This is a genomic window from Hymenobacter radiodurans, assembly GCF_004355185.1.
Lineage (GTDB): Bacteria > Bacteroidota > Bacteroidia > Cytophagales > Hymenobacteraceae > Hymenobacter > Hymenobacter radiodurans.
Map to the genome: position 1 here is coordinate 1783192 of NZ_CP037922.1, position 57671 is coordinate 1840862.

Annotated in this window: 40 protein-coding genes and 3 pseudogenes (1 of these 43 running past the window's edge); 35 read left to right on the forward strand and 8 right to left on the reverse strand. The window is 54.1% G+C overall.

Features of this window, described 5'->3' with window-relative positions:
* From EPD59_RS23190 to EPD59_RS08690, 16 genes and pseudogenes are all read left to right on the forward strand, one after another.
* Positions 1-528, forward strand: partial view of a SusC/RagA family TonB-linked outer membrane protein gene (locus EPD59_RS23190; protein WP_262712937.1) — the final stretch only. It extends 1251 nt beyond the left edge of the window; 528 of the gene's 1779 nt are visible here — the last part of the coding sequence; its start codon lies beyond the left edge, outside the window; its stop codon occupies positions 526-528.
* 20 nt (positions 529-548) lie between these two features.
* Complete coding sequence (locus EPD59_RS08625; RefSeq protein ID WP_133272430.1) at positions 549-2414, forward strand: RagB/SusD family nutrient uptake outer membrane protein; 1866 nt, start codon at positions 549-551, stop codon at positions 2412-2414.
* Positions 2415-2424: 10 nt separating this feature from the next.
* Positions 2425-2769, forward strand: coding sequence for a cupin domain-containing protein (locus EPD59_RS08630; protein WP_133272431.1), 345 nt, complete (start codon positions 2425-2427; stop codon positions 2767-2769).
* A gap of 77 nt (positions 2770-2846) precedes the next feature.
* Entirely contained in the window at positions 2847-4850 is a 2004-nt protein-coding gene (gene pelA, locus EPD59_RS22385) for a pectate lyase (protein ID WP_240731679.1), read from the forward strand.
* A gap of 10 nt (positions 4851-4860) precedes the next feature.
* Positions 4861-5856, forward strand: coding sequence for a tagaturonate reductase (locus EPD59_RS08645; RefSeq protein ID WP_317128494.1), 996 nt, complete (start codon positions 4861-4863; stop codon positions 5854-5856).
* On the forward strand, positions 5844-6389 hold the full coding sequence (locus EPD59_RS23635) for a mannitol dehydrogenase family protein (protein WP_317128495.1): 546 nt from the start codon (positions 5844-5846) through the stop codon (positions 6387-6389). The genes EPD59_RS08645 and EPD59_RS23635 overlap by 13 nt, the downstream gene beginning before the upstream one ends.
* A complete protein-coding gene (locus tag EPD59_RS08650; protein ID WP_133272432.1) occupies positions 6386-8041 on the forward strand; it encodes a UxaA family hydrolase in 1656 nt (551 codons plus the stop codon). Before EPD59_RS23635 ends, EPD59_RS08650 begins: the two co-directional genes overlap by 4 nt.
* Positions 8042-8298: 257 nt before the next feature.
* Complete coding sequence (gene uxaC, locus EPD59_RS08655; protein WP_133272433.1) at positions 8299-9756, forward strand: glucuronate isomerase; 1458 nt, start codon at positions 8299-8301, stop codon at positions 9754-9756.
* A 108-nt stretch (positions 9757-9864) separates the two neighbouring features.
* Positions 9865-10725, forward strand: a complete 861-nt coding sequence (locus tag EPD59_RS08660; protein WP_240731680.1) for a sugar kinase — start codon at positions 9865-9867, stop codon at positions 10723-10725.
* A gap of 285 nt (positions 10726-11010) precedes the next feature.
* Positions 11011-11196 carry a beta/alpha barrel domain-containing protein gene (locus tag EPD59_RS23640; protein WP_317128496.1) on the forward strand — a complete coding sequence of 62 codons (186 nt, stop codon included), beginning with the start codon at positions 11011-11013 and terminating at the stop codon, positions 11194-11196.
* A gap of 26 nt (positions 11197-11222) precedes the next feature.
* Positions 11223-11666, forward strand: coding sequence for a beta/alpha barrel domain-containing protein (locus EPD59_RS08665; RefSeq protein WP_317128497.1), 444 nt, complete (start codon positions 11223-11225; stop codon positions 11664-11666).
* Between the two features lie 75 nt (positions 11667-11741).
* On the forward strand, positions 11742-13091 hold the full coding sequence (locus EPD59_RS08670; RefSeq protein ID WP_133272434.1) for an MFS transporter: 1350 nt from the start codon (positions 11742-11744) through the stop codon (positions 13089-13091).
* Between the two features lie 55 nt (positions 13092-13146).
* A complete protein-coding gene (locus EPD59_RS08675) occupies positions 13147-13620 on the forward strand; it encodes a nuclear transport factor 2 family protein (RefSeq protein WP_240731681.1) in 474 nt (157 codons plus the stop codon).
* A 194-nt stretch (positions 13621-13814) separates the two neighbouring features.
* Complete coding sequence (fbp, locus tag EPD59_RS08680; protein WP_133272435.1) at positions 13815-14867, forward strand: class 1 fructose-bisphosphatase; 1053 nt, start codon at positions 13815-13817, stop codon at positions 14865-14867.
* Between the two features lie 41 nt (positions 14868-14908).
* Positions 14909-16261: a Gfo/Idh/MocA family oxidoreductase gene (locus tag EPD59_RS08685; protein ID WP_133272436.1), complete on the forward strand. Its 1353-nt coding sequence runs from the start codon at positions 14909-14911 to the stop codon at positions 16259-16261.
* Between the two features lie 271 nt (positions 16262-16532).
* Positions 16533-17890 (forward strand): annotated as a pseudogene (locus EPD59_RS08690) (aldehyde dehydrogenase family protein).
* 85 nt (positions 17891-17975) lie between these two features.
* Here the strand turns inward: EPD59_RS08690 and EPD59_RS08695 are convergent.
* Together EPD59_RS08695 and EPD59_RS08700 are read right to left on the reverse strand one after the other, a co-directional pair.
* Positions 17976-18851 carry an AraC family transcriptional regulator gene (locus EPD59_RS08695; RefSeq protein ID WP_133272437.1) on the reverse strand — a complete coding sequence of 292 codons (876 nt, stop codon included), beginning with the start codon at positions 18849-18851 and terminating at the stop codon, positions 17976-17978.
* A gap of 152 nt (positions 18852-19003) precedes the next feature.
* A complete protein-coding gene (locus EPD59_RS08700) occupies positions 19004-19453 on the reverse strand; it encodes a DUF983 domain-containing protein (RefSeq protein ID WP_240731682.1) in 450 nt (149 codons plus the stop codon).
* Between the two features lie 735 nt (positions 19454-20188).
* On the opposite strand from EPD59_RS08700, the gene EPD59_RS08705 reads away from it, so the two are divergent.
* The 4 genes from EPD59_RS08705 (at position 20189) to EPD59_RS08720 (ending at position 25957) form a co-directional block, all read left to right on the forward strand.
* Positions 20189-22027, forward strand: a complete 1839-nt coding sequence (locus tag EPD59_RS08705) for a DNA/RNA non-specific endonuclease (RefSeq protein ID WP_133272438.1) — start codon at positions 20189-20191, stop codon at positions 22025-22027.
* Between the two features lie 386 nt (positions 22028-22413).
* On the forward strand, positions 22414-23784 hold the full coding sequence (locus tag EPD59_RS08710; protein ID WP_133272439.1) for a S8 family serine peptidase: 1371 nt from the start codon (positions 22414-22416) through the stop codon (positions 23782-23784).
* A 90-nt stretch (positions 23785-23874) separates the two neighbouring features.
* Complete coding sequence (locus EPD59_RS08715; RefSeq protein WP_165963524.1) at positions 23875-24114, forward strand: hypothetical protein; 240 nt, start codon at positions 23875-23877, stop codon at positions 24112-24114.
* A 259-nt stretch (positions 24115-24373) separates the two neighbouring features.
* Positions 24374-25957, forward strand: coding sequence for an N-acyl-D-amino-acid deacylase family protein (locus EPD59_RS08720; RefSeq protein WP_133272441.1), 1584 nt, complete (start codon positions 24374-24376; stop codon positions 25955-25957).
* 17 nt (positions 25958-25974) lie between these two features.
* On the opposite strand, the gene EPD59_RS08725 is transcribed toward EPD59_RS08720, so the two are convergent.
* From EPD59_RS08725 to EPD59_RS08745, 5 genes and pseudogenes are all read right to left on the reverse strand, one after another.
* Positions 25975-27321 (reverse strand): alpha-amylase family glycosyl hydrolase, encoded by a 1347-nt coding sequence (locus tag EPD59_RS08725; RefSeq protein ID WP_205703505.1) that lies wholly within the window; start codon positions 27319-27321, stop codon positions 25975-25977.
* Between the two features lie 162 nt (positions 27322-27483).
* Positions 27484-29916: an ABC transporter permease gene (locus EPD59_RS08730; RefSeq protein WP_133272442.1), complete on the reverse strand. Its 2433-nt coding sequence runs from the start codon at positions 29914-29916 to the stop codon at positions 27484-27486.
* Positions 29917-30060: 144 nt separating this feature from the next.
* Complete coding sequence (locus tag EPD59_RS08735; RefSeq protein WP_133272443.1) at positions 30061-32427, reverse strand: ABC transporter permease; 2367 nt, start codon at positions 32425-32427, stop codon at positions 30061-30063.
* A 56-nt stretch (positions 32428-32483) separates the two neighbouring features.
* Positions 32484-33172 (reverse strand): annotated as a pseudogene (locus EPD59_RS08740) (ABC transporter ATP-binding protein).
* Between the two features lie 75 nt (positions 33173-33247).
* Complete coding sequence (locus tag EPD59_RS08745; protein WP_133272444.1) at positions 33248-34507, reverse strand: efflux RND transporter periplasmic adaptor subunit; 1260 nt, start codon at positions 34505-34507, stop codon at positions 33248-33250.
* A gap of 316 nt (positions 34508-34823) precedes the next feature.
* On the opposite strand from EPD59_RS08745, the pseudogene EPD59_RS08750 reads away from it, so the two are divergent.
* From EPD59_RS08750 to EPD59_RS08770, 5 genes and pseudogenes are all read left to right on the forward strand, one after another.
* Positions 34824-36205 (forward strand): annotated as a pseudogene (locus EPD59_RS08750) (sigma-54-dependent transcriptional regulator).
* Positions 36195-37547, forward strand: coding sequence for a sensor histidine kinase (locus tag EPD59_RS08755; protein WP_165963525.1), 1353 nt, complete (start codon positions 36195-36197; stop codon positions 37545-37547). The pseudogene EPD59_RS08750 and the gene EPD59_RS08755 overlap by 11 nt, the downstream one beginning before the upstream one ends.
* A 130-nt stretch (positions 37548-37677) precedes the next feature.
* Entirely contained in the window at positions 37678-39663 is a 1986-nt protein-coding gene (locus EPD59_RS08760) for an alpha/beta hydrolase family protein (protein ID WP_133272446.1), read from the forward strand.
* A 178-nt stretch (positions 39664-39841) separates the two neighbouring features.
* Positions 39842-40975: a metallophosphoesterase gene (locus EPD59_RS08765; protein WP_133272447.1), complete on the forward strand. Its 1134-nt coding sequence runs from the start codon at positions 39842-39844 to the stop codon at positions 40973-40975.
* A gap of 378 nt (positions 40976-41353) precedes the next feature.
* Positions 41354-43081, forward strand: coding sequence for a CotH kinase family protein (locus tag EPD59_RS08770; RefSeq protein ID WP_133272448.1), 1728 nt, complete (start codon positions 41354-41356; stop codon positions 43079-43081).
* Positions 43082-43203: 122 nt separating this feature from the next.
* Here the strand turns inward: EPD59_RS08770 and EPD59_RS08775 are convergent, their stop codons facing one another.
* Positions 43204-44748: a hypothetical protein gene (locus EPD59_RS08775; protein ID WP_133272449.1), complete on the reverse strand. Its 1545-nt coding sequence runs from the start codon at positions 44746-44748 to the stop codon at positions 43204-43206.
* A 677-nt stretch (positions 44749-45425) separates the two neighbouring features.
* Between EPD59_RS08775 and EPD59_RS08780 the strand changes: the two genes are divergently transcribed.
* From EPD59_RS08780 to leuB, 10 genes are all read left to right on the forward strand, one after another.
* Positions 45426-46118, forward strand: a complete 693-nt coding sequence (locus EPD59_RS08780) for an aminotransferase class IV (RefSeq protein WP_394347218.1) — start codon at positions 45426-45428, stop codon at positions 46116-46118.
* 21 nt (positions 46119-46139) lie between these two features.
* A complete protein-coding gene (gene ilvD, locus EPD59_RS08785) occupies positions 46140-47981 on the forward strand; it encodes a dihydroxy-acid dehydratase (RefSeq protein WP_317128498.1) in 1842 nt (613 codons plus the stop codon).
* On the forward strand, positions 47875-49557 hold the full coding sequence (gene ilvB / locus EPD59_RS08790) for a biosynthetic-type acetolactate synthase large subunit (protein ID WP_240731728.1): 1683 nt from the start codon (positions 47875-47877) through the stop codon (positions 49555-49557). The genes ilvD and ilvB overlap by 107 nt, the downstream gene beginning before the upstream one ends.
* Before the next feature lie 155 nt (positions 49558-49712).
* Positions 49713-50318, forward strand: coding sequence for an acetolactate synthase small subunit (gene ilvN, locus EPD59_RS08795; RefSeq protein ID WP_133272450.1), 606 nt, complete (start codon positions 49713-49715; stop codon positions 50316-50318).
* Positions 50319-50597: 279 nt separating this feature from the next.
* Complete coding sequence (gene ilvC / locus EPD59_RS08800; protein ID WP_133272451.1) at positions 50598-51662, forward strand: ketol-acid reductoisomerase; 1065 nt, start codon at positions 50598-50600, stop codon at positions 51660-51662.
* The gene (gene ilvA / locus EPD59_RS08805) at positions 51655-52929 is read left to right on the forward strand and encodes a threonine ammonia-lyase IlvA (protein ID WP_133272452.1); all 1275 of its coding nucleotides are present in this window, start codon (positions 51655-51657) and stop codon (positions 52927-52929) included. The genes ilvC and ilvA overlap by 8 nt, the downstream gene beginning before the upstream one ends.
* 433 nt (positions 52930-53362) lie before the next feature.
* A complete protein-coding gene (locus tag EPD59_RS08810; protein WP_133272453.1) occupies positions 53363-54529 on the forward strand; it encodes a 2-isopropylmalate synthase in 1167 nt (388 codons plus the stop codon).
* A 1-nt stretch (position 54530) separates the two neighbouring features.
* Positions 54531-55922: a 3-isopropylmalate dehydratase large subunit gene (leuC, locus tag EPD59_RS08815; RefSeq protein WP_133272454.1), complete on the forward strand. Its 1392-nt coding sequence runs from the start codon at positions 54531-54533 to the stop codon at positions 55920-55922.
* 9 nt (positions 55923-55931) lie between these two features.
* Complete coding sequence (gene leuD, locus EPD59_RS08820; protein ID WP_133272455.1) at positions 55932-56528, forward strand: 3-isopropylmalate dehydratase small subunit; 597 nt, start codon at positions 55932-55934, stop codon at positions 56526-56528.
* Entirely contained in the window at positions 56516-57637 is a 1122-nt protein-coding gene (leuB, locus tag EPD59_RS08825; RefSeq protein WP_133272456.1) for a 3-isopropylmalate dehydrogenase, read from the forward strand. The genes leuD and leuB overlap by 13 nt, the downstream gene beginning before the upstream one ends.
* Positions 57638-57671: the final 34 nt, after the last annotated feature.

The window sequence follows — 57671 nt, forward strand, 5'->3', positions numbered from 1 at the left end:
GGTCTGAACCAGCAGTTTACCTACAAGAATTTCGATGCTAGCATCTTCCTGAACTTCGTGCTTGGCAATGATGTCTACAACGCGAACAAAATCGAGTTCACGACCAATACGGCTAACACCACGTTCAGCAACGTGCTCGACATCATGGGTAATCGCTACCGCACCATTGAGGAAGATGGCAGCCCCATTACGACCATCGAGCGCCTGCGCGAAGTAAATCAGAATGCCGACATCTGGACGCCTACACAGGCCCTTTTCCTGCACTCATGGGCAGTAGAAGATGGCTCTTTCCTGCGGGTGAACAACCTAACCCTTGGTTATTCATTGCCCAAGGCTCTGATCAGCCGCGCCAAGCTCTCGACGCTGCGCTTCTACGTGACGGCCAACAACATCTACACGTTCACCAAGTACTCGGGCTACGACCCTGAGGTGAGCACCCGCCGTGCTACGCCCCTCACGCCGGGCGTTGATTACGCTGCTTATCCCCGCAGCCGTGCTTTCCTGTTTGGTGTGAACGTTTCCCTCTAATCTAGCAATCTCTTCAACTCATGAAATCCTTTATTTCTTTTCGAGCTGCGCTAGCTGCTGTCGCCTTAGCCGGCACCGCTGGAACGATATCTTCCTGTAAAGACTACCTGGAGGTTGATCCGGTAGGTTTGAATACCACTAGCTACACATTTAGCACCGTGGCCGGCGCTACTGCCGCCGTTATTGGGGCCTACGATCCATTGTCCGGCGACAATGGCTATGGTACTCGTATTAGCATGTATTACCCCTTTGATTCCGATGAGATGATCGGGTCTATAGGGCCCGTCGATGGTGGTCGGCGCAGTATTGCCCGCTACGCTGCGCTGCCTGCTAACACCGAAATCACGAACCCCTGGAACCAGTTATACCAAGGCGTAGAGCGCACGAACATTTGCATCGAGCAGATTCCGCTAATGGCGCTGTATACAACCGGCACACCCGCCGATACGGCCGAGCTGCACCGCTTGCATGGTGAAGCGTTAACCCTGCGGGCCCAATATTTCTTTGAGCTAATTCGCAACTGGGGCGATGTACCGGCTCAGCTTACGCCAGCCAAATCAGGCCAGGATTTCAACCTGCCCAACGCTGACCGCAATGTGACGCTCACCAAGATGATCGAGGACTTGGGGGTTGCCGCCAAGCTGGTGCCGTGGCGCTCGAAGGCGGGCGCTGCCAATGAGCGTATCACCAAAGGTGCCGTGAAAGCGTTGCGGGCGCGCCTGGCCTTGTATCGGGGCGGCTATTCGCTGAAAGGCAGTGCAATGGTGCGCCCCACCGACTACCTGGAGTACTACGCTATTGCCCGCCAGGAATGTGCTGAGCTGATGGCAAACCGTGGGGAGCATAACCTCTCGCCTGACTTCCTGCAGCTATTCAAAAGCATCAATGAGAAGAAGCCTTCGCCCAACAACGAAATCATATTTGAGGTAGGCATGGCCACGGCCACGGCAGGTTCAGGCAGTAAAGTGGGCTACTATAACGGCCCCCGCATGAATGCCTCACCCATTTATGGCTCTTCACAGGCCGGCGTAAACATCGCGCCCACTTACTATTACGCCTTCGATTCCACTGACACGCGCCTAAACGTTACCATCGCGCCTTATACCATTCCCTCGAACAACTTCCAGACGGGCGTGGCCTTAAACACGGTTTACGACGGTAAGTTCCGCCGGGACTGGCACATTCCACCCGTGCCTGGCACCGGTAACTACTTGGATTACAATTGGCCATTGATCCGCTTTGCCGACGTGCTGTTGATGTTTGCAGAAGCCGAAAATGAATTGAACGGCCCAACCGCCGCCGCTCAGAACGCACTGCTGGAAGTGCGCACTCGTGCTTTCGGAGGCAATCGGACGCGGGCTACTACTACGCTTACCCAGGGCGGCTTTAGCTTAACCAGCAAGCAGAATTTCTTTAATGCACTGGTGAATGAGCGTTATCTGGAGTTTGGGGGCGAAGGCATCCGCAAGTTTGACCTGCTGCGCTGGAATCTATTTGAACAGAAAATAGCTGAGGTAAAAGCCAACATTGAGAAGCTGTCGAAAGGCGAGGCGCCTTACCAAAACGTGCCGCAGTACATGTACTTCCGTACACCATCGGCCAGCGCCTTGCAGTGGACCCGCTCTTTCTATCGGCCTTCGCCAGCTAATAACGCCCCCCCCACGGGCACCGTGCGTATAAACTGGCGCCTGAGTGTAGATGCCCAATATGTAGCCAATACCAAACCAGTAGGTACGGTTTACATTCAGAATGCTACTACTCGCGCTACTAGCACAGGTGCTGGCTTAGCTGCTGAGTACGTACCCGGCAAAGGCAAGGAGCTACTTCCGATTCCGCAAAGCACTATCGCCTCCGATCCGGCGCTCGTGCAGAACTTCGGCTACTAGCATTCTGCTGATGGCAACTACACCCACGTCAGATACCTTCTTTGAATCCAATCGTCTTCCCTGGGAGACGGTCGGAGAGGGGGTGAGTCGGCAGATTCTTGCTCACGAGCCTAGCTTGATGTTGGTACGCGTGAGCTTCGAGGCGGGCGCCGTGGGTGCTCTGCATCACCACGTGCACACGCAGATGAGCTACGTGGAAAGCGGCGTATTTCGGTGCACGGTAGGAGAGGAGGAACGCATGCTAAAAGCTGGCGACGCTTTCTATGCGCCTTCCAATGTGTGGCACGGCGTGGTGTGCGAAGAAGCGGGAAAATTGGTGGATGCCTTCAGCCCCATGCGGGAGGATTTTGTGTAATGCCCCGAAGGCACCTATACGATGCATATGAAACAACTACTCAAATCACTTGTGCTGCTACTGCTGTTGGGGGCTTTTTGCCCCCCGCTCAGGCTCAGCAGATTGTGGTAGCTCAGAATGGCTCGGGGCAGTTTCGCACTATTCAGGAAGCTATCAATAGCCTGCCGAATGAAGCGGCTAAACCACGGGTAATTCTGATCAAAAACGGCACCTACCGCGAGAAGCTTTTCATCGACGGCAAGGGCAATATCACGCTCAAAGGGCAGAGTGAAAAAGGAACTGTCATCACCATTTCACAGGCCCGCGACGCTTGGCGCTGCGACCCTGTGAAAGGCGCCGATGATTGGGGCGTGGCCACGCTGAACATGCGTAACTCCCCTGACATCACACTCGAAAATCTAACGTTCATCAACAGCTACGGCTTCGATGCCAAGGGTGAGACTACGATAGGCTGCCCCGCCGATCCAACGGGCAAAAAAGTGGTGCAAAAAGACGGTCACCAGATGGCCATGCGCACCTTCGGAGGCGCTACACGAATCACGGTGCGGCAATGTACTTTTCGCGCCCTGGGTGGCGACACGGTTAGCCCTTGGGACACGGAAGGCGGCATGTTCTATTTTCAGAACTGCACCATGGAAGGTGGCGTTGATTTCTACTGCCCGCGGGGCTGGGCGTACATCGAAAATAGCCGCTTTATCTGCCACAATATGTCGGCCGCAATCTGGCACGATGGCTCAGGTAATCGCGACTCCAAAACGGTGCTGAAGAACTGCACTTTTGAGGGCGACGACAACTTCAAATTGGGGCGCTACCACCGCGAGTCGCAGTTCTATCTGATTGACTGCAAGTTCCCCAAGAACATGGCCGATGCCGACATTTACCATTCACCCTCCGGGCCAGGTACGCCCAACTGGGGGCGGCGAGTGTACTATGCCAACTGCCACCGCGAAGGCGGCGACTACGCTTGGCACCGCGACAACCTGAATACGGCCGAAAATGCCCCCCAGGTGCGTGCAATTACGGCCAACTGGACTTTTGGTGGCCGCTGGAACCCCGACCCCAAATCGCCTATCATCAAAGCTCCTACCGCGCCGGTTAGCGTTGATACCATCGCTGAGAAAATGCTAGTGTATCAGCGGAGCGTAGGCGGTTGGCCCAAAGCCGTAGGCGACGTGAAAGTGGACTACACCAAGCCGTTGAGCGCCGCAAAAAAAGCAGCTACGCTTGACGACGCCAACCGCAACGACGCTACCATCGACAACGATGCCACTACTCGGGAGATTAAGTATCTGATGGAGGCGTTCCAAAAAACCAACAACCAGGCTTACCGAAGTGCAGCTCAGAAGGGCATTCAGTACCTGCTGAAAATGCAGTATCCCAACGGGGGATTTCCGCAGTACTACCCCGATAATAGTGGTTACCGGCACTACATTACTTACAACGACAACGCCATGATGCGCGTGCTGGTCTTGCTTCGCGATGTAGCGCAGCAGAAAGGCAACTTTGCTATCGTGAATTCGGCCTTGATACCGCAGGCCCAGGCCGCCGTAGCACGGGGCATCGATTGCATCCTCAAAACCCAGTATGTGCAGAACGGGAAGCTCACGGCTTGGTGTGCCCAGCACGATGAGAAAACCTTCCAGCCAGTGAAAGCACGAGCCTTTGAGCTGGCTTCGCTGAGCGGCATGGAAACCGTAGAAATAGTGGAGTTCCTGATGGCCGTAGATAAGCCTTCGCCCGAGATTAAAAACTCTATTGATGCGGCTGTGGCTTGGCTGGATTTGGTGAAGATTCCGGGTTACGCGGTGAAGCTTATTGATGCCCCGAAAGAGCCTACTGGCAAAGACCGCGTGATTGTGCCGGAGGCCGGTTCAGTTATATGGGCTCGCTTTTATGATTTGGAGACCAACAAGCCCATTTATGTGGGCCGCGACGGGGTGAAAAAATCCACCCTAGCCGAAATTGAGAATGAGCGGCGTGCAGGCTATGCCTATGCGGGTACGTGGCCGGCCAAGCTGCTAGCGAAAGAATACCCCAAGTGGCAACAGAAGTGGGCCAATACCACCGGTGCGAAACTATAAGTACTAGATTATGAAAAATTTATCTCGCGCTGTAGCCTTGACAGACACTGAGGCACCCGTGCTCCGACCCACTGCTGCTCTGCTGGAATTGCCCGAAAAAGTGCTGCAATTTGGCACCGGCGTCTTGCTACGGGGCCTGCCTGATTATCTTATTGACAAAGCTAACCGCCAAGGCGTTTTTAATGGCCGTATTGTGGTCGTAAAATCAACTGATGGTGGCGACCTGACCGCTTTCGAGCGTCAGGATAACCTCTACACCGTCGGTATTCGGGGCGTGGAAGATGGCCAGACCATAGAGGAAAATGTGCTGTGTGCGTCCATCAGCCGGGTGCTGTCGGCGAAAAGCCAGTGGGCGGAAGTGCTTGACTTTGCGGCTAGCCCCGACCTACAGGTTGTCATTTCCAACACGACAGAAGTAGGGATTCAGCTTACGGCGGATGATATCCAGCAGGAGCCGCCGCACTCGTTTCCGGGCAAGCTGTTAGCCGTACTGTATGCTCGTTTTCAGGCCTTTGATGGTGATGTATCCAAAGGTCTAATCATTGTACCCACGGAATTGATTCCGGACAATGGCAGTAAGCTAGAGGCGATTCTTTTGGAATTGGCTCATCGGAATGGCCTCGAACCGGAGTTTATTGAGTGGCTGGAAACGGCCAATACCTGCTGTAATTCCCTGGTCGATCGAATTGTGCCTGGAAAGCCCGACGCCGCTACCCACCAGGCGCTGACTACGCAGCTTGGCTACGAAGATGAGCTCTTGACCATGACAGAAGCATACCTGCTGTGGGCCATTGAGGGCGACGAGCGGGTGAAGGAAATTCTGTCTTTCCACCAAGCGGATAAGGGCATATTTATTCGGCCCGATATCAATCTGTTTCGGGAGTTGAAGCTGCGCTTGCTCAATGGTACGCACACGCTAAGCTGCGGCCTGGCTTATCTGAGTGGCTGCGAGACGGTGCGGGGGCTATGGAGAATGATTCTGTCGCCACTTTTGTGCACAATCTGATGTTAGGAGATTTGCTGCCGGGCATCCCGTATGCCGTGGACGAGAAAGTAGGTCAGCGCTTTGGTTTGCAAGTGCTGGACCGCTTTCGGAACCCCTATATCGAGCACCGGTGGCTGGCTATTACCATGCAGTACACCATGAAAATGCAGATGCGCAACGTGCCCACTTTGCTGCATTATTACAAGCGGTTCAACACGGCCCCGCACTATGTGGCGCTTGGGTTTGCGGCCTATCTGCTATTTATGCGCGGCACTCGTCAGGACGGGAAAACATGGTACGGCAGGGCTAACGGCACCGAGTATCCCATCAACGATGATCAGGCCGGCTACTTTGCTGAGTTGTGGAGCCGCAACTTATCTGCGTCCGATCTGACGAACATTGTTCTACAAAATCAAACGCTTTGGGGCCACGACCTCAGCCAGTTACCAGGCTTTGCCAAGCGCGTAAGCGACAATCTTCAGCAAATGCTGGAAACCGGCGTTGCGGCCACGGTAGCAAAGCATTTAAATAAAAAAGCCACCTTAGTCAAATGAAGCATCAGGTAGCCCGAATTCATCCCGATGATAACGTATTGGTAGCCCTGGTTGATTTGCCAGAAGGCACGCCCGTACCGTGGGATGGAATGACCATAACCACGACGGCTCGCATTCCGGCCAAGCACAAGCTGGCCACCCGCGACTTCGAGCCCGGCGATTTAATAACCATGTACGGAGTGCTGGTGGGCAAAGTCCGTCAGTCGATACCGGCCGGCGGCTTGCTCACGACTAGCAATATTCAGCACGCCACCGACAGCTACGACGAACACCAACACGAAAAAGCCCCCTGGACGGCCCCCGATGTAACCCGTTGGCAAGACCGCACCTTCATGGGCTACCATCGCAGCGATGGGCGCGTGGGTACGGCCAATTACTGGCTGGTTATTCCGCTGGTATTCTGCGAAAACCGCAACGTGCAGGTGCTAGAAGAAGCCTTGGTAACCGACCTGGGCTATGCCCGCCGCAAAAGCTACCAGCCCCAAACGCAGGCACTGATTTCGTTGATGCAGGCGGGGAAGTCGGTGGAGGAAATTCTGCAAACTGACCTGCACAGCGACGAAAATGCCCCCCAAGGTCCAAACCGGCTATTCCCAAACGTAGATGGCATTCGGTTTCTGAGCCACGAGGGCGGCTGCGGCGGTATTCGCCAGGATGCGCAGACACTTTGCGGACTGCTGGCCGGCTATATCACACATCCGAATGTGGCGGGTGCTACGGTGCTGAGTCTAGGTTGCCAGAACGCGCAGGTGACTATGCTGCAGGACGAAATCAACAAGCGCAGCCCCAACTTTGATAAGCCGCTGTTCATTCTGGAGCAGCAGAAAATCGGGACGGAAGAAGCAATGATTAGCATGGCTTTGCGGCAGACATTTGCGGGCTTGATGCAGGCCAATCAGATGCGGCGCCAGCCCGCGCCGCTGAGCAAGCTGAACATCGGTTTGGAATGCGGCGGCTCTGATGGATTCTCTGGTATTTCGGCTAATCCAGCCGTCGGCTACGTGTCGGATATGGTGGTGGCGCTGGGTGGCTCGGTTATCCTGGCGGAGTTTCCGGAGCTGTGCGGCGTCGAGCAAGAATTGGTGAATCGGTCAGTAGATAACGCTACGGCTGAGCGCTTTAGCCAACTGATGAAAGCGTACGGAGACAGTGCTATTGCGGTGGGCTCAGGCTTTGATATGAACCCTTCGCCCGGTAACATTCGGGATGGTTTGATTACCGATGCCATGAAGTCGGCGGGTGCAGCGCGCAAGGGTGGCAGCTCGCCGGTAGTGGCGGTGCTCGACTACCCCGAACCCGTAACAAAGCCTGGATTGAACCTGCTGTGCACACCCGGTAACGACGTGGAATCGACCACGGCTGAGGTCGGCTCGGGTGCCAATGTGGTGCTGTTCACGACTGGCTTGGGTACGCCTACTGGCAACCCGATTGCGCCCGTTGTGAAGATTGCGACCAACACGGCACTGGCCAAGCGCATGCCCGATATCATAGATGTGAACACCGGCACCGTCATCGACGGTGAGGAAACTATTGAGCAGGCTGCCGAGCGCATTCTCGATTATGTGGTTCGGGTGGCTAGCGGGGAAGAAGTTGCTGCCGTGCGCCACGGACAAACCGATTTTATTCCGTGGAAACGCGGCGTTTCGCTCTAATAAATAAGAACGACAACTCCCCTCCTCAGCTGAGGAGGGTACGCGGCGCCAACGGCGCCGCTGGGGTGGTTGACCTCGTTGCTGATGTTGTTTAGTTGTTTAAAAAGGATTTAAAAAAAGCCCCCACACGCATCCTTCAACTAAACAACGACCTCAACCACCCCAGCCGCGCCTTCGGCACGGCATCCCCTCCTCAGCTGAGGAGGGGAGCTACGTTCACTAATCAAAATTTGCACGCTACTTCACAGGTACCAACCATGAAAAAGCCCTTTCTCAACGACGATTTCCTGTTGCAAACGGAAACGGCCCAGCAACTCTACCATGAGTTTGCGAAGCAGATGCCCATCATCGATTATCATTGCCATTTGCCCCCCGACCAGATTGCGGAGGATCGGCAGTTCGAAAACATCACCCAAATCTGGCTGTACGGCGACCATTATAAGTGGCGCGCCATGCGTACTAATGGGGTAAATGAGCGCTACGTGACGGGTGATGCGTCGGATTGGGAGAAGTTTGAGAAGTGGGCCGAGACCGTACCGCAGACCGTGCGAAATCCGCTGTACCACTGGACGCACCTGGAGTTGCAGCGCTACTTCGGCATCACGGAATTGCTGAATAAGGACAGCGCCCGCCGCATCTACGACGCCTGCAACGAGAAGCTACGCACACCGGAGTATTCGGTAAAGAACTTGCTGCTCAAAATGCAGGTGAAAGTGGTGTGTACGACGGATGATCCGGCCGATTCGCTGGAGTATCATCAGGCCATTGCCGCCCAGCCATTTGGGGTGCAAATCCTGCCTACTTTCCGCCCCGATAAAGCTATGTCGCCGGAAGATGTTTCGGCATACAACAGCTACTTGGATAAGCTGGGAGCAGCGGCTGACATTACGATTGCTACCTACGACGATCTGCTGGAAGCGCTGCGCCGTCGCCACGATTTCTTCCACGCTCAGGGCTGCCGCCTTTCCGACCACGGCTTGGAGCGTCTGTACGCTTCTGACTACTCTGCGGAGCAAGTCGCAAATGCCTTCGCGCACGTGCGTGGGGGGCAAAAATTAACTCAGGAAGACACCGAAGCGCTGAAGTCGGAGCTACTGCTGGAGCTGGCCCGCATGGACCACGCCCGTGGCTGGACCCAGCAGTTTCACGTGGGCGCCCTGCGCAACAACAACGCGCGGATGCTGCGCCAGCTTGGCCCCGATACGGGCTGGGATTCTATTGGTGACTTCCCGCAGGGCCGCGCCCTATCTACCTTCCTCGACCGCCTCGATTCGTCGGATCAGCTGGCCAAAACCATCCTCTACAACCTCAACCCCGCCGATAACGAGCTGATGGCGACCATGATTGGTAACTTCCAGGATGGCACGGTGGCCGGTAAAGTGCAGTGGGGCTCTGGCTGGTGGTTCCTGGACCAGAAAGACGGCATGGAGAAGCAGATTAACGCCCTCTCGAATATGGGCCTTATCAGCAAGTTTGTGGGCATGCTCACCGACTCGCGCAGCTTCCTTTCCTACCCACGCCACGAGTATTTCCGGCGCGTGCTCTGCAACCTGCTGGGCAACGACGTGGAAAACGGCGAGCTGCCCGACGATATGGAGCTACTGGGGTGCATTGTGGAGAACATCTGCTACTACAACGCCAAGCAATATTTCGGCTTTGACGCAGTAGCTCAGGCGGCACCAACTGCTGCCTCAGGTGAGTACATGAAGGTGTAGCCGCAGTCATTGCCCATCTTGCTTGTACCCCGAAAGGAGGAGAAGCGGAGTGGGCTTTAAATTACCAGCAAATCAGCTTCGCTTTTCTTCAGCATTCTTACCTTCCCGATGAAACAGGTTGTCACCTTTGGCGAGATTATGTTGCGGCTTTCGCCGCCTCTGAACTACCGGTTTACGCAAGCGGCTAGCTTCGAGGCGACGTACGGTGGGGGCGAGGCTAACGTAGGCGCAGCCCTAGCTGGACTAGGCATACCCGCCGCGCACGTCACCTGCTTTCCGGCCAATGAGCTTGGCCAGGCCGCCACGCAAAGCTTCCAGCGCCTGGGCATGGATATGAGCCACACGGTGTACAGCGGCAAGCGGCTGGGGCTTTACTTCCTGGAAGTAGGCGCCTCCATGCGGGCCAGCAAAGTGGTGTACGACCGCGCCGATTCATCCTTCGCTAACCTTGATCCGGCCGCTTTTGATTGGGATGAGATTCTGAAAAATGCCCAATGGCTGCACTGGACGGGTATTACGCCCGCTATTTCAGCTGCGGCGGCGCAGGCCATCGGCGAAGGTATTCAGGCAGCGCGCCGCATGGGCCTTACCGTATCGGCTGATGTGAACTACCGCCGCAACCTGTGGCAATACGGGCAGCGCGCTCAGGATGTAATGCCGGACCTCGTAGCTGGTTGCGACGTGGTGGTATGCTCCGAGAATGACGCCGACGACTTATTCGGAATTCGCCCCGTGGCGGGTGTAGAAAACAAGTTTGCTTCCATCAGCGAGCAGCTGATGACTCGGTTTCCGCAAATCAAACAAGTAATCAGCACGCGTCGCAAAACCCAGAGTGCCTCTCACGAGCGCATTAAGGGTCAGCTGTTTGACGGCGCTTATTCTGAAACGCCCTACTACGACATCACGCCCGTGGTCGACCGCATTGGTGGCGGCGACGCGTTTCTGGGGGCTTTATTTATGGCACTTTAACCTACGCGACGCCGCAGGAGGCGCTGCACTTCGCCGTGGTGGCTTCGGCCCTCAAACACACGATTCACGGCGACGTGAACTTGGTGACGGTAGCCGAAGTGGAGCACGTGCTGCAAGGAAATACGACTGGCCGCTTAGTGCGGTAGTCAGAAAAAGTACCGCGAAGCTCCCGCTTCGCGAATCGATGGGGTGTTGTAAAAAAAGCCCCCAACGCTCATCATTCCACAATTCACGAAGCTGAAGCTTGACTGCGTCATTCTTCGGTTCACGTTACAGCTTATCTCGATGCCTCGTTTTTCCGCTGACTATATTCTCGAAACCGTTCTGCGCCATCCCATTGTGCCGGTTTTTTACCACGCTGAGGCTGCCTACGCGAAGCGTATTATGCAGGCTTGCTACGACGGTGGACTGCGGGTATTCGAGTTTACCAACCGCGGCGAAAAAGCCCCCAGGTTTTTGCTGAGCTGGTGACTTTTGTGCGCGACACCTGCCCCGATATGTTGCTGGGAATCGGCACTATTTATCAAGCCGAAGAAGCGGAACGCTTCATTGCCGCCGGCGCTGATTTTGTGGTGCAGCCCGTCACGACGGAATCCGTGGCGGCGGTGTGCCAGCAGCACGATGTGCCCTGGCTGCCCGGTGCCATGACCTTGAATGAAATCTATAACGCTACCCAGCTAGGAGCTAAGCTCGTGAAAGTATTTCCGGGCAACGTGGTAGGGCCGGGCTATATCAAGAGCTTGCGCGGGCCGATGCCGACGGTGAAGATAATGGTGACTGGCGGCGTGGAGCCCACAACGGAAAGCTTGCAGGAGTGGTTTGGCGCCGGCGTAAATGTTGTTGGAATGGGTTCGCAGCTCTTTAAAAATGCCGATTATACCGAAGCGTTAAGCCGTCAAATTGCCGACTTGCTAAAGTTTGTAGATACCTTGAAAAAGTAGCGTTGCCCGGGTGGCGCGTCGTTCGCGTCGTCGTTTTGCTTACGAATACTGCTCTGACTTTTATTCCCACAATCGATGATACCTTCTCCCACTCAATCGCCGCCCGGCACTCTGCATACTGCCTCTGAGAAGATGAGCAAGTATCGGTGGACCATCTGCGCGCTGGTGTTTTTCGCCACTACGGTCAACTACCTCGACCGGGCCGTTATTTCGCTGCTGAAACCTTACCTGGAGACGGAGTTTAATTGGAATTCGGGCGACTACGCCAACATTGAAATCGCCTTCAAAGTAGCTTATTCGCTGGGTATGCTGGGGGCGGGTCGCATCATTGATGCGCTAGGCACCAAGATTGGCTACGCGTTATCTACTTTTCTGTGGAGCTTGGCCGCTATTGGCCACGCCTTTGTCAGCAGTACGATAGGCTTTAGCGTGGCGCGGGCTTTCTTGGGTGTAACCGAGGCTGGCAACTTCCCGGCCGCCATCAAGACGACGGCCGAATGGTTTCCACAAAAAGAACGGGCATTAGCAACCGGTATCTTCAACTCGGGCTCCAACGTGGGCGCTATCATTGCCCCGCTTACCGTGCCACTTATTGCTGAGACAATCGGCTGGAAATGGGCTTTCATTATCACTGGCGCTTTCGGTTTTGTGTGGCTTGCCTTATGGTTTATTTACTACGAAGTACCTGCTAAGCAAGCGCGCCTGACCAAAGCTGAATTCGACTATATCCACAGCGACGTAGACGATATGGCGGCGGCCTCGATTACGACTGAACCCAAGGTTTCTTGGTTTAAGCTGCTGACTTTTCGTCAAACCTGGGCCTTCGTGCTGGGCAAGTTTCTGACTGATCCGGTGTGGTGGTTCTACCTCTTCTGGTTGCCCGATTTCTTGAACAAGCAGTACGGTTTGAAAGGCACCGATGTGGCCTTGCCCGTGGCGGCGGTGTATGTGCTGTCGAGCATCGGGAGCGTGGGCGGCGGCTGGATTCCCCTGAACTTTATCAAGCACGGAATGCCCGCTTTCAAAGCCCGCAAAACCTCCATGCTGCTCATCGCGCTGTGCGTATTCCCGATTGTATTTGCCCAGTACCTCGGGCGAATTGATATGTGGCTGGCGGTATTGGTAATCGGTATCGCGGCGGCGGCGCATCAGGCCTGGAGCGCTAATATTTTCACTACTGTATCGGATATGTTCCCCAAGCGGGCTGTGGCTTCGGTTACGGGCATCGGCGGTATGGCGGGTGGTCTGGGTGGCATTTTGCTAACGGCGTTGGTGCAGAAGCAGATGTTTGTGTACTACGAGAGCATCAATCAGCTGGACAAGGCCTACTTCATCATGTTCCTGATTTGCGGCGGCGCGTATCTGCTGGCCTGGGTGCTTATGCACTTTCTGGCGCCTCGCATGAAGCAAATTTCCCTCGACTAAGTAGCTAAACGCACGCGGCTGCGCTGTCATTTCGCACTCTAACTCTTCCTGTGTTATGCAAAAACATTTCCTGCTCCTGGCGCTCCTGTTATTGGTGCTGCCGGTGCTCAGCTTCGCCCAAAACAAAAAAAATATGGATGCCGCGAAGGAGGTGGAAACATTAGAGCGTCAGCGCTTTGCGGCCCAGGTGAAGAAGGATTACGCCCTGCTCGATAAGTACTTTAGCGAAGATTTGGTGTACACCCACGGTAGTGGCAAACAGGATAACAAAGCCACCTACATCCAAAGTATTCGCGACGGCAAAAGTGTGTATGATAAGATAGATGTGGAAGCGCTGAACGTACGCGTCTACAACGACGGCCTGACGGCCGTGGTAAACGGTACCATCGTCATCACCTCGCCGCCCAGCCCCAGTGGACAGCCTAATCTAGCCCGCATGAAGTATGTGGTGGTGCAGGTGAAAGACCCCAAAAAAGGCTGGCAGGTGGTGCTTTGGCAGGCCCAAAAGCAGGCAGACGTTAAGAGCTAAGCCACAAGCATAACAATATATAGCTAGTCGTTGCGCCATACCCCAACGGCGCACAAGAAAGACACAAAATGATGTGTCTTTCCATAATCCCTGCATGACAAAGTAGCTTCTTCTTAATCGGAAGATGCTGTTTCCAGACATACATCTTCTGGCCTTACGTCACGAATTCTCTGCTCCTCATTTATCCTACTCCTATGAATCCCGCTCACGAAAACAACCTAGCCCAGCCCGTTGGCACCACGCTCGATCGTTATATCATGCGCAATCAGTCCGAGTTTGCTTTCGCAACCGGTGAGCTGTCGCAGCTGCTGCGTGATATTGCCTTAGCGGGCAAAATCGTGAACCGTGAGGTAAACCGCGCGGGCCTTACCAGTATTGTCGGGACGTTTGGGGGGCAAAATGTACAGGGGGAGCAGCAGCAAAAACTGGATGTAGAAGCCAATATCCGCTTTATTCGGGCCCTCACCAATGGGAAGGAGGCGTGCGCGGTACTATCAGAGGAGAACGAGGATATTATTCAAACCGGCAACCCCGAAGGCCGCTACGTGGTGGCCATCGACCCGCTGGATGGCTCGTCGAATATCGACGTGAATATTAGTATTGGCACGCTGTTCAGCATTTATCGGCGCGTGTCACCGATAGGAACCGAGGCCACGCGCGCCGATTTCTTGCAGGGCGGGCGCAAGCAGGTGGCGGCGGGCTACATTCTGTACGGCTCCAGTACCATGCTCGTATATACCACCGGGCACGGGGTGGCGGGCTTCACCTATGAGCCGTCGCTGGGTGAGTTTTTCCTCTCCCATCCCAATATCCGCATCCCCGCTAGCGGCCCCGTATTCTCTTGCAACGAAGGCTATTGGTTTGAGTACCCCGAGTACGTGCGCAAGTTCCTGCTGAGCTGCAAGCGCCGCACAATGTCGGGGCGCTACGTGGGCTCCCTGGTCGCCGACTACCACCGCAATCTGTTTACGGGGGGCATTTATTTGTACCCACCCAACAAAAAAGCACCCCAAGGCAAGCTACGCCTGCTCTATGAAGGCTATCCGCTGGCCTTCATCATTGAGCAAGCCGGCGGCTTAGCTTCTTGTGGTAAGCAAGCAATTCTCGACCTCGAGCCCACCGATTATCACCAACGCTCCCCGCTCTTTATTGGCTCGCCCGAGTTAGTGGCCGAACTAATAGCGGGCAACGTGGAGCCCGTAACGGCCCCGGCCTACGAGGCCGCCTCCGATCTGCATAGTGTTTGAGAATTGACATTCTCTCCCTTCAACTTCTAGTATTTCTTCCTATGAATGCGAATACGAGCGATGCTTCCCGCCGGGAATTTTTACAAAAGTCGATGCTAGCTACGGCGGGCCTGCTCACGCCGCTGCCGCTTACTGTATTAGGTGCGCCGAAGGCTAAGCGCCGCGTGGCCATGGTGGGTACGGGACACCGTGGTACCGACATGTACGGCAAGGATTTGCTGGCCGAGCATGGAGATGTGATTGAGTTCGTTGGCCTGTGCGACTCGAACAAAGGCCGCCTCGAAACGGCGAAGAAGATAATGGGCGTAAACTGCCCCACCTTCACCGATTTCGAACAGATGATGCGCAAAACCAAGCCCGAAATCCTGATCGTGACCACCGTGGATAATACCCACGATGAGTTCATTATCAAGGGCATGGAAATGGGCGCCAACATCGTATCGGAGAAGCCCATGACCACCGACGAAACCAAGTGCCAGGCGATTCTGGACGCGGAAAAGCGGACCGGCAAGAAGGTGACGGTTACGTTTAACTACCGCTACTCGCCCCATCGTCAGAAGATGTACGACCTGATTCGGCAGGGCGAAATAGGGGAGGTGACGTCCGTCGATTTTCACTGGTACCTCGACAACCGCCACGGCGCTGACTACTTCCGCCGCTGGCACCGTCTCACCGAAAAAAGCGGCTCGCTGTGGGTGCATAAAGCCAGTCACCACTTCGACTTGCTGAACTGGTGGCTGGAATCGGAGCCCGAGACGGTGTACGCCAAAGGTGCCTTGGAAAACTACGGTAAAAACGGCCCGTTCCGCTTTACCAACTGTCGCCCCTGCCCGCACAAAGACAAGTGCCCCTACTACTGGGATATGACCAAAGATGCTCGCTTGATGGCTTTGTATGCCGCCAACGAGCAGTACGACGGTTACCACCGCGACGGTTGTGTGTACAAGGAAGACGTAAACATCTATGATAAGATGGCTGCCACCATCGGCTACGCCAACGGGGTGCAGGTAAGCTACTCGCTTACCGCTTATTCGCCTTATGAGGGCTACCGCATTGCTTTCAACGGCACCAAAGGCCGCATCGACGCTTGGATAAAAGAGTCGGGTGCCATGAAAAAGGAGCCCTACGACGAGATTATGCTTTCTCGAAACTTCGGGAAGGTGGAGTACTTCCAAGTGCCTCAGGCCGAAGGCCACGGCGGCGGCGACAAACTGCTGCGGGCCCAGATTTTCCGCCACCCCGAAGCCCCCGACACCTACCGCCAAGCTGCCGGCAGCCGCGACGGGGCCATGGCTATTCTGGTAGGGGTGGCAGCTCGCAAAAGCATAGCCAGCGGTCAACCCATTCGTATTGCCGACCTTACCAATCTGAAGCCTGTGGCTGTCAAAGCGTAGCCGCTTTACTGTTCTAACCTAAACCTCTACTCTTTCTTTCGAGAGCCGCGTTGACTCCAACCTCACAACCGGCTCTTTTCTGCACTATGCCCAAAATAATTGCCCCCAGGTCGAGTTCAGCCACTTGCTGAGCCAGGTTAAAAGCGTCACTCCCGAAATCCTGACCCCGGATGGTCAGTTTCTGAACCTGATGGAAGGCCGCTGGCAGGAGCCCGGCAAGCCCCGCAAATTCACGTCGCCAGTGGATGGCACCGACCTTGGCTCCCTGCCCATGCTCGACCACGACACCGGGCTGCGGGCAGTCATCTTCGCCAAGCAGGAAGCCGCCGACTGGGCCGCCACCGACCTCGATGAGCGTAAAAGCCGGGTGCAGGACTGTCTCAATCAGCTCCGCGACCAGGTAGATCTGGTGGGCAAGCTGCTCATCTGGGAGATTGGGAAAACCTATAAGCTAGGTTTCACCGACATCGACCGGGCCATTGAGGGCGTGCAGTGGTACGTTGATAATATTGAGGATATGCTGGGCCAGCGCAAGCCGCTGGGGTTGGTGAGCAACATTGCCTCCTGGAACTACCCCATGTCGGTGCTGCTGCACGCGGTGCTGGTGCAGGTGCTTTGCGGCAACTCCGTGATTGCCAAGACGCCAACGGATGGTGGTTTTATCTCCCTGAGCCTCACTTTCGCTATTGCCCGCCGCTGCGGCTTACCGGTTACGCTGGTGAGTGGTCCGGGGGGCGAATTGAGCGACGTCCTCGTGAAGCACGATGCCATTGACTGCCTCAGCTTCGTGGGTGGCCGCTACAACGGGCGCAACATTGCCGACGCCCTGAGCGCCCACCACAAGCGCTACATGCTAGAAATGGAGGGCGTGAACACCTACGGCATCTGGGATTATAGCGATTGGAACAGCATGGCCGATCAGCTCAAAAAAGGCTACGACTACGGCAAGCAGCGCTGCACGGCCTACGTGCGTTTCGTGGTGGAGCGCCGCCTGTTTCCGCAGTTCCTCGAAACCTACCAGAGCGCCATCCGCAGCCTGAAAGTGGGCAACCCAACCTTGGTCGATAACGCCGACGACAAGCTGCCCGATTTAGCCTTTGGCCCCGTTATTCACGCCCAGCAGGCCCAAGATCTGGACCGGCTGTACAAAAATGCCCTTCAAACCGGTGCTACGCCCATCTACGAAGGCAGGCTCGATGACAGCCTGTTCCTGCCCGGCCAAGACCGCTCGGCCTACGTGGCGCCCCGCGCCCTCGTCAACTTGCCCCGCCAAAGCGAGCTTTACTTCAAAGAGCCGTTCGGCCCATCGACAGCATTGTGCTCGTTGATAGGGTGGAGGAGCTAGTAGGCGAAATGAATATCAGCAACGGCGCGCTGGTGGCCGCCATTGCCTCCGACGATGAGAAGCTAGCCCGCCGTACGGCCAAAGAAGTGCGGGCCTTTAAAGTGGGCCTCAACAAGCTGCGCTCCCGCGGCGACCGGGAAGAAGTATTCGGCGGATTGGGTGAAAGTTGGAAGGGCGCCTTCGTGGGGGGCAAATTGTTGGTTGAAGCCGTGACAGTAGGCAACCTCGGTCAGCCGGTATTGGGAAATTACGAAGAGGCCACCCTGCTACCGGAGAAGATTTAGAAAAATCTGTTGACTTAATAAAGGCTCGAAAAAGCCCCCGAGGAGCTTTTTCGAGCCTTTTATCTTGTGATATCAAGACGTTGCTTCAGTAAATAGAGCTCTGCTGCTGCCGAAAGGCCTCGGGCGTTTGACCTGTGTACTTTTTAAAGTAGCGAGTAAAGTAGGAGGCGTCTTCAAAACCTAGCGCGTCGGCTACCTGCGCAACAGAATATGCAGAGTGCTTTAGTTGACGCTTGGCCTCGGCCACTACTCGTTCATGAATCAGGTCACTGGCCGTTTTGTTGAGCAAGCGCCGACAGATAGCATTTAGATGGTTGCCCGTCAGGGATAGTCGCTCAGCATAGTAGCCTACCGTTTTCTCGGTGCGAAAATGCCGATTAAGCAGCCGCCCAAACTCCCGTATATGCTGCTGACCATAAGCAGGTTGAAGAGCGGGCTCGTGCGGATACCAACGGGCCGCGAGTTCCAGATACAGGAAAAGATAAGCTCCCACGACGTTGTCACGATTGGGGGCGGGATGAGTTATATTGTTCTCTTCAAAAATGCCCATCAGCAACGGCAGTAACCTGTTTTCGGAGGGCATTGCGGAAATGACCGGAGCATTGCTGAGATTAAAAAAAGGGTACTCCGCCAATCTGCCAGCCGGGTATTGCTGAAGATAAAATGCCTCGCTGAAAAACAGAATGAACCCGCGCGTATCAGCCGACAATGACCACGAGTGGACCTGCCCCGGTGTCAGGAAGAATAAGCTGCCCTGTTGCAAGTCGTAGGTAATCAGGTCGATGGTATGCGTGCCGTGGCCGTGCGTAACGTAGAGTAGCAAGTAAAAGTCGTGAGCATGCGGCTCCTGTACATGCGGAAACTGCGCTACGTGCACCTCTAGCTGCTGAATGTAATAGAGATGCTGGTGATGCGACGGAAACGCAGCAAGAGCCAAAACAGGCAGTGACGGAGCTTTCATAGGAGCGGGCCAGCGCCGCTATCCAGGCCCTGACTTGTCCGCGCAAGCTACGCAACGTTCACTTCTGCGTGCCGCCTCCGTGTTCGACTCTTTTTGCCTAGTGCCATCATAAAAAAATCTGCCAGCCTGTACGGGCCAGGAGCGCAGAAAAGTTAAGCTATGGCTTTTAGGGGGCTTTTTCGTGGGCTAGGCTGCGGGCCAGAATCTGCTGGTCGGCCGTCATTGTATTTCGGATCGTAGGGAATGAAGCCGAACAGATAGAGCATAATAGCCCGGGAATAGCGCAACGTAATCGGGGCCGTGACCAAAACGAAACCAGTGACCATCAGCACGTATACCCACACCGCCGGATCATTGAACAGGTAGTAGGTTGCTACGCCGCCTACGGCAAAACACGCTACCGAAAAAGCGTAGCTCACGAACATTGCCCCCCAGTAGAAGCCGGGCTCGGGCTCGTAGACTACCTCGCACACGGGGCATCGCTCGGGCATTACTGCATACTTCGTGAGGTTGTAAGCAGGGTAGGAGAACAACTTACCCTGGTGGCACCGGGGGCAGCGCAAATCCAAGAGGGCTAAGGTCGAAGAATCAATGGGTTTCATAATAAGTTGATTATGAATAATTTGATAGTGCAAAGATAACTATGGTACACTAGCCAGGTAAGACACAAACTCGGGCAGTTACCGCACAAATCAACGATCTGGTCTTTAATCGCCTTCTATAGAATTTACAACTGTAACTGCCGCATTTGTTCCTACAAGTCCCACGTTGCTACTATTTGCCACGGCAGGTATTAGCTACTGGTAAGGTTATAAATTCATGATATAATAATATATATTATTATATTTGTTATATATTGTAATAATGTGTATTATTGTTCACTAGATCCACCAACTAGTAGACTAGGAGATTATACCCGCTAGTCTACCACACACCTATCAACGGACACTCAGCGGCGCGCTGCAGTAGTAGGTCTTGGCAACATATTGCCAGGTGAGGATGAAGTAGGCTATCTGTTCAGTAAGTACGGACTCCACGTCTCCGTAGCGAAGCAAGAAAATCTCTGATCAGTACTGCCCAATCTTGTCAAGTGTGCCTTTGGCCTGGCGTAAGGTTAGTTGGGCAGCATTCCTACGTCAGAACTATTGTAGCCACTGAGGTTTTGGGGCTGCTTGCTGAGTCCTGTGTTTAGGCGTTTGATGCAAGCGCGAACAGCTGCTTAGTGACTAAACATTAGTGGCTGATTTAGATGCAAGTCATTGTTTACTAGTCGTTGGTATCATGGCAACTCCACATGGTAAGGCATCCAGTTCCCCCAAGCGGTGAAGGATGACTTCATGGATAAACTCAAGAAATTTGTGCGTACTCGCGGGGCAGATTTCCTTGCTGACCCAAACATTACTTCCGTGGGTATCGGGTACAAGCAACAGGATGGTAAGACCACGGATACGATTTCTATTCAGTTTACGGTGGAGCAAAAGACTGGGCCTGATGTGATTCTAGAGAGATTGAACACGAAAAAAATCCCCAAATGCTTTCTGATCGACGGCCAGGAAGTACCCACTGATGTAATTGAGCGGAGCTACCAGCCCGCTTATCGGCGCGTACCAATTGCGTTAACCAGTCCGCGCAAGCAGCGCGTCAACCCCATCGTGCCCGGCATAAGCGTAAGCCACGCCAAAGGCATGGCCGGCACCATCGGGTGCATTGTATATGACCAGCACAGCGGGGCGCCCTATATTCTCAGCAACTGGCACGTGCTACACGGCCCTGGGGGACAAATTGGTGATGAAGTAGTGCAGCCTGGGCTTTACGATGATAACCGGGTGGCGCAGAACCGGCTGGGTAAGTTGGTGCGCTCGCACCTAGGGGCCGCCGGCGATTGCGCGATAGCCTCCATCGAGGGCCGCAACTTTCAGGCTGATATTCTTGATCTGGACGTAGCCATCGACGAGATAGGCGAGCCGGAACTGGGAGATACGGTGATCAAAAGTGGTCGTACCACGGGTGTAACGCAGGGGGTGGTCACGCGCATACATACCATTGCCCGCATCAATTACGGCGGGCTTGTGGGCAATCAAGCCATAGGGTGCTTTGAAATCGGCCCCGATCCGGCCCACTTGCCCGCTGATGGAGAGATAAGTAAGGGCGGAGACTCGGGTGCGGTCTGGCTATTTAAATCGGACAGCGGACGCACTACGCGCATCATGGCGGGGCTGCATTTCGCGGGCGAAACGGCCGGCTCCCTTCATGAGCAGGCGTTGGCTTGCTACGCCAAGTCGGTGTTTGAGAAAATGGAAATCAGCCTCAGCGCGCCCACGCTACTTCAGCAAACAGTAGAGAATCAGCTAGCGCACGGCTATGACGCAAAGTTTTTGGGACCCACCGTGTCCGAACCTAAGCTTACCGTGGCGGGGCGCAACAATGCCGTGGGCGCGGCTGGCGGTACCGAAGTGATACGCCACACGCATTATTCGGTGGTCATGCATGCCGAGCGACGTTTTGCGATGTGGGTGGGGTGGAATATTAATGGGGGGCAAATGCGCCGCATCAACGGCAACGGCATTGACTTTGGGCTCGACCCGGACGTTGACCCCAAGTATCAGGTGACCGACAAACTTTATGCGGGCAATCGCCTCGACCGCGGCCACCTGGCCCGGCGCGCCGATTTATGCTGGGGCAGCGAAACAGAGGCCCAGCAGGCCAATCGGGAGTCGTTCTATTTCACCAACATCACGCCGCAGATTGAAAACTTTAATCAAAGCAGTCAGGGTGGTATTTGGGGTAAGCTGGAAAACGCCTTGTTTGCCCAAGTACATGTGCAGAACCTGCGGGTAAGCGTGTTTAGCGGTCCAATCTTCCACGATGAAGACCGCACATATCGCGGAGTGCTAATACCTCGCGAGTTCTATAAGGTGCTGGCTTACATGGTGAGCGGCAAGCTACGGGCCCAGGCATTCTTGCTCACTCAAAATATTGAAGGGCTCGAATCCATTGATCTGGAGCAGTTTCGAGTGTATCAGGTCAAGCTAGGAGAAGTAGAAGGCCGCTGCGAATTCCGGTTTCCTGAAATACTCAAACGGGCTGACGGCCTCAGCAAACATGTGGCTCGCAGTATCGGGGTAGCCACGCCGCGTCCGCACCTCAGAGCGCTGGCTGATATCAAATGGTACTAGCAAAGATGGTAACGGCCATCAATTTGCTTTCATACATAAAATATTGATAAATAGACTATTAAGATAAAAGCATGCTTCTAGATAGGTGGCAGATACCCCATCTTCAGCCGGGACTAAAAAAATGTGCGAGCGCTCACTACGAACACATCCTATTGGCAACTCTTCCTACTCACAACCCAATGCCATGGACCCCTAATATGCTTCACTCTAAAGGCTGCCTGCCGCGCTAAAGCGTAGGGCAACTCTCCCTCAGCTAGTCGGAACCGGGCTTACAGTGCGCCAACGGCGCGGAGAGCTACGGGCATGAGAAGTCGTGTCGAACGATGTAGCGGCTTCTGCATAAATACCATTAAACCAACGTAATACGAGTTACGACTTTATCAATCATGGCAAAGAATAAGAATGGTTCTGCGAATAGCGCAGGAAACACGAATGCCTCCTCATCTGTGGATGAGCTACTGCTGGCGGCCCTTGAGCGCGGCGACGATAGTTTTGAAACGGGCCGCTACCTAGTCACCTTCAAAGATGGCGCCGGCGACCAGGGCCTACAGTCCCTCGGTACCCAGGGCATGCGGGTGGCCGATGCCCGCGATTTTGATGGGCAGGCGGCTACCCTGGAAAATATTGGCGACGCCGACGCCGTTGTGTTTCCGGAAATTGGGGTGGCACTTATTGGCGGAAATGCCGCGCAGGAGCGGAGTATGGGCGCGCAGATGGAAATTGCCAGTGATAGCCCCATTGAAATCATTGAGCCTGAGCATTTCGTGTTCGCCGAACAGTTTTTCAGAGAGGCAGCGTACCTGTCTGCTACCAAAACTAATGGCAACGGCTCAAATGGCGGCGGGGTTAATGAGTATCTGCGGGGGTTTCTGGAAGCTACTGATACTATCACAAAGCACCTGCAACATGGCAAGGGCTACACGGAGGTAGATGAACTGGACGAAGAAACCATGGTGCTGGGTGCCACCTGGGGACTGAACGTATGCAAAGTGCCCCCCAGTCTGCGCAGTGGCCTTGGCATACGGGTAGCAGTGCTGGATACGGGCTTTAACATTGGGCATCCAGACTTCGTGGGACGCCCTATCATTGGCGCAACCTTCGTGGGCCAGCCAGTGCAAGACCTGCATAGCCATGGTACGCATTGTATTGGCACCGCGTGCGGACCCAAATCGCCGGCGGGTACCACTCCACGCTACGGTATTGGGTACCGGTCCTCCATCTTTGCAGGCAAAGTGCTGAGCAATACCGGGTCAAGTGTTGGTGGAAGTGTGCTGGCGGGCATGAACTGGGCCATTGCCAACCGCTGCCCCGTAATTTCGATGTCGCTAGGCGGCACGGGAGGTGTACAGGCTGCCTACACGGCCGCGGGCCAGGCTGCCCTGAATAATGGGTGTCTTATCATTGCTGCCGCAGGGAATAGCAGCGGCCCTACTGGCTACCCCGCTAACTCACCCACAATTATGTCGGTAGCCTCGCTCGATATGAGTCTGTCGCCATCTTCATTCTCCAACTTTGGTAAAGTTGATATTGCTGCTCCTGGTCGCGATGTGTTCTCGTCAGCGCCTATGCCACGCCGGTATACTACCATGAGTGGTACCAGCATGGCTACTCCACACGTAGCCGGTTGTGCGGCATTATGGGCCGAGACATCACCAAACATGCGGGGCCTTACCTTGTGGCGGCGGCTGCAGGCGTCAGCCAAACGCCTGCCATTCTCCACAGCACGGGTCGGTGCCGGCTTAGTACAGGCTCCCTGAAGCAGCGGCTGAGATTAAATACGTAACTTAACTAGCATAGCCACCGGCTGACCGTAGCTGGTGGCTATGCTACTAACAGGAAGCTTCTATATGGCTGCAAAAAAACGATGGACAGTCACCATGTCTGGTGAAAAGCCTCTGTCTGAGGTAACAAAGCATCTACGCGAAACAGGATTTGATGTCGATCAGGTGCTGGACGTAATTGGCTGCGTGACCGGAACCGCAAACGACGACGTGGCCGCCCGCCTACGGAAGCTGCCTGGCGTCGCGGCCGTTGAGGCGGAGCCGGGGATAGATATTGGGCCACCTGATGCTCCTATCACTTGGTAGCCCTAGCTATTCTAAAACCCTAACGAAGTCAGTAGCTACCTATCTGTTTGTTCCTCTCTCCTTCGTTCCGCAGAAGGTGAGAATGATAATGCCTCCTTTATAAAGCTACCGTGACTTTAGCGGTCAGGGCTTTATGAAGGAGGCATCGTGTTGATAGGGGGCTATCTGTATTGCAGGATGAAAAACTAAATACTCTTTAGGTAGTGTGCAGCCCAAAATTTTGGGGAGCAAAAGTGCCACTTCCGCTACCTTAGCCGCTATGCGCTACATCCTGCTGTTTGTCCTGCTGCTATTGGCTCAAATCACCTCGGCCCAAATCCAGAAAGCTGATATTCTTATCCGCAATGGCCGCCTCTACGACGGTACCGGCAATACCTGGACCTTGGGCGACGTAGCCATCCGGGCGGGCCGCATCGTAGCCGTAGGCCGACTTCCAGTCAACTACCCGGCCGATACCGTGCTGGATGCGAAGGGCCTGGCCGTGGCGCCGGGTTTTATTGATGTGCACACCCACATCGAAGACGACGAGGTGCGCCAGCCCACCGCCGATAACTTTATCTACGATGGCGTAACGACCGTGGTAACCGGCAACTGTGGCTCCTCGCGGTTGCCACTGGGGGGCTATTTTCAAACGCTGGACAGCCTAAGATTGTCGGTGAATGTCGCATCGTTGATTGGCCATGGCACCGTCCGCAAGGCTGTGATGGGCCGGGCGCAGCGCACGCCCACTGAAGCTGAGCTACAGCGCATGGAAAGCTTGGTAGACAGCGCCATGCTGGCCGGTGCGGTGGGATTATCGTCGGGGCTGATTTACATTCCCGGCACTTATTCACGGACGCCTGAGCTAGTTCGCTTGGCGCGGGTAGCGGGCCGTCGTCAGGGCCTCTACGCTACCCACATGCGCAACGAATCCGACAGCGTCACCTTCTCTATCCGGGAAGCGTTGCGCATCGGGCGCGAGGCTGGGCTGCCCGTCCAAATTTCTCATCTGAAGCTGGGTGGTCAACAAAACTGGGGACGTACTGCCGACCTGCTCACGCTAATTGAGGATGCCCGCCAGGCTGGCCAGCAAGTCACCATCGACCAGTACCCTTACACTGCCAGCTCCACTTCCCTAAGCACGCTGCTCCCCGACGACGTGCAGGCCGATGGCCGCGACTCTCTGCGCGTTCGGCTGGCCCGCCCCGCGGTGCGCAAGGCCGTGGAAGCTAGTATGGTAGACCGGCTGCGCCGCCGCAAGCTCAAGCACTTTAGCTACGCCGTAGTGGCTAGTTTTCCGCCCGATACTAGTTACAACGGCCGCAGCATTGAGGAAATCAACCGCATGCGCGGCGGCCGTCACAAGGCCCGCGCCGAGGCCGCTACCATCCTCGACCTAGTGCTGCAATATGATGCGGGCATGGTGTTTCATGGCATGAGCGAAACGGACGTGCAAAACATCATGCGCTACCCGCAAAATATGGTGGCGTCCGACGCCAGCATTCGGGTGTGGCAGCAGGGCGTACCGCATCCCCGCGGCTACGGCTCCAACGCCCGCGTGCTAGGTTATTACGTGCGTGAAAAGCACGTTTTGACGCTGGAAGAAGCCATCCGCCGCATGACCAGCCTGCCCGCCCAAACATTTGGCTTCACTAACAGAGGCTTACTACGGCCCGGCTTTGTGGCTGATATTGTAGTCTTCGATCCGGCTACCGTAGCTGACCGGTCTACCTTCGAAAAGCCTCACCAGTACTCCGTAGGTATGCAATACGTGCTGGTAAATGGCCGCCTCACCCTGCGCGATGGACGCCATACGGGAGCCCGTGGGGGACAAATTCTGTATGGCCCTGGCTGGCAGCAATAGACCTACGCTGAACTAGACTAGGATTTCTGTATTACGCGCCACCCGTGGCCTGGTACAAGTAAGCCTTCGCTCGCCGCCAGGGTAAGTGTAGTGTCGTTGAAAATGTCGGTCCAGGTGCCTGCTACTTCACTAGGCAGCGGCAGCATCTGAGGAGTAGCGGCACGGTTGATAACGCAGAGCACGGCTTGCCCTTCTTTGTGGCGCCAAAAGCCATAGAGGTCGTCAGAGCTGGGGAGGCGCTGGAAGTGACTGGCGGCGTCGCCGTTGCGCAGGGCTGGGTGCCGAAGTTTGAGTTGCAACAGTCGAGCGTAGAAATCCTGCAGTGGAAAGTCCTGCCAGTCAATCGTGTCTTTATCGAAGAAGGCCAGCCGCCGGTTTAGGGCCGCTTCCTGACCAGTATAAAGCAATGGCATGCCAGGTAAAAGCACCGTGAGCACGGCGAAGGGCAGCGCCATCGGCCCCAGACGCTCATACTCAGTGCCGTCCCAACTGTTCACATCGTGGTTGCTGGTAAAGTGCATCAGGTACACTGAGGGCGGATATTTGGCTCGCTCGGCAGCTAGGTAGTCATCAATAGCATTAAGCGGCTGCTTGCCTTCGGCAATGTGGTCGAGCAGGTAGTGCAGACGCAGGCCAAAGCTCATGTTGAAAGCCTTTTCCAGCAGCTTGGTGTCGCTGTTAAATTCTTCCCAGGAAAGCCCCCCAGACGGATACAGCTCGTCCCATTCGGCCAGCATAAACAGGGGCTTCACCGCATCCAGCTCCACGCGGGCTTCATCCCAGAAATCGGTGGGTACGAGGCCGGCCACGTCGCAGCGGTAGCCATCAATGTCTGCCTCGCGCACCCAGTAAAGCAGGGCGTCCGTCATGTAGCGGCGCAGTTCGGGGTGGGTGTAGTCGAATGCTACCACATCGGTCCAGTCGGCTACGGGCGGCACCAGGTTGCCCAGGGCGTCATGCTGGTACCAGTCGGGGTGTTCGGTTACGAGCGGGTTGTCCCAGCTCGTGTGGTTGGCTACCCAATCGAGCAGCACGCGCAGGCCCAGGTCGTGAGCAGTTTGGACAAGGTGGCGCAAATCGTCGAGCGTTCCGAACTCCGGATTCACACCAAAATAGTCGCGCACGGCGTACTGGCTGCCCAAGCTGCCCTTGCGCTCCACTTCCCCAATCGGGTGAATCGGCATCAGCCACACGATGCTTACACCCATCGCCGCAAGTCGTGGCAAGTGGGCTTCAAAAGCCCGAAAAGTGCCCTCCGGGGTGTAATTGCGCAGGTTTACTTCGTAAATCGTAGCGTTGGCGGCCCATTCCGGGTGACGAACCTGGAACAGATGAGCCTGAGGATGAGCAGCAGAATCGGGCACGGCAGCAGTGGGGGCTTTTTTTGAGCCAATTAATGCATGGCTTGTAGCGGCTGCAAGTTCACCCAATCAAATGGAATTCGTACTTCTTTTACACACGAAAGGCTCTTGGAAAAGCCCCAGAGAGCATTTGCCAAGAGCCTTTACAGTTTAATTCGTTTAAGCTTACTCGGTGCGCAGGTTTTTGATCGGGTTGATGGTCGCCGCCTTTATAGCCTGATAGCTAATGGTCAGGAAAGCAATCAGGGCCGCCGCCACCCCGGCCGCCACAAAGGCCCACAGCGGAATATCGATGCGGTAAGCAAAGTCCTGCAGCCAGTTGCGCATCACCAGCCAAGCAACGGGGAAGGCAATGACAGCCGCCACAACCACCAGCTTTACGAACTCTTTAGACAGCAGACCCACAATGGTCGATACATCGGCGCCCAGCACTTTCCGGATGCCGATTTCCTTTTTGCGGCGCTCCGCTGCGTAGGCAGCCAGACCGTACAACCCCAGGCAAGCTACAAAAATGGCCACACCGGTAAATACCCACAGCAGCGTCTGCAGTTTGTCTTCTGACTGATACATTTTGTCGAAATTTTCGTCTAGAAACCGGTACTCGATGGGACTGTCAGGGCTGAACTTGGCCCACACCTGTTTTACCCCTTCTATCGAGCTGCCGATGTTTTCACCCTTCATCTTCACGGCCACTTTCCAGTAAGCACCTGGGAATATTTGGAGCACAGCTGGCTCCAGTTTGTCGTACAAGCTCTTGTAGTGGAAGTCTTTTACCACGCCGATGATCTTACCTGCTTTCAATGAATCGGGATTCGTGTCGCTCCACACGCGCCATTTTACTGTTTGGCCGATAGCCTGCTGTGGGGTGCCAAAGCCGAATTCTTTCACCGCCGTTTCGTTGATAATGAAGGCGTGATCCTTGTCGTCGCTCAGCTCTTTAGAAAAATCGCGGCCCGTGACCAGTTGCAGCCCCAGGGTTTTAATGTAATCGTAGTCCACCATCAGCTGCGTGGCCGAATGTTCTTTCATCTCGCCGTTGGTGGGCACGATGAGACCATCACCAGCCACCTGGTCGCCGGGGAAGCCGTAGCCGATGCTGGTTGACACCACGCCGGGTACTTGCTGCAGTTCGTTTTTGAAGGTTTCGTACTGCTTGCTCATGTTCTCGCCGCGCATGGGAAAGAACATGATTTGATCACGGTTGAAGCCCAGGTCCTTATTGTGTAGGTACGACACCTGCTTGAATACCACCAAGGCGCAGATAATCAGAAATACCGACAAGGCGAATTGGACCACAATCAGCCCGTGACGCAGCCACTGCACCCGGCCAAAGATGCCCTCTGTAACCACTGCGCTTTTCAGCACCTTCACCGGCTGAAAGCTAGACAACACTAGCGCCGGATAAAAGCCCGCTACCAGTCCTACCACCACAGTCAATAACACCAGTAGGCCCAGCAGCGCAGGATTACTGAGCAAGTTAAACGTCATGCTTTTATCCGTAAAGGTGTTCAGTGGAGGTAGCAACAGCGCCGTGAGCACCGTAGCCAGCACCACGCTCACCAGCGTGAGGAGCACGGTTTCGGTCAGAAACTGGAGCATCAGCTGCTGCTGACTGGCTCCAATTGTTTTGCGGATGCCTACTTCCTTGGCTCTTTGCATAGACTTGGCCGTGGCCAAGTTCACAAAGTTGAAGCCGGCGATCAGAAGAATGAATGCGGCGATGATGCTCAGGGCTTTCACATAGGTGATGTTGCCTTTCACCCCCGGATCGTATTTGAAGCTCGAAGAATATAGGTGCGCCTCGAATAAAGGCTGCAAGTAGGGCACAGACGTTAGCCGATCCTCTTCGCTGAGCGTGGGCTGCACCTTCTGCACGAGGTAGTTTTGCAGCTTCGCTTGCGTTTGGTTTGCATCGGCGCCGGGCTTCAGCTTAACGTAAGTATAAAACTGCTGCCAGCCCCAGTTTCCCATGCGCTTCTTAGGCAGTTGCGCTGCCGCCAGCGGGACGATATAGTTAATCTTTAAATGGAACTTGGACAGACTATTTTCCAGCACGCCGGTTACCAAAAAAGTCGATTTGCTAATTTTAAGCTCTTTACCAACCGGATTTACATTCCCAAAAAAGCGTAAAGCCACATCCTCAGCCAACACCACCGATGTGGGCGCATCCAAGGCATGGGCGGCCGAACCATATTTGAAGGGCAACTGAAAAACCCCAAAAAAAGTGGAGTCCGCAAAGAGCCCGTTTTCTATGTAGATCTTCTTCTCGCCGACTTCCAATAGGTTGAGGCTAGTGCCCGTCATTAGGATGCGCATGGTTTGCTCCACCTCCGGAAACTCCTGCTTTAGGACAGTAGCAAACATAGGCGACACGGAGCTGTGCCTGTCGGGCGCTTGGGCTCCCGTCTGCTGGGTATAGACCCGATAAATCCGGTCGCCGTTGGGCACGAACTTGTCATATTGCAGTTCGTCGTACACGAACAAGCCAATCAGCAGGCAAGCCGTGACGCCCAGGGCCAAGCCAGCGATATTGAGAAACGAAAAGCCCTTGTGCCGGATAAGGTTGCGGTAAGCAACGTTTAAGTAATTCTTAAGCATGGCAAGAAGTGGTGAAGGTGTAGCGGGACCTAAAAGACCCGATTGAATTCAACAGCAAAGGGTGGTTTTTAGCCGTAGCGGACACCGAACGGTAATCCGGTCGAGTAGCTACTTCAAAAGCAGATGGAGTGCACTGCGCCCTTATTATTCGTCGCGTAGGCAGAGGACCGGGTTCACTCTAGCCGCGCGTACAGCTTGCGTCCCAACAGTGAGCCAGGCAACCAGCAAGGCCAGCAATCCAGCTCCTAGGAAATACCAGAACTCTAGCTCTATCCGGTACTCGAAGCTGTTAAGCCACTGACTTACTACTAGGTAGCTGATAGGTAGAGCTACACCAATAGCCACAACTACTAGTTTTGTAAGGTCGCTTGATAGCAGATATACTATGCTCAATTCGCTGGCCCCTAACACCTTGCGCATACCAATTTCCTTGCGCCTCTTTTCTGCCGCGAAAGCCGTTAAGCCCAACAGACCAAAGCAGGAGATAACAATAGCCAGCCCAGCGAAGTAGCGGGAGAGCACCGCCACGCGCCTCTCAGAAGCATATTGCGCTTGGTAAGCGGCATCTAGAAATTGATAATCGAAGGTAAGCCCAGGGTTAAATTGCTCGTAGAATTGCTGAATAGCTTTGATAGTTTCCTGCTCGCGGCCGGGAGTGAGTTTAATTAGTACAGTGCCAGCCGCCTGCGGCTCCAAACGGAAGATGAATGGCTCTACTTTTTCGTGGAGCGACTCGTAGTGAAAGTCTTTCACAACGCCCACAATCTGCGCCTTGCCCAGGACTTTGCCCACTGGATCTTGCATACCCAAACTGGCTACCAACGCTTCATTGACAATAATCTTGGTGCTGTCGGAGCGAAACTGCCGGGAAAAGCTACGGCCTGCCTTGATCTGGATACCTAGCGTTTCCAGCATGTCATAATTCACGGCTAGGTTGTTCACGGATATTTTTCTGCCCTCCCACTCCAGTTGTGGACCCCCCGACTCGCTGGGGCCTACTCTCACGAAGAAGCCCCACATACCCGAAGCATTTGCCACTCCTGGTATCCGCTTTATCTCGGCAAGAAATGCAGCGGGTTGCTGAGCAGATTTTCCCGCCGTTTCGAAAGAAATGATATTGCTCTTATCATAGCCAAGGCTTTTATTCTGCACATAAGCTATCTGCTGATGTACTACCAACACGCAAACGATGAAGAGCACCGACAGCGCAAACTGGAACACCACCAAGGCCTTGCGTGTCCATAAGTCGGCTATGGAGCTAATGAGCGTACCTCTGAATACCGCAGCCGGCTTAAACCCTGATAAGTAAAAAGCTGGATAGCTGCCCGCCAGCAATCCCGTCAAAAAAGTGATTCCCAGAAAGGCGCCGATGATGTTGGGCTTCAGTTCAAGGGCCAACTGCTTGCCCGTTATTTCATTGAACTGCGGGAGTACGATCTGTACTATCGTAACGGCCACAAACAAGGCCAGAAAGGCCATCAGCACGGACTCGGCTAGGAAGTGTATGACCAACGTAAGCCGAGTGGCTCCCAATGTTTTTCTCACCCCAATTTCCTTTACTCGGCGCGTGGCCTTGGCAGTAGTGAGGTTCATGAAATTGATGCAGGCAATAAGCAGCACGAAAAGGGCAATTCCAGAAAACATCTTCACGTACTCAATGCGTCCGCCCGCCCGGACGCCATTTTCATATTCACCGTACAGGTACTTAGCAGAGTAAGGCTCTATAAACAGCGTGCGATTCTTATTCTTAGCGCTTTTGTGCTCCAGCAGCCCTGCAATCTTGCTTTCAAAGTTGGCTGCGTTAGCGCCTTGCTGCAGCACGATGTAGGTATGAAAAGGACCCATATCTTCCCACGTTATCTGCTGCCCCATCTTCATGATATCCTTGAAGGAGTCGAAGGTCAGCACGAAATCAAATTGCTCGGAAGAATTAGCCGGAATAGGGTCGAACACCCCCGAGACAATGCAGGTTTGCTTAAGATCTGCCAATTGCCATTCAACTGACTTTCCGACGGCATTTTTGGGGCTTCCGAACAAGGCAGTAGCAGTAGCCTCGGAAAGAACAATGGCGCTCTTGTCTGCTAGTACCTGGTTGGCGTTGCCTTGAATAAGCGGATAAGTGAAAATGTTGAAGAAGTCTTTGGCGGCGTATTTCCCGTCGGCTTGAATATTCTTGTCTTTGCTCACCAGTGTGAACTTGGGGAAGAAGCTGGGTGGCGTAACGGCGGCGGCATACTCAATTTCCGGCATCTCGTCCATCAGTGACTCAGCCAGGAGCGGATGAGTGCCCCAACTGGTATTTATTCCCTGATTGGTGCGCTGGTTTTCCATCACTCGGAAAAGCCGGCTGTCATTCTCATGATATTTGTCAAAACTCATTTCATCATTTGCCCACAGATACACTGCTAAGGCACACGCCAACCCCGTTGATAAGCCAATCAGGTTGATCAAAAAGGTGGTTTTGAACCGCTGAAAGTTGCGGTAAATGAGAAGTAGAGAATGCCAAATCATGCCGCCGAGTAGTAAGGATGAATATTGTCAGAATGCTACCTTGAAGGACTTGTATATCAGGTGGTAAACTGCTTGTGCACATTCTCCATCACTACTTCGCCATCGAGCAGCCGAATGACGCGGTGGGCGTAGCGGGCATCGTGTTCGGAGTGGGTCACCATGATGATGGTAGTACCGGCCTCATTGAGCTCCGTGAGCAGCTCCATTACCTCGTTGCCGTTGCTCGAATCGAGGTTACCCGTCGGCTCGTCGGCCAGAATCAGGCGGGGGCATTTATGACGGCTCGGGCCACTGCCACGCGCTGCTGCTGACCACCCGAGAGCTGCTGCGGAAAGTGGTTACGGCGGTGCATGATCTGCATTTTCTCCAGCACCTTTTCCACTTTCTCCTTACGCTCCGCCGCGCCCACACCCAGATAAATCAGCGGCAATTCTACGTTTTCCAGCACCGTGAGCTCCTCAATCAGGTTGAAGCTCTGGAAGACAAACCCCAGGTTACGCTTGCGCAGATCAGCCCGCTTCCGCTCGTTGTAATGGGCTATTTCCGTCCCGGCGAACTTAATGCTGCCACCGTCGGGCTCATCCAGCAACCCGATGATATTGAGTAAAGTAGACTTTCCGCACCCCGACGGCCCCATGATGGCCACAAACTCCCCCTCGTTCACCACGAGGGAAACTTTGTTGAGCGCTTTGGTTTCAACTTCCTCCGTGCGGTACACTTTTTCGAGGTTTTCAATCTGAATCATAAGGCTGGGGGTTGAGCTGGTTTATGCTTGTTGCTTTGACGTTGTTTTTCTATGCTTGTGCGCTGCTGGGGGCTTTTATTCCTCCTTGTCTTTGAGTACCAACTCGCCCATGTCCTCGTAGCCTTCATAGCTGGAAGTCACTACTTTATCGCCGGGCTTTAGGCCTTCGAGTACTTCGAAATAGTCCGGGTTTTGGCGCCCCAGGCGGATGTCGGTTCGGTAGGCTTTGGTGCCGTCCTCATTGACTTTGAAAATCCAGTTGCCGCCGGTTTTCTGGTTGAATCCACCCTTGGCTACGCGCACCGCCTGGGTTTGGTCGCTCAGGGATAACCGCACCTGCAGCGTCTGGCCGCGACGAATGCTCTGGGGGGCATTTCCCACGAATTCCAGATCTACCTGCAGACCTTTATTTACCTGCGTAAATATCTTTTTGACGCTGAGCTCATAGCGTTTACCGTCGTGCATAAACTCGCCTTTCTGACCCGGAAAAATGCGCGAGATATAATACTCGTCGATGTTAGCGCGCACTTTCAAGCCGTTGAGCATATCCAACTGCCCAATGCGCTGCCCCGGCGCAATCGATTCGCCCACTTCCGCGTTCAGTGACGTAATACGACCCGCTACGGGCGCTTTGATAGTCAAGTCATCCATCTTCTTGTGCATGAGCGCAAGGTTGCTTTGCATGCGCCCCACCGACTCCTGCATCTGATTGACTTGCTGGCGCATAGCCACCGAATCCTGCTGCAAAGTTTGGTTAGTTAGCTGCCGCTTGCGCACCTGATATTGGTAGTTATTCTGGCTCTCCGTAAACTCTTGGCGCGATATAACCTTCTGCTCGTACAGCGACTTATTCAGCTCATAAATCCGCTTGGCTTCCTTGAGCCGAAACTCAATATCCGCGAACTGATTGAGCTGCTGAATGCGGTTTTGCTGCATCAGGTTGCGCGTGTTCTGCAGGTTATTCATTAGGTCAAACACGGCTGTTTCGCGGTTCACCATTTCCAGCTGCAAGTCCGTGTTGGTAAGCTCCAAAATCGGCTGGCCGGGCGTGAGCGTCGCCCCATCTTCCACTAGTACCCGCTTCACGGTGCCGCCTTCGGTGGCGTCCAGATAGATGGTTTTGATGGGCATCACGGTGCCGTCAATCGGAATAAACTCCTGAAAAGCCCCCCGAGTCACTTCACTGATGGTGATGCGCTCCGGATCGACGTTGAGCTTGCTGGAGCCCGTCGTGGAGAAGTAGCTCGCCGCCAGTAACGCCAGCACCACCACAATTCCGCCGGAAAGCAGCAGCTTGCGAAGTGTCCAGGTTTTCTTTTGAATTGGAACGTCCATGCGACTGTTTAAATGCTTTAGAATGCCTCGGTAAAGGCGTTGTTGTCTGTACTAGTAAGGATAATGCCAGCTAATTAAGTTGTTGATTATAAAATAGTTGTATAACACATTTCTCCTGTAACCTCTTGAACTGTTCGCTTTCGATACAACCAAGTGTGCGGTAGTGATACAACTTGGCAGGCATGGCCAACAAAAACGCGCTTAGCAGGCTAGAAAAGGAGATTTTATTATTTAGTATAGTTTATGGTAGGCAATTGGGTACTTAGCATTCTGAATCGGTAGGCCGGTTCTTTCATCTTCTATTGTAGTAGTTTCCATGGCTTCCAATAAGGCGCGCGTTCTGGTAGTAGATGACGACCGTGATGTACTGTTCGCGGTTAAGCTGCTGCTCAAAACTGAGGTGCAGGAAGTAGTGACGGAACGGAATCCGGAAAACCTGCTTTCCGTGCTGAGCCGTCAGTCGTTCGATGTCATCTTCCTAGACATGAACTTCAAAAGCAATGTGGGTACCGGAAACGAAGGCTTGTATTGGCTGAGCCGCATCCTGGAGCGCGATAAGGACGCCACCGTAATTATGATCACCGCCCACGGCGAAATCAGCACGGCCGTACGCTCCTTGAAAGCCGGCGCCACCGATTTCATTGTGAAGCCCTGGCACAACGAGAAATTCCTGGAGACTCTGCACGCTACCCTGCGGCACAAAGCCACCAAGACCAGTTCGCTGCCCCAAGCGCCCAAGCGTCCCGGCTCCTTCGCCGACATAACTATGCTGGGCAACTCGGAGCCCATGCAGGAGCTATTTCACACTATCGAGAAAGTGGCGCCCACGGAGGCCAACGTGCTGCTATTAGGTGAAAATGGCACTGGTAAAGAACTAGCTGCCAAGGCGCTACATCAGCGCTCGTTTCGCGCTAGTAAGCCCTTTATCACCGCCGATCTGGCGGCTATGAGCGAAGGCATTTTTGAAAGTGAGCTTTTTGGTCACAAAAAAGGCTCGTTCACCGATGCCAAAGACGATAGGGTAGGGCGGTTCGCCGCGGCTTCTACGGGCACATTATTTCTGGACGAAATCGGCAATATCTCGCTGCCCCAGCAGGCCAAGCTGCTGACCGCTCTGCAAAATCGGCAGGTGATTCCGCTGGGCAGCAATACGCCCGTGCCTATCGACATACGGCTCATATCGGCCACCAACGTGCCAATTTATGAGCTGGCCGCCAAGAATCAGTTTCGGAAAGACTTGATTTACCGTATCAACACGGTCGAAATAACCTTGCCCCCCTGCGTGACCGCGGCGACGATATACTCATGCTGGCCCAGCATTTTGCGGGCTTGTATGCGGCGCGCAACCACAAGCCTCGCCCCGAATTTGAGCCGGCTACGCTCAAGAAACTTCAGCAGCATCGTTGGCCCGGCAACATTCGCGAACTGCAACACGCTGTGGAGCGCGCCGTCATATTAGCCGAAGGGCAGGTGCTACGCCCTCAAGACTTTAGCTTCTCCGCGATGGAAACGCCACGAACCGCTGGGGGGCAATTTCTGCCGGATTTCGCCGATGGCCCGTTGCAGCTGAATGAGATTGAGAAGAACACGATTCTGCGGGTAATTGAGCGCCACAATGGAAACATTACCAAGGCGGCCAAAGAGCTCGGCCTTACCCGCACCGCCCTCTACCGCCGTCTGGAAAAGCATGACCTTTAAACGGCTCGAAATCGGTATTTTCTTCCGGCTGCTGGGCATCCTGGTTTTGCTGTACGCAGCGGTGCATTACGGGCACCGGGGCACTTATGCGCCGGTAGTTTTTGCCGGCTTGCTGGTAGTTGTGCTAGTGCTAGAGTTGACCCGCTACGTGACGCGCAGCAACAAGGAGTTGGCTAATTTCCTGCTGGCCGTGCGGTACCGCGACTTTTCACAACACTTCAATGAAGCGCACGCCAACCCAGCCTTGAGGCAATTGTATTCGGCCTTCAATCAACTCAATACCACTTTTCGGCAGCTAAGTGCCGAGAAGGAAGCTCAGTTTACGTACCTACAAACGGTACTAGAACTGATTGATACTGGCATTATATCCTACGACGATGAAGGCCACGTGGAATGGATGAATGAGTCGTTTAAGCAGACACTGGAACTGCCCTATCTGCGCACTATTCAGGCTCTCCAAAAGCGCCATGAGGATCTTTATCACGCCATCACGCAGTTGGCCCCCGGTAGCCCCGTAGTGGTGAAATTGACGGTCGGCCAGAAAACGCTCCAGCTATTATTATCGGCCACGTCTTTCAGGCTCCACGGCCGCGAATTCACGCTTATTGCCTTCAAGAATGTCAGTCATGCCCTCGACGAAACCGAAACCGAGGCGTGGCAGAAACTGCTTCGCGTGATGACCCACGAAATCATGAATTCGGTGGCGCCCATTGCTTCTCTGGCGGATACCTTGCGCCGCCACGTGCAGCTCGAGAAAGCCAAAGGCTCAGACCCTTATCTGCACGACTTAGACTTGCTGGATGATATAGAAGAGGGAATCGGCATCATTCAGCACCGCAGCGAGGGCCTGTTGAATTTTGCCCAGGTCTACCGCAATTTCAGCAAGATTACCACCCCACTTCTGACCACCATTTATGTGCAGGAGCTTTTTAGTAGTGTGCAGGCCCTGCTGGCGCGTTCGCTAGCTGAAGAGAAGATCGAATTGGTGCTATCGGTGAAGCCGCAAGACTTGCTCTTGCAAGCCGATAGTCATTTGATGGAGCAAGTGCTCATCAACTTAGTGCTTAATGCTGCCCACGCCGTGAAGGAGCGCGCTCAGCCTCAAATCCAACTCGTGGCGTATACCGATGAGAAAGAGCGCGTTGTTCTGGAGGTGATTGATAACGGCACCGGTATTCCCGCCGACTTGCTGGACAGTATTTTCATCCCGTTTTTCACTACTCACAAAAGCGGTTCGGGGATTGGGCTGAGTTTGGCCAAGCAGATCATGCACTTGCACAAGGGCAGCATTCAGGTGCAATCGGTGGAGGAAGCAGGCAGTATTTTTCGGCTGTTATTTTAGAAGATTATTCCCTTTTCTTGAAGGCTTGAAAGCGACGGTTTTCGGGTCTTTTTTCTTACTATTTAATGGTTGGCTTTCGGTAACTTTAAGAGTGGCCAATCAATGTAATCGACTATCCTTCGGGAGGATTTTGCTGCTTTCCGTGCTGTGCGGATGGCTGCTCAACGGGGCCGCTCGCGCCCAGGTGCCTTACAACGTGATTGACTGGAAGGCTCCCACTACGCTCAATACCTATTTGGTTCAGCAGCTTCATCAGCAATCCAATCAGCGCCGGGCCGCTTTTGCAGCTGCATTGAAGTCGGGCGCGGCCATGCAGGCGTATCAGGATACTGTTCGGGCACGCTACCGCCGCCTCTTAGGTCCACTGCCGACCCGTACACCGCTCAAAGCACATGTGGGGGGCAAAATTGAGCGTGACGGCTACCTGGTGGAGAAAATTATTTACGAAAGCACACCCCGCCACCACGTTACGGCCAACTTATATGTGCCCAAAGGCAAAGGCAAGTGGCCCGCCGTACTGCTTTTTTGTGGCCACGAAGCCACCGCCAAAGCCACCGAGTCGTACCAGAAAACAGCCATACTCTTTGCTCAAAATGGCTTCGTGGTGCTGGTCATCGACCCGATTTCTCAGGGTGAGCGATACCAACTTACCGATGCCACCGGCAAGCCGCTTACCCGCGGTGGCACCACTGAGCACACTCTGCTCAATGGTGGCGCGGCCTTGGTAGGTACGAGCGTACCCGCTGCTCAACTGTGGGATAATGTGCGCGGCCTCGATTACCTGCTCACCCGCCGCGAGGTCGACCCCGACCGTATCGGCTGCATCGGCAACTCGGGGGGCGCTACGCAAACTGCCTATTTCATTGGATATGATCCGCGGGTGAAGGTGGCTGCGCTGTGCAGCTACGTAGCCAGCGGCGAGAGAAATCTGGAGCTTACCGGCCCCGCCGATGGCTGCGTACAGATTCCCGGCGCCGGCCAAGCTGGCCTCGATATAGCTGAGTGGCCTATCATGTTCGCGCCCAAGCCCTTGCTGCTACTAGCTGGTCGCTATGATTTCATTGATTATGCCAGTATCCAAGCTACGTATCACGAGCTAAAGCAAGTATATACTGAGCTGGAAAAACCGAGTCGAGTCAACCTGTTTACCTACGACGACGGACATGGAATTTCTAAGCCGAAGCGGGAGGTCGCTGTTGCGTGGTTTCGGCGCTGGCTACGCGATGATGGTCAACTGGTGCCGGAAAACGACTTGGCTACCCTGTCGGCTGAGCAGCTGAACTGCACCGCGACGGGCCAGGTAAACACAGCCTTCCCAAAAGAGAGCACCCTGTCGGAGCAGTATCTGGGTCAGGCGCAGGAACTGGCTTCTCGGCGCCAGCCCCTTACTTATGCTAGCCTCACGGCTGCTATCCGACACGTATTGGCCTTGCCCGAAGCTACGGTCATCGTACCTCCTGTTGAGGCTTCCGACGAAGGCAGCGTGCAGGCCAAAGGTATCCCTATGCGTAAGCTGTTGCTGCGCCGCGCCGGACAGCCGCCTTTACCCGCTTTGCTGGCTATGCCACCCAATAATTTGCCCCCCAGCAAGGTCATCATCTGGCTACCCGACAAAGGCAAGGCTACACTTGCTGATAGCGCCAATCTGGTTGCCCAATATCTGCAAGAGCGGGCTGCCGTGCTGCTCGTAGATCTGCGTGGCTTCGGCGAAACTACCGATCCGGCGGCGTTCAACGACCCTAAGTATTACAACCGCGAATACCGCCCGGCATTGCTGGCGCTGCACTTGGGGCGGCCATTGCTGGGGCAGCGCGTTGAGGATGTGTTCTCGGTGCTAAGCTTTATCCGGCAGGATAACCGTTTCAATGCCTTGCCCATTGAGGTATATGCTAACGGGCGGGCTGCGCCAGTAGCACTACACGCGGCCGTGCTCTCGCCTCAAATTACCCGATTAGAAATAAGTGATTTACCCAGTTCATTCCACGAAATTCTTACGCAGCCTACGCGAAAGGATTGGTACTCCTTGGTGCTACCCCAGGTATTGCGCTACTACGATTTAGCAGATCTGGCGGCAGTAATTGGCCCCCAACGCCTTCACCGCCGTGACGTGCGCTAAGCCTGTCGTAGATGTGACGGGAGAGTCTAAAACTTATCTTTTCGTGTTTTGAGCTCGACCGTGGCAAGAAAATTGAATTAATTTTATGCGGCGGGATCGATAGAAGAGCTGGAAACTAGTTTCAATACCTGAAGGTACTTTTGCAGACGTGTACCTCACTATACATCATACCAGCTTCATGTCATTTCGTTTTCTTGAGGTTTTGCGCCGCGTTCTACTCGTTTGTTGCCTCTGTGTGCTGGCTCAGCGTAGTTATGGGCAACGATTTGCGGCCATCGGCGATTATGGGTATGCCGGACGGGCTGAGAAGGAAGTAGCGGATTTAGTAAAAAGTTGGGATCCGGAGTTCATAATTACGCTGGGCGACAATAACTACGAGCTGGGCGACTCGGCTACCATCGATCAGAACATTGGCCAGTATTATCACGCGTATATTCATAAGTACAAAGGGCGCTACGGTCCCAGTGCCTCAACCAATCGGTTTTTCCCCTCGCTGGGCAACCACGACTATTACACTTCGAATGGCGAGCCCTACCGAGACTATTTTACGTTGCCCGGCAATGGTCGCTACTATGATTTTGTGCGCGGCGATGTGCACCTTTTTGCCATCAATAGTGACCCTGCCGAACCTGATGGCATAGATGCTAACTCGGTGCAGGCCCAATGGCTAAAAAAGCGGTTGGCTGCTTCTTCAGCGCGCTGGAAAATAGTGTATCTGCATCATGCGCCATACTCGTCGTCGGGCCACCATGGTAGCACCCAAGTTATGCAATGGTCCTACCGCGAGTGGGGCGCCTCAGCGGTATTGGCCGGCCACGACCACCACTATGAGCGTTTGATGGTGGACGGGTTGCCATATTTTGTGAATGGTTTGGGTGGGCGTAGTGTAAATGCCATTAATAAGCAGCCCTTACCCCAAAGCCAGGCGGTTTATGCTGCCAACTACGGGGCGATGCTCCTGAATGCCACGCCGGATAGCCTTGTGTTTCAATTTTTTACCCGGCGCCACGAACTCAAGGATACCTATGTATTACGGCCGGCCCCCATCACAGTGCCTGCGTTATGTCCGGTTAGCCCCAATCCTTTTCAGGATGCCACCCAGATTGAATTTTCGCTGCCCAATACTGCTGAAGTGAAGGTGCGAATCTTGAATACGCTTGGTCAGGAGGTAACTACTTTACAGCAAGGCGTAGTAAAAGCTGGTCGGCACCGGCTCACGTGGCAGCGTGACGCTGCTTTACCCGCTGGGGTCTACTATGTACAGTTACTTGGTAGCGACTTCTCTCTTGTAACCCGCGCCGTAGCATACTAATACATTGCTTGTTAGCAGCATGCCTAAATGGGGTTAGATATAGCCTCAGTTAGCATGCTGCTTTTTTGTGCCCTGAGAGATTGAGCCCAAGCCTATGTATAGTAGCATTTTGGGCAGCCAGCAGTATAAATGCGGCATGCAACCAACAGTTGATCGTGAAGCTCTTAATACCAAATGTCAACTACGAATTGGGCTGCACGAAGAGACAATTTGAATATCAAGCTATGCATATACTTGAAATACAATGACTTACCTAACTACTATCGATTTCTTATTTTAATTATATTAAACAGCTTTCTGGCATGCTTTTTAATAGCTGGGTTCAGTTATATAACCATACTCCTACGTTACCCTTTCCGAACTTAACACAAGCTGATTATGCAAAAACGCTTTACCACGAAGAGCCTGACTAGTATATTTATTCTTATAGCAGTTGCCACTATAGATACTTTAGCAAGTGTTAGTCTCACGGTTCCTGCGAAGTTCTACCACGTTGACGAAAAAAAAGATCTCATACTTGTCAATCAGAATATCAGAGATATTAATACGAATGGAGAAGGAAATATTAATGAAATTGTTCTTGATAAAAAATACAGTTTTATAGAGCCAATTGCATCTTTAAGTACGAACAGCTCTTATCGGGTAAAATTTGAGGAGCAAGTTTATAGCCTGTATTTTACTCAGCTTCCTGTAATTGAAATTGGCGCTAAGAAGGAAATAGTAGACAGCCCAAGTGTTTATGCTGGCTTCTCTATGTCAGAGCAAACAGGCGTGGTTACTGAATCGGCAATAGATATTGAAATCAGAGGAGCATTTTCGCAAACATTTCCAAAGAAATCATACGAAATAGGTTTCCTGACTGATACTATAACTGCTGAAGATCGTGACGTGCGTCTGTTGCAAATGCGCACGGATAATAAATGGAATTTGCAGGCTATGTATAATGAGCCATTGCGAATAAGAAGCAAGATATCAAATGAATTATGGCAGAATATTCATCAGATATATTATAAAGACAAAGAGCCTGAAGCGAAGAACGGCATAGAAATGGTCTATGTAGAGCTTTTCGTGAATAAGGAATATAAAGGGGTATATGCATTAAGTGAACGGGTAGACCGCAAGCAATTAAAGCTGAAAAAATACAGCAATGGCATAAAGGGCGAGTTATATAAGGGCGATAACTGGGGTGGAGCCGTAACCTTCACTGCTTTGCCACCCTTCGACAACAAAAACTTGCTCTGGGGCGGATTTGAGTATAAGCACCCTGAAGAAGAAACAGATTGGTCTAAGATTTACGCTTTCGTAGATTTTGTAAAGAATAGCCCAAGCGAGGAATTTTATCGTGACTACCAGAAAAAGTTTAGTTTTAATAATGCGGTCGATTATTTTATTTTTCTAAATTTATCCAGAGCTGCGGATAATACTGGTAAGAATATTTATATCGCTAAATATAAAACTGACGATCCATATTATTATGTTCCGTGGGATCTTGACGGGGTATTTGGTACTGATTGGCAAGGGTGGGATATAAATGTTACAAATGATATTCTGTCAAATGGGTTTTATGATCGTTTGATGCAAGACCGCTCAGTTAATGGCTTCCGATTTGCCCTAAATCGCCGCTGGGCTGAGCTAAGAGCAACCGTAATTACTGAAGAATTTATCATGTCTAAGTTTAGGAGAGATTACGATTATCTCTTAAATAATAACGTGTACGAGCGTGAGCGAATTACATGGAATGCATTTGAGCAAAACGAAGCGCAACTAACCTATATTAATACTTGGTTGAAAAATAGGTTAGAATATCTGGATGTAGCTTTTGGGAATGTGCTGGTTTCTTCGGATGTCGTTTTAAGTACTTCTACGAAAGAGGCGGATGCCGTTTTTCAAATTTATCCTAACCCCGCTAGCGACTATCTGACAGTTACTTTTGATTCAATGCCTTCTGAATTAATTATTCAGGATTTGAATGGTAAAGTAGTTTTGAAATCTTCTTTGATTGGTAAAACAAATAAGATTGCTGTTCACACTTTACGTAAAGGATTGTATGTAGCCACTGTGAAAAGTGATAAAAATATAAGGACACAGAAACTATTGGTGCAATAGTAAAGACCAGTAAAGTGCTATACGCCATCTAATTAGCTTATATGAAAGAAAAGCCCCCACGAGAGCGTGGGGGGCTTTTTTGTTGATACTACCAAAACTGCTATCTGATGGCTGGGCAATAGTTATTTCAACAGTAGAAACTTACGCTGAATAATCTCCTGCACGGGCACGTTTTCAATCTTACTTTCCAGCCAGGAAATAATGTCGAGGTAGAGAAATGGGCGTCGTTCAAAAGGGTTCGCGGCAATGCGAATAAGCTGCTCCTTGAGCTGCACAAACGCCTCCCTCAACTGAGAAGGGGCCACGTCGCCGAGATTGCGCAGAAACTGGAAAATGGCCACCTGCATCTGCTGCTGCTCGTTCATCTTACCCAAAAACCGATACACCGACTTGATTTGATACTCCAGATCCTCATCGCGGCCGGCCTCGTAGTGGGCAATCAGGTTGAGGATACGGGCAAAGCACTGAATGTCTTCGCGTAAGCTTACGTCCTTGTACTGAATGACTTTGGTTAGGTAATCGATGGCCTTATCGTGGTTGCCGCTACCGAAATACAGGCTGGCAATTTTGTAGTAAAACACCAGCCGTCGGTGCGGGTCGAGCTGCTGGCGAAAGTGACTGAGGTTGTCGAGTAGCTCGGGGATGATGGTGAGGCCCTCGGTGAAGCGCCCGCGCATGAAGTAGGCATTGATGCGGTTGGTGTACACGTACAGGAACAGCAGCATATCCGTGTTGGGGCTCGGGCGTCGGTCGGGGTCGTTGGCCAGCGCCTCCAGGTTATGGAGTACCTCGCTGAACTTGCTGTAATACTGCAGGTTGAAGAGCGAAATCAGTAGGTTGTGCAGGCCCTTCAGGTAGAGCATAAACTGCTGCTCCTGCTGGCCCGGATACTCAGCAAACAGATCGACCCACTTTTGCGCGTAGCGGTAGCAGGCGCGAAAGTTCTGGGTGATGGTGTGGTACCACACCTGCGCCTGATAGTAGTAGAGCTTCTCAAAAAAGCCCCCCGCGGTCAAATCAACCCCGGCTACGGCCTCCTGAAAAAGCTTGGTGATGCTTTCGGAGTCTTCCTGGTTGCGGGCATGGCCGATTTTCAGATACAGCCCGTACATGCGCAGCGACAGGTTGGACAGTTCGTGTTCCTGAGTCAGGTGGGCCACCGTGTCTCGTACCTCCGCCGATAAGTTCTCGGCCTTGCCACGCAAGCTGCGCGTGATATACTGCGACTCAATGAGCTTCTCGAAGTCGAGGGCCAGCAGCGCAATGTGGGGCATTTCGGCGTGGTGTGCCGCCACTTTCACTTTCTCCAGCATCTTCAGGCTCTGCTGATACAGACCGCGATTGTAGAGGACGCGGGCGTAATCAAGCTGTTCGCGCAACTGGATATCCAGGTTCTGGCCTAAGTGGTAGAGGCGCAGGCTGGCCAGCATTTGCTTGTACAAGTTGGCTTTCAGGTTAGCCAGCTGCACCTTTTTGATGGCCGGCACTTCCGTCAGCACGCGCTCCTCGTCGTAGCGCGCCTGCTCATCCAGCGCATCAAAAAGCTGTAGAAATTTCAAGCCCTCGTTGGAGCCCTGCCGGTTGGTAAATAGTCGAAAGTGCCGCTTTTCGGAGCGGGTTAAGGACTTAATTAACTGAAAAACCGGGTCAAGGCTTTCGTTAGGCATTGTATTCTGCTGTTTAGTAAATATCTGTAAAAGAGACGTTTATATATTAAAAAGTCGCATTTGGAAATAGTGGTTAAACTGAAATTTGTTTTTAGCCCACTAAACCGACGGTGCTACTTGCGTGCAGCTTACAGCAATGCAGTGCTCGCTTTCAAGCAAACTGCGACACTTAACCAACGTGCACAGTAGCATCGCAAGCTAAACAGAAAGCAGCACCTGCTTATTGCCCGCTAGCCGCTCGTCCTGACCGACAACTCAAATGAACTTACGTGCATAGTTGGGCTCCACTTTCCTGCATGCATCAGCACCACCGCTCCAGCCGCCATGCTTTTTACCGTCCTGGTCGTCATTCTGGTCATTATTCAGCTGCCGCTGGGCTGAAGGAGCTACTTCTGTTTTTCAAGAACAAGCCTTTCTAAGCCCCGCGCTCAGGAAGGCTTTTTACTGCTGACCACTTAACTCAAATTCACCGCTTCTATGTATTTTAAGGAAAACACTGTCGCTTTTGTTGATGGTGAGTTTGTTCAGGCCGATCAAGCTACCTGTAGTGTCTATGCGCAATCGTTGCACTACGGATATGCCGTTTTTGAAGGTATCAGAGCCTATAACACCCCCAGGGTTCCCAGATTTTTAAAGCGCGCGAGCACTACAAACGGCTGGCGTACTCGTGCAATACCGTGGGAATGCCGTTGCCGTATTCAGTGGAGGAACTGATTCAGATCAGCTACCAACTGCTGGAGAAAAACGACCTCACTGACGCGTACATCCGGCCGCTGGTGTACGCTGCTATGCCCAATATGAGTCTGAAATGCGCGAGCAGCAGCAACCTGCTGATGGCCGTGTGGGAGTGGGGCAAATACCTCGGCGACCAAAGCCTGCGCCTGACCATTTCGCCCTACGAGCGGCCCAATCCGAAAGCGGTGCCGATTGAGGCCAAAATATCCGGCCATTACGTCAACTCTATTATTGCCAGCTCCGAAGCCAAAGGCCGGGGCTACGACGAAGCGCTGCTGCTGGACATGAACGGCTACGTGGCGGAAGGGCCGGGGGCCAATTTCTTCTTTGAGAAAAACGGGGAGCTGTTTACCGCGCCGGCCGGAAGTATTCTGCGCGGCATCACCCGCAACACCATCATCGATTTGGCCCGGGAGGCGGGCATTACGGTGCACGAAAAGTTCTTCACGCCCGCCGCGTTGCAGGGCGCCACGGGCGCTTTCATGACGGGTACCGCCGCCGAGGTAATTGGCGTGTCTTCCGTGGACGAGGTCGTGTTCGAGACGCCTTTTCCAGATACTATCGGAGCCCAGTTGGCGCGCCGCTACCAGGCTTTGGTGACTGGTGCGTTAGCGCCAGCACTTTCCTCTACATAACTCCCGCTTAGAACCGCTTTCATGGCTCTCAACCCTTACAGTCGCATTTATACCCAAGACGACAGCCTGCCGGCTTCTCAGGCCATGCTCATTGGCTCTGGTCTGTCGGAGGCCGATTTGCGCAAGCCGTTCGTGGGTATTTGCTCCACCGGCTTCGATGGCAACACCTGCAACATGCACCTGAACGGCCTAGCCGATCAGGTGAAGGAGGGGGTGGGCGCGCACGGCATGGTGGGTCTGCGATTCAACACGATTGGGGTGAGTGATGGCATTACCAACGGCACGCCGGGCATGCGTTACTCCTTGGTTTCGAGGGAGATAATTGCCGATTCCATTGAGGCCATGGCCGCCGCGCACAACTACGATGCGCTGGCCTGCGTGGTGGGCTGCGACAAAAACATGCCCGGCTCGCTCATGGCCATGGCGCGCCTGAATCGGCCTTCGCTCATGGTGTATGGCGGTACCATTAAGGGGGGCAATTTTAAAGGTCAGCAGCTCAACATCGTCTCGTGTTTTGAGGCCTATGGGAAGAAGCTACAGAACGCTATTTCCGACGAAGATTACCGGGGCATTATAAACCACGCCTGCCCCGGACCGGGCGCCTGCGGGGGCATGTACACGGCCAACACCATGGCCTCGGCAGCGGAAGTCTTGGGCATGTCGGTGCCGTATTCGTCGTCGGCGCCGGCGGTAAGTGCGGCCAAGCGGGAGGAATGCCTGCACACCGGTGAGTACTTGCTGCGCCTGCTGGAAAAAGACATTAAGCCGCGGGATATTCTGGTGCGCGAAGCCTTCGAAAACGCGATGGTGCTGATTACCGCGCTGGGGGGCTCTACCAATGCCGTTATTCACCTCATCGCCATTGCCGACGCGGCGGGCGTGAAGCTGACGTTGCGGGATTTTCAGCAAGTCAGTAACCGGGTGCCCATGCTGGCCGACCTCAAGCCCAGCGGTAAGTACCTGATGGAAGACCTGTCGGCGCTGGGGGGCGTGCCAGCCGTGATGAAAACCTTGCTCAATGAGAAACTACTGACCGGCGACTTACTAACTGTAACGGGCAAAACCCTAGCGGAAAATCTGGCTGGCGTCGCTGCCTTAGGCGAAGAGCAGGATTTGCTGCGGCCCTTCTCCAATCCTATTAAGGCCGACGGCCACATTCAGATCTTGTACGGGAACCTGGCGCCGGAAGGCGCGGTGGCTAAAATCACAGGTAAGGAGGGGACCAAGTTTGTGGGTCCGGCCCGCGTGTTCGATTCGGAAGAGGAGCTGAACGAAGGACTAACCCAGGGGAGAGTTGAGGCCGGCCAAGTGGTGATTATCCGCTACGTGGGACCAAAAGGAGGGCCCGGGATGCCCGAGATGCTCAAGCCGACCTCGGCCATCATCGGCGCGGGTTTAGGCGACAAAGTAGCGCTGGTCACCGACGGCCGTTTTTCGGGCGGTACGCACGGCTTCGTTATCGGCCATGTGTGCCCCGAGGCCTACGACGGCGGCCCCATCGCGCTGGTCCGCAACGGCGACCAGGTAGTGCTGGATGCCGCCAACAATACGATCAGTGTGCTGGTGGAAGAAACGGAAATGGCGGCCCGCCGGGCCCAGTGGACGCCCCCGGCCGAAAAAGCCCCCGGGGCGTCCTGCGCAAGTATATCCGCACCGTGGGCTCTGCCAGTGAAGGGTGCATCACCGATTCATAAGCCAGACGATGTTCACGAAGGAAGAACCAGTCCAACTGTTGCAGGAAAAAGCCCCCCAGACCATGTCGGGAGCCGAAATGACGTTGCGCGCCCTGCTGGCGGAAGGTGTAGACACCATTTTTGGCTATCCGGGTGGGGCCATTATTCCCATCTACGACGCGCTTTTTGACTTCAAGGAAGAGCTAAACCACGTGCTGGTGCGCCACGAGCAGGGCGGAATTCACGCCGCCCAGGGCTATGCACGCGCTTCCGGCAAAGTGGGGGTGGTGTTTGCCACCAGCGGACCCGGCGCTACTAACCTCGTCACGGGCCTAGCCGATGCTTTGATCGACAGTACGCCGCTGGTGTGCATCACCGGCCAAGTATTCGCGCATTTGCTGGGTACCGATGCCTTCCAGGAAACCGATATTATCAACATCACGACTCCGGTTACCAAGTGGAATTATCAGGTAACGGAGGCGAGCCAACTACCGGAGGCGCTGGCCAAAGCTTTCTACGTGGCACGCAGCGGCCGACCCGGCCCGGTATTAATTGATATCACCAAAAACGCTCAGCAGCAGCAGTTTGGTTTTGCGGAGTACACGCCTTGCACGCACATCCGCAGCTACCGGCCCGCGCCCATTGTACGCCCGGAATACGTGGCTCAGGCTGCTGCGCTCATCAACCAAGCCAAGCGACCCTTTGTGCTCTGGGGCCAAGGAGTAATCTTGGGAGCGGCCGAGCAGGAATTTTGCGCGTTTATCGAGAAAAGCGGCATCCCAGCCGCCTGGACTATTCTGGGCGCCAGCGCGCTGCCCACCGATCATCCGCTAAACGTGGGCATGCTGGGCATGCACGGCAACTACGGCCCCAATGTGCTAACCAACGAGTGCGACGTACTCATTGCCATCGGTATGCGCTTCGACGACCGGGTAACGGGTCGCCTCGACAAATATGCCAAGCAGGCCCAGGTAGTTCACCTCGACATCGACCCCACGGAGATTGATAAAAACGTGGCCACCACCGTGCCCGTGTGGGGCGATTGTAAGGAAACGCTGCCCTTGCTCACCGCGCTGATTGAGCCGAAAAGCCACCCGGAATGGCGGCAGCGGTTCGAGCAGTTTCAGACCGAAGAAGTCGCCGCCGTCATCCAGGACGAGCTTTTTCCGACCTCGGATGAGCTGACCATGGGCGAAGTAATTCAGCAGTTAAATGAGCTGACTCGGGGCGATGCCATTGTGGTGACCGATGTGGGCCAACACCAGATGGTCGCCTGCCGCTACGCCAAGTTCAACCACTCACGCAGCAACATCACCAGCGGCGGACTGGGTACGATGGGGTTTGCTTTGCCTGCCGCTATCGGCGCCAAGTTTGGTCGCCCCGACCGCCCGGTGGTCGCCATCATCGGCGATGGTGGTATCCAGATGACGATTCAGGAGCTGGGCACCATTATGCAGACCGGCGTGGACGTCAAAATCATCATCCTCAACAACCAGTTTCTGGGCATGGTGCGGCAGTGGCAGGAGCTTTTCCACGACCGGCGCTACTCCTTCGTGAACATCGCCAGCCCCGATTACGTGACCGTGGCCAGTGGCTACAGTATCAGCGGCAAACGCGTTTCGGAGCGTGCAGAGCTGCAAAGCAGCCTCCAAGAGATGCTAGAGCATCCCGGCTCTTTCTTGCTGGAAGTGATGGTAACTAAGGAGAACAACATCTTTCCCATGGTGCCGCAAGGCTGCAGCGTCAGCGAAATCCGGCTGCGGTAGGCCGGCCTGGTACTGCAATTACCAAAATGGCCGTCATGCAGAGCGGAGCATCTCGCGTGTTTAATGGGATTACTAACCTCACATCAGCACGCAAGATGCTTCGCTGCGCTCGGCATGACGTTCACTAACAGCGGGATATAGGAAAAACAGAAATTATGACTGAGCAACCCATCGACCGGCAGGAATACAACATCACGGCGTACACCGAGAATCAGATCGGCTTGCTCAATCGCATTGCCATCATTTTCTCGCGCCGCAAAATCAACATCGAAAGCCTGAACACCTCGCCCTCTGAAATCGATGGGATTCACCGCTTCAACATCGTGATTCATGAAACGGAAGAGGTGGTACGCAAAATCGCCAAGCAGATTGAGAAGCAAGTGGAAGTGCTGAAAGTGTACTTCAACACCAATCAGGAAGTGATTTGGCAGGAAATGGCGCTCTACAAAGTGCCCACTGACGTCATCGCCGAAAAAGCGTCTGTGGAGCGCCTGTTGCGCGAATACGGTGCCCGCGCCGTCGTGATTCGCCGCGACTACACGGTATTCGAAACCACGGGTCACCGCGAAGAAACCGACAACCTCATCAAGGTGCTACAGTCCTACGGACTGATCGAGTTTGTGCGCAGCGCCCGCATCGCCATCATCAAGCACAGCGACGGCTTTAACCGCAAGCTGCGCGAATTTGAGCGCACTGAGCCGGGCTCGGAAGTCATTGAGAATGAGTTTCTCAATAGCCGCGACAAGGTCTTTACGATGTGAGAAATAACGTCATGTAGAGCAGAGTATAGCGCATTATCGCCCCCACTTTGTCTGTCATCCTGAGCTTGCGAAGGACCTTCTCGCAGCAAAACGAGTCGTGCCACTGCTATAAGGTCCTTCGCAAGCTCAGGATGACAATTAGCCTGGCAACGACCGCAGGCGAAATGCTTCGTTGCCACTTCAGGCGCGGAATTCTCAGCATGACGAATACTATTGCTAAAAAATCCCCCCAACCAACAGAAAAACAACTTCAAACCATAAAACTCAAACCCTAACAACATGGCAACCATCAACTTTGGCGGCGTAGACGAAACCGTAATTACCCGCGACGAATATCCGCTGTTCAAGGCGCAGGCCTATTTGAAGGACGAAGTAATTGCCGTGATTGGGTACGGAGTGCAGGGCCCCGGTCAGGCGCTAAACCTGCGCGACAATGGCTTCAACGTCATCATCGGGCAGCGCCAAGACTCGCCTTCCTGGGATAAGGCCCTGCAGGATGGTTGGGTGGAAGGCGAAACGTTGTTTTCCATTGAAGAAGCGGCGGAGCGAGGCACCATCATCGCTAATCTACTGTCGGATGCCGGTCAGATTGCGCTGTGGCCTACGCTGAAAGCCCGGCTCACGCCCGGCAAAACGCTCTACTTCTCGCACGGCTTCGGCATCACCTTCAACGACCAAACCAACATCATCCCGCCCACCGATGTGGACGTGATTCTGGTAGCGCCCAAAGGGAGCGGCACAAGCTTGCGGCGGCTGTATTTGCAGGGTGGGGGGCTAAATTCGTCGTTTGCCGTGTACCAGGATGCAACGGGCGAAGCGTATGAGAAAGCTATAGCATTGGGCATCGGAGTAGGATCCGGCTACCTGTTCGAAACCGATTTCAAGAAGGAAGTTTATTCTGATCTGACCGGGGAACGGGGCGTACTGATGGGCGCGTTGGCTGGAATCATCGAGGCTCAGTATCAAGTATTGCGGCAGCGCGGGCACTCGCCTTCGGAAGCCTTCAATGAAACGGTAGAAGAACTAACGCAGAGCCTGGTGCCGCTGGTGGGCGAAAACGGCATGGACTGGATGTTTAGCAACTGCTCCGTGACGGCTCAGCGCGGCGCCCTCGACTGGAAAGGCCGCTTCCGCGAAGCCACCTTGCCCGTGCTCAATGAGCTGTACGACAGCGTAGCCTCGGGCAAAGAAGCGGAGCGCACTATCCAGCGCGGCTCAACGCCTAATTACCGCCAGGAGCTGGAAGTGGAATTGAAGGAAGTCCGCGAGTCGGAGCTGTGGCAGACCGGCGCGACGGTGCGCCAACTTCGCTCCCTGAAAAAGACCCAGGAAGCCGATGCATAGCGAAACGATAGTCACTTCAGCCCCGGCAGTACTGCTGAAAAACGTGGAGCAAGCCGCCCGCAATTTGCAGGGCGTGATTTACGAAACGCTGTTGCAGCAAAATCTTGGCTTATCGGCCGCCTACGGAGCCACCATTTACCTCAAGCGGGAAGACTTGCAGGTGGTGCGCTCCTACAAGATTCGAGGCGCTTACAACAAGATTTCCACGCTGACGCAGGAGCAGGGCGCCCGCGACGTAGTGTGCGCCAGCGCCGGCAACCACGCCCAGGGCGTGGCCTACGCGTGCCAGCTGCTGGGGCTGAAGGGCTATATTTTCATGCCGGCCAATACGCCGGCTCAGAAGGTGAGCAAAGTGCGCCTGTTCGGCAAAGATCAGGTGGAGGTAATTCTAACTGGTAACACTTTCGACGACACGTTTACGGCTGCCAAGCACTTCTGTGATGAGCGCGGTAGCACCTTCGTGCATCCCTTCGACGACATCGCCATTGTGGAAGGTCAGGCCACCGTGGGCCTGGAAATTCTGCAAGCGGCGCCCGTGCCTATCGATTATCTTTTTATGCCCATTGGCGGTGGTGGGCTGGCTTCGGGTGTGGGGGGCGTTTTTCGGCAGCTGAGTCCGCATACCAAGCTCATTGGCGTGCAGCCCCAAGGCGCGCCTTCTATGCAGCAAGCTATTCAGGCGGGGCAACGGCAAGCACTCGTGAATATCGAGAGCTTCGTTGATGGGGCCGCCGTGAAGTGCCCCGGTGCCCTCACGTTTGAGCTGTGTCGGGAGCTGCTCGACGATGTAGTGCTGGTGCCGGAAGGGCAGGTGTGCGAAGACTTACTCAAAATGTACAATGAGGAAGGCATCGTGCTGGAGCCCGCCGGTACGCTGAGCATTTCCGCCCTTCGCCAATACGCCGAGGAAATCAAAGGCAAAACCGTGGTGTGCGTGCTCAGCGGCAGCAACAACGACATCACCCGGATGGAAGACATTAAGGAGCGCGCCATGCGTCACCAGGGCCTGAAGCACTATTTTATGGTCACCTTCAACCAGCGCCCCGGTGCCCTCCGCCGCTTCGTAAACCACGTGCTCCACCCCGACGACGACATTATTCACTTCCAGTACATCAAGAAAAATAACAAGGAGAAAGGCCCTGTTTTCGTGGGTATTGAAGTAAAAAAGCCCCACGAAATCGAAGGTATTCAGTCGCGGATGGAAGCCGAAGGATTCGCTTATGAATACCTAAATGGCAAACAGGATTTCCTGAGCCTGCTAGTGTAGGCTTATAATAGAACGTCATGCAGAGCAACGCGAAGCATCTCGCGTGCTGATGTTGCCAAAGTATTGTCATGCTGAGCTTGCCGAAGCATCTCTCCCGCAATGATAAACTCAACGAAGCGGGAGAGATGCTTCGACAGGCTCAGCATGACCGCCTTTTCGGTTGAGTTTACTATTCCAGCGTCAGCACGCGAGATGCTTCGCTGCGCTCTGCATGACGTTCTACTATGAATGAGTGACTTATAATTAACATAAATTATAGTCAATTTAGACGTTAGCTATTGTATTTATTGTGATTATTATTAATTGATTTTCAATGTGTTATAAGTTAATAAGCCTGAATTAGAAATAGTAGGCTCCTGAAAAATTCGTTTCTCATCCTACGTTTTGCCGGTGTACTTGCGGACAGCTATTCGCTTCAAACGACTCCGACTATATGGCAGCTGAGAAAATACGAATCTTCGATACCACGCTGCGCGACGGCGAGCAAGTGCCAGGCTGTAAGCTAAACCGCGACGAGAAACTGATTATCGCGGAGCAGCTGGAACAGCTTGGCGTTGATGTTATTGAGGCTGGATTTCCCGTTTCCAGTCTTGGCGACTTTGAGGCGGTGCAGGCTATTGCGGCCCAAACCCGCGAAGCCACCGTTTGCGGTCTGAGTCGGGCTGTGGAAAACGATATTCGGGTAGCGGCTGATGCGCTGAAACCGGCGCGTTATCCGCGCATTCATACCGGTATCGGAACCTCCCAATCGCACATTTTGCACAAGCTTTGCAGCACGCAGGATGAAGTGCTGGAACGCGCCGTAGCGGCCGTAAAGCTGGCTAAATCCTTCGTGGAAGACGTCGAGTTTTATGCTGAGGACGCTGGTCGTACCGAGAATACCTATCTGGCTCGCGTGTGCGAAGCGGCTATTAGGGCCGGCGCCACCGTGCTGAATATTCCAGACACCACCGGCTACTGTCTGCCCGATGAGTACGGCGCCAAAATCAAGTATTTGCGCGAGAACGTGCGTGGCATTGAAAAGGTCTGTCTGTCAACGCATTGTCATAATGATTTGGGACTTGCCACGGCCAATTCTATTGCTGGCGTGATGAATGGCGCCCGCCAGATCGAGTGCACCATCAATGGGGTAGGGGAGCGGGCTGGCAATACGGCGCTGGAAGAAGTCGTCATGATTTTGCGTCAACACCCTTACCTCCAACTCGATACCAATGTTATTTCCCAGCGCTTGGCTGACACTTCAGTGCTGGTTTCAACCATGATGGGAATGCCGGTGCAGCCCAATAAGGCTATTGTAGGTTCCAATGCCTTCTCCCATTCCAGCGGCATTCACCAGGACGGGGTAATCAAAAACCGCGAAACCTACGAAATCATCGATCCACGCACGGTGGGTGTGGCCGATTCTTCAATTGTGCTCACGGCCCGCTCAGGACGGGCGGCGCTGGCGTACCGACTCCAAAAACTAGGCTATGAATTTGACCGTCCGGCGCTCAACAAAGCATATGCTTGCTTTATGCAAATGGCTGACCGTCAGAAGGAAGTGGTGGATAATGATCTGCACTTATTAGTGGAACAAGAAAATTTGGTAGCAGCTAATTAACATGGGCAAATCGTTAGTTGATAAAATCTGGGATGCGCACGTGGTGAAGGCCGTGGGCGACTTGGAGGTGTTTTACATCGACCGCCATCTCATTCACGAGGTGACGAGTCCGCAGGCGTTCGATGAACTCGTGGCCCGTGGTTTGACCTTGCACAACCCCAGCCAGATTGTGGCCACCGCCGACCACAACGTACCCACGCGCAACCAGCACTTGCCGATTCAGGACCCGCTTTCGCGCTCCCAGGTAGATAAGTTGACCGAAAACTGCGCCAAGCATGGCGTTGAATTATTTGGCTTAGGTCATGAATACCAGGGTATTGTACACGTCATTGGGCCCGAGTTGGGCATTACTCAGCCCGGTATGACTATCGTGTGCGGCGACAGCCACACCTCGACTCATGGCGCTTTTGGCGCCATTGCTTTTGGTATTGGTACGAGCCAAGTGACGCAGGTAATGGCCTCGCAATGCCTGCTGATTAGTCGGCCCAAGCGCATGCGCATCACTGTGGATGGTGAGTTGCGGCCGGGCGTCATGGCCAAAGACTTGATTTTGCACGTGATATCCCAGCTCGGGACGGGCGGCGCTACGGGCTACTTTGTGGAGTATGCGGGCAGCGCCATCCGGGCTTTGAGTATGGAAGGCCGCATGACGGTGTGCAATATGAGCATCGAAATGGGGGCCCGCGGGGGACTTATTGCGCCTGATAAAACTACGTTTGCTTACCTAAAAGGCCGTCCCTACGCCCCGCAAGGCGAGCGGTGGGAGCAGGCCGTGGCGTATTGGCAAACCCTCTATTCTGATGCTGACGCTAACTTCGATGCGGAACTGAAATTCGATGCGGGGGGCATTTTGCCCATGATTACCTACGGCACCAATCCGGGAATGGGCATGGCGCTGAGTGGCACTATTCCGTTGCAGGTGCTGGAAGGTGAAGCAGCAAGCTTCGATAAGTCATTGAATTACATGGGGTTTGCTCCCGGTGAGTCGTTGCTGGGCAAGCCGATTAACTACGTGTTTATCGGCAGTTGCACCAACTCGCGCATTGAAGATCTACGCACGGTGGCGGCTTACGTGAAGGGCAAGCACAAGGCGCCGCACGTGGAGGCCATCATTGTGCCCGGCTCCAAGCAAGTGGAAAAGCAGGCCATTGCGGAAGGGCTTGATCAGGTGCTGACTGCTGCTGGCTTTGAGCTGCGCGAGCCCGGTTGCAGCGCTTGCCTGGCCATGAACGACGACAAGATTCCGGCGGGTGCCTACTGCGTTTCTACCTCTAACCGCAACTTCGAGGGACGCCAAGGACCCGGTGCCCGCACATTGCTGGCTAGTCCGCTGGTAGCGGCTATTACTGCGGTGGAAGGGCGCATCGTGGACATTACCAAGTACTTAAACTAGGCCGCGCCCATGGAAAAGTTTCAAACCCTCCGCTCAACGGCCGTACCGCTGCCCATCGAAAACATCGATACGGACCAGATTATCCCGGCTCGTTTCCTCAAAGCCACAACCCGCGAAGGTTTCGGCGCCAACCTGTTCGCCGACTGGCGCTACACGGCCACCGGCCAGCCTAAAGAGAGCTTTGTGTTGAACGATGCGCGCTACGGGGGGCAAATTTTGCTGGCAGGCAAAAACTTCGGCTGTGGCTCCAGCCGCGAGCATGCCGCTTGGGCGCTCTACGATGCTGGTTTCAAGGTGGTCATCTCCAGCTACTTCGCGGATATTTTCAAAGGGAATGCCTTGAATACCGGGCTGTTGCCGCTGCAAGTTTCGGATGAGGTGCTGCAACGACTTTTCCGGCAGGTAGAGCTGGAGCCGCAGACCCAGCTGGTCGTGGACCTGCCCACGCAGACGCTCACGGTGCCCGTGTGGGAGGAAAGCATCTGCTTTGCGCTGGATCCCTACAAGAAAGAATGCCTCATCAATGGGTACGACGACATTGATTTTCTCATCAACCAAAAAGCGGCCATTGCGGCCTACGAACAGCAGCGACCATGGGCATACTAAGAAAGCGAATTGTAGTATTAGCCGGTGACGGCATCGGCCCGGAAGTGTGTCAGGAAGGCGTAAGGGTGCTGAAAGCCATTGCGGAGCGCTTTGGCCACGAGTTTATCTTCGACCACCAGCTCATGGGTGCCTGCGCCATTGATGCCACCGGCGACCCACTGCCCGAAAAAACGCTGGCTGCCTGTTGGCAGGCCGATGCGGTGCTGCTTGGGGCCATCGGCGACCCCAAGTACGACAACAACCCCGCGGCCAAAGTACGCCCCGAGCAAGGCCTGCTGAAGCTGCGCAAGTCGCTGGGCCTCTACGCCAACATTCGCCCCGTTACGGCCTACGACCGGTTGCTAGAGCACTCACCCCTCAAGAAAGACCGAATTCAGGGCGCCGATATGCTCATCTTCCGGGAGCTGACGGGGGGTATTTATTTCGGTGAAAAAGGCCGCACGGAGGATGGTGCCGCCTATGACCATTGCACCTACAATCGGGAGGAAATTGCCCGCATTGCTCACCGTGCTTTTCAGGCCGCTGATAACCGCCGGCAGAAACTAACACTGGTTGATAAAGCCAACGTGCTGGAAACGTCGCGCTTATGGCGAGAGGTAGTGCAGGAAATAGCCCCCCAGTACCCCAACGTGGTCGTCGATTACCTGTTCGTGGACAACGCGGCCATGCAGCTTATCCTCAACCCGCGACAGTTCGACGTGATTCTTACCGAGAATATGTTCGGCGACATCCTCTCCGATGAAGCTTCCGTCATTGCCGGCTCCCTGGGCCTGCTGCCTTCTGCCTCCGTCGGCGACCAGATTGCCTTGTTCGAGCCTATCCACGGCTCTTTTCCGCAGGCCAAAGGCAAAGGCATTGCCAACCCCATTGCCACTATCCTTTCCACTGCTATGCTGCTGGAACACTTTGGTCTACAGGCCGAAGCTGACTGCGTGAAAGATGCGGTAAATAATGCACTGGAAAGAGGTGTGCTGACTCCCGAACTGACCGCTGGCGTGCCCTACACCACAGAGCAAGTGGGTAGCTTCATTGCCTATGGCGTCCTGGATTTGCAGGATTGTCAGTTGCACAGAAGCAACATTGAAGTCGGCCTAAGCACGATTATATAGAGACTAACCAGAACGTCATGCAGAGCGGAGCGAA

What these genes read in the sequence shown, in the direction of transcription:
- EPD59_RS08755 (WP_165963525.1), top strand. Translation starts at nt 36,195, where the DNA reads ATGACCTTTAAACGGCTCGAAATCGGTATTTTCTTCCGGCTGCTGGGC.
- EPD59_RS08765 (WP_133272447.1), top strand. Translation starts at nt 39,842, where the DNA reads ATGTCATTTCGTTTTCTTGAGGTTTTGCGCCGCGTTCTACTCGTTTGT.
- EPD59_RS08650 (WP_133272432.1), top strand. Translation starts at nt 6,386, where the DNA reads ATGAAGCATCAGGTAGCCCGAATTCATCCCGATGATAACGTATTGGTA.
- ilvD (WP_317128498.1), top strand. Translation starts at nt 46,140, where the DNA reads ATGGCTCTCAACCCTTACAGTCGCATTTATACCCAAGACGACAGCCTG.
- EPD59_RS08645 (WP_317128494.1), top strand. Translation starts at nt 4,861, where the DNA reads ATGAAAAATTTATCTCGCGCTGTAGCCTTGACAGACACTGAGGCACCC.
- EPD59_RS08685 (WP_133272436.1), top strand. Translation starts at nt 14,909, where the DNA reads ATGAATGCGAATACGAGCGATGCTTCCCGCCGGGAATTTTTACAAAAG.
- EPD59_RS08720 (WP_133272441.1), top strand. Translation starts at nt 24,374, where the DNA reads ATGCGCTACATCCTGCTGTTTGTCCTGCTGCTATTGGCTCAAATCACC.
- ilvC (WP_133272451.1), top strand. Translation starts at nt 50,598, where the DNA reads ATGGCAACCATCAACTTTGGCGGCGTAGACGAAACCGTAATTACCCGC.
- EPD59_RS08810 (WP_133272453.1), top strand. Translation starts at nt 53,363, where the DNA reads ATGGCAGCTGAGAAAATACGAATCTTCGATACCACGCTGCGCGACGGC.
- ilvN (WP_133272450.1), top strand. Translation starts at nt 49,713, where the DNA reads ATGACTGAGCAACCCATCGACCGGCAGGAATACAACATCACGGCGTAC.
- EPD59_RS08715 (WP_165963524.1), top strand. Translation starts at nt 23,875, where the DNA reads ATGGCTGCAAAAAAACGATGGACAGTCACCATGTCTGGTGAAAAGCCT.
- EPD59_RS08705 (WP_133272438.1), top strand. Translation starts at nt 20,189, where the DNA reads ATGGATAAACTCAAGAAATTTGTGCGTACTCGCGGGGCAGATTTCCTT.
- leuD (WP_133272455.1), top strand. Translation starts at nt 55,932, where the DNA reads ATGGAAAAGTTTCAAACCCTCCGCTCAACGGCCGTACCGCTGCCCATC.
- EPD59_RS08735 (WP_133272443.1), bottom strand. Translation starts at nt 32,427, where the DNA reads ATGATTTGGCATTCTCTACTTCTCATTTACCGCAACTTTCAGCGGTTC.
- leuC (WP_133272454.1), top strand. Translation starts at nt 54,531, where the DNA reads ATGGGCAAATCGTTAGTTGATAAAATCTGGGATGCGCACGTGGTGAAG.
- EPD59_RS23640 (WP_317128496.1), top strand. Translation starts at nt 11,011, where the DNA reads ATGCCTCGTTTTTCCGCTGACTATATTCTCGAAACCGTTCTGCGCCAT.
- EPD59_RS08695 (WP_133272437.1), bottom strand. Translation starts at nt 18,851, where the DNA reads ATGAAAGCTCCGTCACTGCCTGTTTTGGCTCTTGCTGCGTTTCCGTCG.
- EPD59_RS08775 (WP_133272449.1), bottom strand. Translation starts at nt 44,748, where the DNA reads ATGCCTAACGAAAGCCTTGACCCGGTTTTTCAGTTAATTAAGTCCTTA.
- EPD59_RS08745 (WP_133272444.1), bottom strand. Translation starts at nt 34,507, where the DNA reads ATGGACGTTCCAATTCAAAAGAAAACCTGGACACTTCGCAAGCTGCTG.
- EPD59_RS08670 (WP_133272434.1), top strand. Translation starts at nt 11,742, where the DNA reads ATGATACCTTCTCCCACTCAATCGCCGCCCGGCACTCTGCATACTGCC.
- leuB (WP_133272456.1), top strand. Translation starts at nt 56,516, where the DNA reads ATGGGCATACTAAGAAAGCGAATTGTAGTATTAGCCGGTGACGGCATC.
- ilvA (WP_133272452.1), top strand. Translation starts at nt 51,655, where the DNA reads ATGCATAGCGAAACGATAGTCACTTCAGCCCCGGCAGTACTGCTGAAA.
- EPD59_RS08700 (WP_240731682.1), bottom strand. Translation starts at nt 19,453, where the DNA reads ATGAAACCCATTGATTCTTCGACCTTAGCCCTCTTGGATTTGCGCTGC.
- EPD59_RS08675 (WP_240731681.1), top strand. Translation starts at nt 13,147, where the DNA reads ATGCAAAAACATTTCCTGCTCCTGGCGCTCCTGTTATTGGTGCTGCCG.
- EPD59_RS08710 (WP_133272439.1), top strand. Translation starts at nt 22,414, where the DNA reads ATGGCAAAGAATAAGAATGGTTCTGCGAATAGCGCAGGAAACACGAAT.
- EPD59_RS08665 (WP_317128497.1), top strand. Translation starts at nt 11,223, where the DNA reads ATGTTGCTGGGAATCGGCACTATTTATCAAGCCGAAGAAGCGGAACGC.
- EPD59_RS08625 (WP_133272430.1), top strand. Translation starts at nt 549, where the DNA reads ATGAAATCCTTTATTTCTTTTCGAGCTGCGCTAGCTGCTGTCGCCTTA.
- fbp (WP_133272435.1), top strand. Translation starts at nt 13,815, where the DNA reads ATGAATCCCGCTCACGAAAACAACCTAGCCCAGCCCGTTGGCACCACG.
- uxaC (WP_133272433.1), top strand. Translation starts at nt 8,299, where the DNA reads ATGAAAAAGCCCTTTCTCAACGACGATTTCCTGTTGCAAACGGAAACG.
- EPD59_RS08630 (WP_133272431.1), top strand. Translation starts at nt 2,425, where the DNA reads ATGGCAACTACACCCACGTCAGATACCTTCTTTGAATCCAATCGTCTT.
- EPD59_RS08730 (WP_133272442.1), bottom strand. Translation starts at nt 29,916, where the DNA reads ATGCTTAAGAATTACTTAAACGTTGCTTACCGCAACCTTATCCGGCAC.
- EPD59_RS08770 (WP_133272448.1), top strand. Translation starts at nt 41,354, where the DNA reads ATGCAAAAACGCTTTACCACGAAGAGCCTGACTAGTATATTTATTCTT.
- EPD59_RS08660 (WP_240731680.1), top strand. Translation starts at nt 9,865, where the DNA reads ATGAAACAGGTTGTCACCTTTGGCGAGATTATGTTGCGGCTTTCGCCG.
- ilvB (WP_240731728.1), top strand. Translation starts at nt 47,875, where the DNA reads ATGTCGGGAGCCGAAATGACGTTGCGCGCCCTGCTGGCGGAAGGTGTA.